Source organism: Neptunitalea lumnitzerae, assembly GCF_027924185.1.
Lineage (GTDB): Bacteria > Bacteroidota > Bacteroidia > Flavobacteriales > Flavobacteriaceae > Neptunitalea > Neptunitalea lumnitzerae.
Genome location: NZ_BRVO01000003.1, coordinates 173015 through 230685, shown reverse-complemented (window position 1 = coordinate 230685; position 57671 = coordinate 173015). Strand labels below are relative to the sequence as shown.

Genomic DNA, 57671 nt, shown 5'->3' with positions numbered 1-57671 from the left:
AGATTGGTAGATAAAAGTAAAGAAGCAAGTGCTATAGCAATGATGTTGGGAGGCTTAACCATTGCTAATATTGTAGGCATTCCGTTTGCTATTTGGTTAGGAGAAAATTTCACATGGCGCTATGCCTTTGTGATGGTTGCTATAGTTGGAGTACTGGCAGTAACATCTATCAGTTTTTGGATGCCAGATTTACCAAAAAAACCAAGATCAAACGCTAAAAATGATTTAAGAGTATTTTTACATGCCGAGCCTTGGTTTATCTTGGGTATTACTGCTGTAGGTACTGGTGGTTTCTTTGCATGGTTTAGTTATATTAAACCATTGCTTATTAATGTAACTGGTTTTCCAGAAGGAAGTGTAATTATTGGTTTATTAAGTATGGCAGGAGTAGGTATGACTGTAGGTAACTTTGCTGGAGGAAAATTAGCTGATAAGGTTTCTCCTGGTAAAGCCACAGCCATTTTATTGTCTATAATGGTGTTGTGTTTAATATCTGTTTCGTTAGTTGCGCCTTATAAAATACCAACTATAATAATGACGTTTGTAACAGCGATGTTCGCATTCTCAACTGCTTCACCAATTCAAATGCTTATGATTAATGCATCTAAAGGGTCAGAGATGTTAGCATCTTCGGCAAATCAGGCTGGATTTAATATGGGTAATGCTTTAGGTGCTTATTTAGGAGGATTACCAATTGCTTATGGTTTTGGTTATGCTTCGCCTGAATGGGTAGGAGCAGGAATGGCGTCTTGTGGAGTTATGATTACATTACTTATGCTTTTGCGTAGAAAGCGTAAGGCAAAATCATTATAAAAAGGGGATAGGTTGTATCGTTTGCGATATAACCTATTTTTTGGTATATTTGTATCGTAAACGATTTAATTGCGTGAGATTATTATGAGTGCATTTTATAATTTAAAAACGAAAACTCCTCAAGGAAAAGAAGTTGCCATGAGTGAGTTTAAAGATAAAGTAGTTTTAATAGTAAATACAGCTACTAAGTGTGGGTTAGCTCCTCAGTTTGAGGGGTTGGAAAAACTACATGAAACCTATAAAGATAAAGGATTAGTGGTGTTAGGTTTTCCTTCAGACCAGTTTGCAAATCAAGAGCCTGAAACAAATGATACTGTAGAGCAGGCTTGTAAAATTAATTTTGGGGTAACTTTTCCGTTAATGGCTAAGTCAGATGTGAATGGAGCTAATACGAATGAGGTGTTTAAGTATTTAAAATCTGAACTAGGTGGATTATTGGGTAGTAAAATAAAATGGAACTTTACGAAGTTTCTAATTGATAGAAACGGAAAACCTGTTAAACGTTTTGCCCCTATCACCAAGCCAGAAACCATAGAAAAAACAATACAGAAATTACTATAGCGCCTATGGAACCTACCAATGATTATCAAAAATTAGAAAATCAGATTTGTTTTCCGTTGTATGCAGCTTCTCGTTTGGTAACTAAGTGCTATCAGCCATTATTAAAAGATTTTGGTATAACGTATCCGCAATATTTGGTGCTTTTAGTGTTATGGGAGAAAGATGAGGTTTCTTTATCCTATATATCTGAAAGGTTATTGTTACAGTCTAATACGTTAACACCGTTGGTAAAACGAATGGAAGAAATGGAATTGCTTTCCAGAAAACGATCAGATACAGATGAGCGTAGTATCATTATTTCGTTGTCTGATAAAGGAAAACAAATGAAAACAGAGGCTCAGCAAGTACCTGTTGCATTAGCGTCTAATTTTCAATTTAGCGTAGAAGAAATGATAACCTTAAAAGGATTATTAGATAAACTAATACGTAATGTAGAATAAATAGCAATTTTAAGAAAGTACAAAATAATTAAGCTTAAAATAAGGAAATAAACTTATTTATAGAGATATAGATAGTTTCGATAATAAGTTTGTTTTGCAAATAAGATAAAAACAATATTTTTGTTTTAAACTATAAGATAGAAGATCATGTCAGATACAATAGAAAAAGTAAAATGTTTAATTATTGGTTCGGGACCTGCAGGATATACAGCAGCTATATATGCAGCACGTGCTAATATGAGTCCGGTAATGTACCGTGGAATGCAACCAGGTGGACAGTTAACAACAACTAACGATGTTGAAAATTTCCCTGGATATCCTGAAGGTATTACAGGACCTGAAATGATGATGCAATTGGAGCAACAAGCAAAACGTTTTGAAGCAGATGTTAGAGATGGATGGGTAACTAAAGTAGATTTCTCTGGAGATATACATAAGATTTGGGTGAATGATGAAAAGGAAATTCACGCGCAAACGGTTATTATTTCTACAGGTGCTTCTGCTAAATATTTAGGATTACCTTCTGAACAACATTATTTAAGTTTAGGTGGTGGTGTTTCTGCTTGTGCTGTTTGTGACGGATTCTTTTATAGAAACAAAGAAGTAGTAATTGTTGGGGCGGGAGATTCTGCTTGTGAAGAAGCACATTACCTATCTAAACTTTGTAAAAAAGTAACTATGTTGGTTAGAAGAGACGAGTTTAGAGCTTCTAGAATTATGGAAGAGCGTGTTAAGAAAACTGAGAATATAGATATTTTGTTTAATACAGAAACGTTGGAAGTAATTGGAGACGGACAAGTAGTGAACGCTATTAAAGTTGAAAATAATGTAACCAAAGAAGTAAAAGAAATTCCGGCATCTGGATTCTTTGTTGCTATTGGTCACCAACCAAATACAGAAATATTTAAAGATTTCTTAGAGTTAGATGATGCTGGGTATATTATTAATAAGCCTGGTACCTCTAAAACAAACGTTGCAGGTGTATTTGTAGCAGGAGATGCTGCAGATCATGTATACCGCCAAGCAATTACAGCTGCTGGTACAGGTTGTATGTCTGCCCTAGATGCAGAACGTTACTTAGCAGAGGTTGAAGCACATCAAGAAGCTTAAGGAGATTAGAAAAAGCTATATATTAAAAAACAGGTTGTGAAAACAACCTGTTTTTTTATGTTCATATTAAACGTTACGTTTAATGATTGATCTTTCTATAGCTACTTTACAAAGTACTATTAATTAAAGCATTAAGAGTATTTGGCAAAATACTAAAATGATTGTAATGATTAGTTTAGATAATAGCTCCATAGCTGTTAAGTAAGTTTTCTGGTTATAAAAATACTATTTTTAACTTATTTTGTTTCTTTTTCTGTAGTTATTTTTTCCACTTCAAGAAACTTTTTTTCATCTACAGTTTTATCAGACTCAATTAGCTCTTCTTCAGTTTCTTCAATAGTTTTTTCAGTTTCTGTCTCGACTTCAGTTTCAAATTCTATTTCTTCATCTTCTTCACAATCAAGACATTCAAGTTCTGTTTTACCCATAATCCAATTATACTCTGGCATATTACGGTCATAAATACGCTTGTCATTTTTAATATCATGGATTACATTTCTAATAGAGTGGTCTAGGTTAATGTAGGTATTGCTAGGAACATACACGGTAACAAAAACATCCTGATTCAAATACTCGTTGTCATAATCGGTAAGCAAATAATCTTTTATTTTTATAGTACTACCGCTTATTGTATAATAATATTCAATACCTTCTGCAAACTCTTTAGATTGAGAATAATCTTGACCACTAGATCTTTTTTGAACTTTTACATAGGCAACACTATCAATGGTAGGTTTAATATCTAGTCGTACATCATGCATCATTACCATTTGTTTACCATCTTCCTCAATAAGCGTAAGTCCGTTTTTCTTATAGGTTTGCTCGTACATTTCATTTTCCATTAAGGCAATGGTAAGCGTATCATTTTTTTGAATATAAAATTCTTCTTTCTCTGTTAGGGTACTAGTAACACTATTTTCAAAACTATTATTAATGCCTAAGTATATTAACCCTATAATAGAAAGTATCCAAACAGCTAGTAAGCTATACTTACCAATATTACCTAGTGGTTTTACATTACTAGCAACTATCTTAATACCTAAAATTAGTAGGAAGAATGTTGGGATACCAATAGATAAGAAAATTAACAGCATTAACACCCATAGAGGGAAACCATGTAAAAAGAATTTGTCAACTAAGTGAAAAGGTATGTGTACCCCATCATGATTACTACCAAAAAGTGCAATCATGAAGCTAACAAATAACCCAATAAGCATAGAAATACTTATGATAATAACTAGTACACCCGCTATTTTACCTATTATTTTTAAAATAGCGATGATAACGTTTCCCAAGCTTTCAAAAATTGTTTGAGAGCCTGATTTAACACGGTTTCCTACCTTTTCATAATCTACATTTTTAACTCTGTCGGCTACATCTTCAAATCCTTCTTTTACTTTTTTTTCGATATTGCTGATGTTAACCGGCTCCCCCCGCATAGATAGTTTTTGTGCAGTGGTTCTAGCTTCTGGCATAACAATCCAGAAGATGATGTACACTAAAATTGGCGATCCAAAACCAAGAACAACAAATAACACCCAAATAAGTCTAATCCAAACGGTATCTATACCAAAGTAATGGCCAAGTCCTGAAGACACCCCTGCAATGTATTTGTTGTCTGGGTCTCTTAACAATTGTTTGGTATTAGATTTTCTATTGCTGCCAGATTTTCTTTGGTAAGATGGCTCATCGTCAAATATTTCCTCATCTACCATATAATCTTCTGGTTGCCCCATGATTTCAATTACTTCGTTAACGTCTTTAGCGTTAATTACCTGACGTTCATTTACCAATCTTTCAGTAAATAGTTCAGCAATTCTAGCTTCAATATCAGCTATAATTTCATCTCTACCCTGAGCAGAAGTTAAAGAGCGTTTAATGGTATCTAAGTATTTTTGTAACTTAAAAAAAGCTTCTTCATCTATATGAAAAAACATGCCTCCTAAGTTTATGTTTATCGTCTTGTTCATGGTTTTTTAGTGTTTTTGTGTTGTTACAACGGTTACCGCATTTTGCAATTCGTCCCAGGTATTATTTAATTCTTTCAGAAAAATTTTACCGGTTTCAGTGAGCGAGTAATATTTTCTTGGAGGACCGGATGTTGATTCTTCCCAACGGTAATTTAATAATCCGGAGTTCTTTAATCTGGTAAGTAAAGGGTAAATAGTACCTTCAACTACCAGCATCTTTGCGTTTTTCAAGGTTTCTAGAATTTCTGCAACATATTTGTCTTCGTCTTTTAATATAGACAGAATACAATATTCCAGAACCCCCTTACGCATTTGCGCTTTGGTGTTCTCAATGTTCATAAGCCTTTTCTTTGAATGTGATTAAACTGTTCATTTTTTGATTGATGATGATTGATTGATGAATATGATTATTTTAAAAATTTAATGGTAATAGGGTACTGGTATGCTTCTCCGTTTTTAGCTTTAATAGCTGCCGTTACCACACAAACTATTTCAAAAACTTTATAGGCAATAACTACGGCAATGGCCGAGATACCAAAGAGAAGATTTTGTTGAATAAGGCCAAAGTCATCTATCACAAAATGATCATGACGCATAATCATGGGAATATAATTCCAGATACTTTCATTGTTATAAGCAAATACTGAAAAGCCTAAAACAGCCAGTATCATGCTATATATTAAAATACTTAACTGAAAGTTAAGTGCTTGTTTTCCATTCTCGTCTATAAACTTACTTCTGTCTTTATTTAAGACCCATAAAATAATGGGAGCAACAAAGTTTCCTAGAGGAATAATAAACTTACTAAATACAGAAAGTTGTATTAAAGTAGCTACGTTTTTGTGATGATTTGTGATTGATGAATCCATAACCTATTATTTTCTTATACAAATATATGGTTAAAAAAAGGTATTATGCAAAACATAGTACTTAAATTTAACATAAAATTAAGAATATTGCTATCGAAAGGCTATGTTAGAAATTTTAAAATTTATACTGTATATTTAAAGTATGAAGTTTACACCTAAAAAGCTGAATACCTTTTTAATGGTAAAGTTACCATCGGCATGGATATGCGGAGTAAGGGTAGTATCTATTACAGAGAATAGCTGTACAACCACCGCTAAGTTAAGTTGGATAAACAAAAACCCTTTTAGGTCTATGTTTTGGGCAGTACAAGGAATGACAGCTGAGCTTGCTACTGGAGTATTAGTGATGAAAGCTATAAACGATAGCAATCAAAAAATTGCGATGCTTGTGGCTAGTAATAAGGCTACGTTTAGTAAAAAAGCAGTAGGTAGAATAACCTTTATTACTACAGATGGAGCTAAAATAGCAAAAGCTATAGCAGACACCGTGAGTACAGGGGAAGGACAAACTTTTTGGATGGAAGCCGTGGGAAAAGATGAAGTGGGGGATGAGGTTTCTGTTTTTCAATTTGAATGGACTATAAAATTGAAATCTAAAAAATAGTGTAACATTATTTTATTTTTTCTAACCTATAGTGGTAATTAAAAAATTAAAGAAAGAATGACATCACACGAAATTGACTACGAAATATTTGGAGAAGAAATGCAGTATGTGGAGATAGAACTAGATCCGCAAGAAGCTGTTGTGGCAGAAGCCGGTACTTTTATGATGATGGATGATGGAATACGTATGCAAACCATTTTTGGAGACGGGTCTAACCAAAGCCAAGGGGTTATGGGTAAACTATTTTCTGCTGGGAAACGATTACTTACTGGCGAAAGTTTGTTTATGACTGTTTTTTTAAATGCGGAATATGGAAAGAAGAAAGTAAGCTTTGCATCTCCTTACCCCGGTAAAATTGTACCTATTGATTTAACTAAGTATAGAGGTAGGTTTATTTGCCAGAAAGACGCCTTTTTATGTGCTGCTAAAGGTGTGAATGTAGGCATAGAGTTTTCTAGAAAATTAGGAAGAGGATTTTTTGGTGGTGAAGGGTTTATAATGCAAAAATTAGAGGGTGATGGTATGGCGTTTGTACATGCTGGTGGAACCTTAGCGAGAAAAGAGTTATTACCGGGCGATGTTTTAAAAGTAGATACCGGTTGTATAGTTGGCTTTACACAAGATGTAGATTATAATATTGAATTTATAGGGGGTATACGTAACAGTATATTTGGAGGTGAAGGATTGTTTTTTGCAACCTTAAGAGGCCCAGGTGTAGTGTACTTACAATCGTTGCCATTTAGCAGACTTGCAGGTCGCGTATTGGCGGCTGCACCACAAGGTGGAGGTAAGCAAAAAGGCGAGGGAAGTATATTAGGTGGATTGGGTAATTTACTGGATGGAGATAATGGCTTCTAATGGAGAAGATATTCACATTAACAGTTCTTTAACATACTATTTTACAATATAAACGTTATTTTTAAAGTGACCTAAATACTATACACTATGGCTAGAGCTATGCTAGAGTATACAAAAACTATACTTGCAAAGGTTAGTTTTGATGCTATACTCTTCAAAAAAGAGCTAGAAAAGGCAGTCAAAAGGCTTTTACCTTATGAGATAGAAGAACTTAGATTATGGCTGCAAGGATTTACAATGAAGAATCCTGAACTTTCTGAATGCTTATTGTTATTAAATAACTAGAAATAGCCACCTACGGGTGGCTATTTTGTTTTATGCTAGTTCTTACTAGTTATCTTTTAGCAACCGGACTTATTATTTGAACATTCTGAAATGCAATGGCTCCTCTAATAACTCCCATAATCACTTCTCTCAATGCTTCTATAATATGTAATTTTAATTCGCTTTTATGGTATATAAGGCTTACCTCTCTAGCAGGAGTAGGCTCATTAAAATAATGCAGATTTTCTTTTTCTGTACCTTTTAAGTCAAGTGCGTGTAAGTAAGGTAACAGTGTCATACCTAAACCTTCATTGGCTAGTTTTACCATAGTTTCAAAACTTCCGCTTTCTAGTTGAAAACGTTCATCGTTAAAGCCTTTGGCACTTTTACACAGGTTTACAACTCCTTCTCTAAAACAGTGTCCGTCTTCTAACAATAATATATCTTCAATAGCTAAATCAGTTGTGTCAATCTTCTTATTAGTATATAAACGGTGGTTTTGTGGTATGTACGCTACAAACGGTTCGTAATATAATACACGCTCTTTAATATGCTCATGTTGTAGTGGTGTGGCAGCAATGGCGGCATCTAAGTTACCATCCATTATTTTCTGAATTAAACCTTCTGTGTTTAACTCTTCTATTTTAAGCTGAACTTTAGCATATTTTTTAATAAAGTTACTTAAAAACATGGGTAGTAGGGTAGGCATAATTGTAGGTATGATACCTAATTTAAATTCGCCACCAATAAACCCTTTTTGCTGCTCTACAATATCTTTTATTCTATTAGCTTCGTTCACAATGTTCTTTGCCTGATCTACTAATTTTTTACCAACTTCGGTTAATTGAATTGGTTTTTTTCCACGGTCAAAAATTAGAATGTCCAATTCATCTTCCAACTTCTGAATTTGCATACTAAGAGTAGGTTGTGTAACAAAACTTTTTTCTGCCGCAAGCGTAAAGTTCTGATATTTAGCTACGGCCAATACATATTGTAATTGCGTGATTGTCATTAGTGATAATTTAAGGCTATAAATTTACAAAAACTATCAATATTATTTATGGTTAAACAATAAGTTTTGTATCATAGATTGATTTGAAAATAATATTTTCCTACAATGTTGAAAATGTGATAGTTTTGATTTATTTTTATAGGGGAGTGTTTGTTTTGTAAAAATCTTATAGCCTATGAAAATTCAGTTACTTTTAATTTTTGCTTTTTTTAGTTTGTTACACGTAAAAGGACAAACAACAGCTATACCAGATCAGGGATTTGAACAATGGCTAATAGGATTGGGGATAGATAGTGATGCTACTGTAAACGGACAGGTGCTAACCTCTGATATTAGTGGTATAACTTATTTAACGCTTGATCTTACAAATGCATGGTTTGGTTATATCTACGATCTTACTGGTATAGAAGATTTTACAGCTTTGGAAGAGCTTACCATAAATTATTTTGAAATTTCTACCATAGACCTTAGTAGTAATTTACAGTTGAAAAAGCTTAATCTTCAGTCTAATGCATTAACAAGCTTAGATGTATCTGCTAACGTATTGCTAGAAGAACTGTATTTAGAAAATCATGATGATGTAGCACCTGTTAACCTGTTAACAGAATTAGATTTGAGTAATAACCCTAATCTAACCATTTTAGATATATCTAATATGTATACGCTAACTAAAATAGATTTAAGGAATAACCATAATGATATATTAAACTCACTTGATGTTAGTTTTTCTGTAATGCCTGATAGTCAATATGACCCTACAGAAGTATATAATACTATTTGTGTAGCTGTAGATGACGAAGTCTTGGCACAAAATAATCAATTGCCTTATAACCAATGGAATATTAGTCAGCAGCATACGGTAATTAATTTTTCTGCTAACTGTTTATTGACTACTAATGAGCTTACTTTAGATGATGCTGTTACCGTATATCCTAATCCTACATTGGGTATACTATCTATTGATGCAAAAGAGGGTACTATTACCGTGGTAGAACTTTATGATACCACAGGGAGAAAAATAAATGAATTTAAAAGTGGTTTTGAACATATAGATTTACAATGTGCAGCTGGTACTTATTTTATGAAAATTAATAGTAGAGATAGTAGTATTGTTAAAAAAGTTGTGGTGAGATAATGGTATAGGTAACTCAAATTTAAGTATAAGAAGTACTAATAGGAATTACGTATTATTGGTTTTTGGTATTTGTAAATTTGTTGATATAAATAAGAAAAAATTAAATCAATGAACTATAATAGTTTAGGGCTAGATGCCCAACAAACAGAAAAAATAGCTGAAAAATTAAATGCTTTATTGGCTAATTTTCAAACCTATTACCAGAATTTAAGAGGGATACACTGGAATATTCGTGGTAAGCGCTTTTTTGATCTTCATATTAAATTTGAAGAATTATATACTGATGCAAATACGAAAGTTGATGAAATTGCCGAGCGTATACTTACTTTAGGAAGTGTACCGTTGCATACTTTTGACGATTATGTAAAGGCATCTAAAGTACCGGTAGGTAAAAATATTCATAATGACGAAGCTTCTGTACAGCTGGTAGTAAACTCACTAACAGAGCTTTTAAAAATAGAAAGAGAAATTCTGATAGCTTCTGATGAAGCAAATGATGAAGGAACCAATTCTATGATGAGTGATTTTATTACAGAACAGGAAAAAACTGTTTGGATGATGAAAGCTTGGTTAGATGAAAAAATCTAAGAGATAACTTTAAAATTAAAAAGCCTGCTTACTTATTTAAGCAGGCTTTTTTGTTATTTAAAATCTAATGGTAAAATCTTTATCTTCTGTAGTAATGTCAAATTTAGCATCGTTAAAATTTGGAGGGCCAAAAGCCATTGGGTTGTTACTCATTCCGTAGTCTTCTTTTGGAAAACCAGTAGCTTCAAAATCCATTCTTTTATTTTCATTCTCATCATGTAGTACCATAATAGCATAGGTGCCTGGTTCTATATCAGTAAAGGTTGCTTTTGCCACTCCGTTTTCTATGGTAGCAACTACCATTTTAATACCGCTACCTTTCATAAAGGTGTCTTTGGTGTGTAAGCTAAAAATTACATTACCCTCAGCGCTTTTTACATTGGTTACTTGCGCGTTAATGGTATAGGTGTTTTTTTCTTGTGCGTGAATTAATGAAGTTAACAAAATCATTAAAAGTGTAGCAAGTGTTTTCATAAGTATAATTTTTTATGGTTGTTTTAATTTTACACTTCAAAAGTGCAAAAATTAGCAATGTCATAAAAAGTAATACTACCCAACTGTATATTTTAAGTGATGAACTGTAAAAAACTTATAGTAAACCTTTTGCCTTAATTTCTAGGTACTTATTAATGGTATTTATAGTTAAGTTTTCAGGTTTGGTAAGAATACCTTGAATTCCATGAATTTGAAGTTCTTTTAGCATTAATGTTTTATCATGTACAAACTTCTCGGCAATGGTTTTATGTATAACATCTTGAAGATCTTCACTTTTTTCCTGAATGAAATTAGTAAGTTCAGTATTTTCAAAAAATATAACTACTAGAACATGTTTTTTAGAAATAGCTTTTAAAAAAGGAAGCTGTCTTCTTAAAGCAGAAATATGTTCAAAATTAGTATATAAGAAGAGCAGGCTGCGCTGATTTACTTTTCTGTTTAAGTGCCCGTATAAATTTCCAAAATCTGAATCTGGAAATAATGTATTCACATTATACAGTTTTTCTAACAGGGTATTTAAATGCGTAAGCTTTCCTAAAGCTGGCACAAATTCGTCTAAATTTTTATTAAAAGTAACAAGACCAACTTTATCACTTTTCTTTAATCCTACATTAGAAAAGGCCAGCGTAGCATTAATGGCATAGTCTAAAAGACTTAACTCATTAAAAGGCATTTTCATAACTCTACCTGTATCTATGATAGAATAAATAGGTTGTGATTTTTCATCTTGATATTGATTTACCATTAAAGAAGCTCTTTTGGCAGTAGCCTTCCAGTTAATAGTTCGTATATCGTCTCCTACCACATAATCTTTTATTTGTTCAAATTCCATGGTATGCCCAATACGTCTTATTTTTTTTAACCCGTAAGTAGATGTTTTACTATCAATGGCAAGAAAGTCATACTGCTGCATTTGAACAAATGACGGATATACTTTTACCACTACTTCATCTTGAAAAATGTATCTTCTTCTAATAAGCTGTAGCGGACTATTTACATAAATATTTAATTTTCCGTAGTGGTATTCGCCTCGTTCAACTGGTTTTACTTCGTAGATAAAGTCATAATGGCCATTTTTTTGTATGGTAGCTGAGTGGTTAAAATCTCTTTTTTGAAATTGAAATGGCAACTCATCAATAACCTTTATAAATATATTGAAAGCATACTGGTTGGTAACGGTTATGGAAACTTGATTATGATCACTATTAGAAAATCGGTTAGGCAAAATTCTTCTAGCTGTAATTCCATTGGTAACTACAAACACCAATAAGGCATCTGCCAGTACTACAATACAAAAAATTAAAGCACAAACCCAACCTATTTGATATAGCGGATGTACCCAGTAAGAAAGTAAGAATATAAGAGCAATACCAAGGGTTACAAACAATAACTTGGTATCAATATATAAACTCTTTATAAATGCTATCAGCTTCAATTATCTAGGAACTTCTACAGATTGAACAATCATTGAAATAACCTTTTCTGGGGTAACACCTTCCATTTCTCTCTCAGGAGTTAAGATAATTCTATGGTTTAGTACCGGAACCAAGGTATTTTTTACATCTTCAGGAATTACAAAATCTCTTCCGTTAATAGCAGCATATGTTTTGGCTGTTTTTAAAATGGCAATAGAAGCTCTAGGAGAAGCACCAATATATAAATGCGGGTGATTTCTAGTTTTATCTATAATTTCAGCGATGTATTTAAATATTTTTTCTTCAACCAGTATGTCTTTAATTTTTAGTTTAAAATCTAGTAACATTTCCGGAGTAAGAACTGCCGCTATTTCTGTAGTAACTGGTTTTTCTTTACGCTCATGGTGCGTTTTTAAAATATCAATTTCTTCAGTTACTGAAGGATACCCTAATTTTATTTTAAATATAAAACGGTCTAACTGTGCTTCTGGTAGTGCATAGGTACCTTCTTGTTCAATAGGGTTCTGTGTAGCCAATACCATAAAAGGTGGTTCCATTTGGTAGGTTGTTCCATCTATGGTAATTTGCTTTTCTTCCATAACTTCAAATAAAGCAGCTTGGGTTTTTGCAGGTGCTCTGTTAATCTCGTCAATTAAAACAAGATTAGAGAAAATAGGCCCTTTTTTAAACTCAAAATCTGAAGTTTTCATATTTAAAACAGAAGTACCCAAAACGTCACTTGGCATTAAATCTGGAGTAAACTGTATTCTGCCAAAACCTGTTTGTAGTGTTTTGGCAAATAATTTACTGGTTACGGTTTTGGCAATACCTGGTACACCTTCAATTAACACATGCCCATCAGATAATAAAGCTACAATTAACAACTCTATAAATTCATTTTGACCAATAATTACTTTAGCCAGTTCTTGTTTAATATTGGCAACCGCTTCTTTTAATTGCTCAAGGTCTATTCGGTTATTAAAAGCCAAGTTTTCAGTATTTTCTATATCCATAATTTACAGGTTGTATTCTTCTAATAAACTATTTAGTTTAAGTACTTCGTTTTTGGTAATTGTATTTTTTGCATTTAACTCTTTAATATAGTCAAATAATTCTCTTATATCAGTTTCAGGCTTATTGGTTCTAGCGGATAACTGATTATAAAATGCATCGTTTAAATGTTCTGTAGGAATGTGCAGTTTTAGCCTTATATCGGTTAAAAACAATTCTATTTTTTGAGTAACAATATCTTTATACATTCCTTGTTGATAATACATATTACCAATAGTTCTAGTAAAGGCTAGGGTTTGGTTGGTAAGCGGTTTGATAATAGGAATGGGTCTTTGAGTTCTTTTAGCTTCAAAAATTATAAAAATAAAAAGCGTTAGCATAAGAAAATAGTAGGCCAACTTTAAGTATTTGTTTTCTAAAAATAAATACAACGGAGATAGGTAAATAACCTTTCCATTAATATAATGCTGATCAAGATAGATATTAGGGCCTTTTAAAAACTCTAATAAGGAAGCTGAAAAATAGTTATTGTTTTCTTTTAAAATAAAATAATTGGTAAATACTTCTGGTAAGGTGATAAGCACTATAGAGCCTGCTCCAAATTTTTTAGTTATAGCAAATGTATATTTTTCAGGTTTATCATTAATGCTAAGATGTGCTATTGGAGTAGCTTTTTTAATAGAATCGAAATACAATGTTTCAATAGCTCTATCATATGTAGCACTAAGGTTTTTTTCCTTTCTGTAGTCATTTTTAAGTTGAACTCCAGAAGATGTAATGCTTTTAAACAGCGGTAACTTTTGCGCAGATACTTGTAGGGTGTCTAGCAAAGATTCTTCAATTGTATGAGATGCAACAATTAAATTATTTCCTTCGGAAACCCAATCTAAAAGGCTCTCCAGCTCATCCGGGCCAAAAGCAACATCAGAATTAATAAAAAAATAACTGCCTTCTTCTATTTCATTATTGCTTAGTTTATTATGTGGTGCAATAGAAGAAACGTGTATGTTTTTATTAGGCAACACATTTTCTAATTGCTGCGCAAGTATATAAGTACCAAAGGGTAATGTTTTTTTAGCATTGTAGCTTGGAAACCAATTTATTTCTTTTGGTTTAGAATTGTCTACAATTACCAACAATAGGATAGCTAACACTAAAAGCACTATATATATGACACCTCGTTTTCTCAAACTGTTGCTATTTTAGAGTTGAACTTTTTAAATTCTTGTTCAATTTGAAGAAATTTAAACTGGTCAATTTCAAAATTTCCAAACCATATATAATCATATAGGTTGGTAATATAGTCAAAAGGAACTTTTAGTACTTCTTTAGAAATTTCTACAATATAGTCTTTATTGGTTTTTTGTTGTTCCCAATGTATCAATTCTCGTTCGCTTAAATCTTGAAGGGTTAGCAAGTAATAATACCTAACAGCCAATCTGTAATTTTCTTTTGCTACAGCCTCTTTAATCAACTTGTTTATATCTTCATTTTTAATAATATGTTCATCTTCTGTAAATTGAATGTCAGCTTTTTTATGAGCTTTCTTAGAAGAAAAACTTTTGAGGTTGATGTTTAGAAATAACTTAATAATTAAAAAAATTAGTAATGCTATAGAGGCATAAATCATAATCTCAAAAAAAATGGATAGCCAAGTTATATTGAACTTAGTACTAAATATATTTTCTGCTATCCATGATAAAAAACTTATGATCCACGCTTTGATGATCTCTATAAAATTAGACCCTTCATTTGTAGTTTCGGTATAATCAAAGTCACTATCTTGTTTATAATCTTCAATAGTATTTTGTTCAAAAGAAGGTACAGTTTCTCCTTGGTATTCATTTGCATACATACCACTTCCGAAGAATACGGTAAACAATACTATAAAAATGATTATAACAGATGTAAGCTTAGGCATTAATCTTCAGATTGAGTTCCTATGTTATTAATTGTTTCAAAGGTTCCTGTAAAGTTTTTGCGTTCATTTAGATTAAAATAAATAAAGGCAGAAGCAATAATAGTTACAAAATTTAGCAAATATTGAAATGCATACGAAAGTAAATTTAACATCCAGTAAATAGGATCTACAAATATTTCTGCAGGTTCATTAAGGTCCATAGCGCCAGGAATTATCCCCATTTTTACCCATTGATAAATAGCTGCAGGCATACCAAAAGCAGACCCAGCAATACCAACCAGAATACCTATTACAATAAGGGTTGCAAATGTAATCCACCATTCATTTTTTACCAATTTAAAACTAGCGCTTATAGCATCGTCTACAGAGGTGTTTCTAAATACCATAATAGCATAGGTTAAACTAAGTGGAACATATACATAAATACCTGGTATAATACATAACACAAAACCAAAACCTACCATGAGCCCCACTAAAATACCTAAACCAATAAAACTCCAAAATTTATTTTTAGACTTGTCTTTAACAGCTTCATAATCTACTTTTCCTTCATTATCAGCATAAGATTCTATATAGTATAAAGTAGCAGCATGAGAAAGGGTATATATTGCAATAACACTAAAAATTAATAAAATAATACCAGCAATAAACAAAGCAATATTAACTCCGGTAAAACTCTTCAGACCTACATCGGTAGTATAAGAAAACTCACTTATAAATTGCCCAAATGTGCTATAAGAAGCATAACCGTATAAACTAATGGCAATAAGAAATACAATAAGATAAGGGCCTACTATCTGTAAAACAGTTCTAAAAAAAGGTTTTAATTCATTTCTTATAAAATTAAAGGTATCAGAAATAATATCTCCTAATTGTCGTTGTTTTTTAAATTCAATATACGTTTTCATAGTGTTTAGTTAGTTATAGATTGTTTAGCTAGTTGATGTTTCATATACACTTGTTTGGGGTATATTACATAATAGAATACAATTAAGCATAAAGACCCCATTATTATTAGTATAGATAGCCATAAAGGCATTTCGGTATGTCTGGTAACAAACCCTTCTAAAAAACCGGCTATAATGAAAAACGGAATGGTACTAATAACAATCTTTACCCCATTGCTTACCCCCCTTTGAAAAGATTGTAACCTGGTATATGTTTTAGGAAATAATATACTATTTCCCATTACCATACCTGCGCATCCGGCAATAATAATAACCGATATTTCTATGGTACCGTGTATCCAAATAGTTCTTACAGATTCCCAGAAAACTCCTCTACTGTAGAAATAATACTGAAAAGAACCTAGCATTATTGCATTGTTTAAAAGCATATAAATACTGCCTACAGAAAGCATAAGACCCAGTGCAAATGCCATTAAAGCAACTCTAATATTATTAATGGTAATACCTAAAAACATATCTAGTTCTCCCTGTTGCTTGTAAACGGCCATGGGGTCATTGTTCTCAATATTACTATCAGTCATGTTTACATAAGCGTCTCCTAAAATAGACCTAACAAAATCTTGATCTGTAGCAGAAGAGTAAGCACCAATAGCAGTAAATAGTGCAAAAAATAAAAAGCTTATTAATAATATTCTTCGGTACGGATAAAAGGTTAGTGGGAATTCATCTTTCCAGAAAGTGATAATTCTATTTTTACTTTCTTTTTTGGTTTTATAAATTTTTTGATGTGCCTCTACAGCTAACTGATTTAAGTACCGTTCTGTATTACTGCCAGCATAAAACGTTTTGGCATAACTAAGATGATCTGTAATTTCTATATATAGGTCAGATAATTCTTGGGGAGACATTTCTGTATTCTTTTTCAGAATATTTTCAAATGTTAACCATTTATCTTTATTTTGTTTTACAAATGCTGCTTCGCGCATAGCCTGACTATATATTATATATTTACAGAAAAGTTTACCAAAGAAAATAAAATATGGATAATTTCCAAATAGAAACTTCACAAAATGTAGGAATTTCTCATAATGTTGCTAACATAGTAGACCGTGGTTTGGCCTATTTGCTAGACTCACTAATTATTGTGGCATATTTTATTGCAGCCATCTTTATTTTGTCTGCTATAGATATTCATTTAGGAACTGATTGGACTTTGTGGCTTATTATATCATTACCGCCTTCTTTATATTATTTATTGTTTGAAACCTTTACAAATGGTAGAACTCCTGGTAAGTATGCTATGAAAATAAGAGTGGTGAGAATGGATGGTAGTAGCGCCAGCTTTTCTAATTATTTTGTAAGATGGATTTTACGAATAATTGATGTACTATTAACTTCTTGTGGTGCTGCCGTTTTATCTATGTTACTAAGTCCATCTTCGCAAAGAATAGGTGATAGGGCGGCAAAAACAACTGTTATAACTGAAAAGAAACAGATTCATTTACACCAAACCATTCATGCAGAACTACCGGAAGATTATGTGCCTACATACCCTCAAGTATCAATTTTAACAGATAAAGATGTAAACCAAATAAAATCGGTTTTCTCAAATGCTAAGATAAATGGAAACCATAATATTATTGTGGCGCTATCCGATAAGCTTAAAAATTTGCTAGAGGTAACCCCAGAAGAAAAGCCTATTGTTTTTATAGAAAACGTACTTAAAGATTATAACTACTACACCCAACAAATGTAATTTACTAGATAATAGAGATTAAGTACTACGTTGTTTGTTCAGTTTAAACGAGGGTTATTTTAATATTTCAACCGAAGTGATAACCACATTTTGGTAGGGCCATTCACGTTCGTCGGTACGTACTTTGTTTATTTCGTCTACTACATCCATACCAGCAATTACTCTACCAAAGGCAGTATAATCTCCATCTAAATGGTAAGCACCAGGATCTTGTACTACAATAAAAAATTCAAAAGGCGATGCCAGTTTATGAGGGTTGTCAATTTCGCTACTAGGCATAGAAATAGTACCACGGTGGTGTTTGTGTCCTTTTCTGGTATCAGGAGGTAAAAGGTATCTACCTATTTTAGCTCTTTTTTTAGAGGTTTTGTAACTATCGGTATTTCCACCTTGAATCACAAAATTAGGTACTACGCGGTAAAAGTAAGTACTATCAAAATAATGCTTTTTAGTTAAGTAAATAAAATTAGCTCTGTGGTAGGGCGTATTTTCAAATAGCTCAATGTCTATATTACCAAACTTGGTTTTAATACGTACTTTGTTTTCGGTAATGGTTTTCTCGTAATTATAGAAAAAGTCAATAGCATTATCTTCGGTAAGTCTAAAGGTGTCTTTTTCTACCACAGCAGGTTTTTCTTCTACTTTTTCAACAATTGAATCAGTTTTTTCTGTTATGGTATCTTTTTCTTTAGTAATTTGTAGGTTAGTTTTAGAGGTTTTGTTGCTAGAATTTGAGCAAGCCCCCACAATTAATAAAGTTAACAATAGAATTGAAAAAGAAAAACGCTTTAGCAACATGAATTTTAATGATTTTAAACAAATTACTTCAAAAGTACAAAATATGCCTTTACCCGGCAGGGAGGCACACAATAAAATGAGTTCTGAATTAAGAATTAAGAACATTTTACAATCCAATGCATCATTTACAGAAGCACGGAAAGCGGCTGTTTTAGCGTGTTTTTATCCAGATGATACAGAGAAAACCTATTTTTTATTAACCTTGAGGCACACTTATAAAGGGGTACATTCTAATCAAATATCGTTGCCAGGAGGTAAGGTAGAAGTTACCGATGCTGATTTAACAGAGACAGCATTACGAGAAACGGAAGAGGAAATTGGGATAGCACAAGACAATGTGGTAATTGTAAAAACTCTAAGTAAGGTGTTTATTCCGCCTAGTAATTTTTTGGTACAACCCTATTTAGGATATGTAGATGATACACCCGATTTTACCATACAGGAGGCAGAAGTGGCTACCTTAGTAAAAGTTTCGTTTGAAGATTTATTAGACGATACCCTTGTAGAAGAGGTACTTATGTCTACGTCTTATGCAAAAAATATACAGGTACCAGCTTTTAATTTTAACGATTACATTGTTTGGGGTGCTACCGGAATGATTTTAAATGAAGTTAAAAGCTTATATAAACAGGTCATATAATTTCTAATTCGTATGTTTGTAGCTATCCTTAAAACTAAAACCAGATATGGGGTTATTTAAAAAGAATCCTTTTGGACATATACTTTTTTTGAAAAAATGGTTGATTAGAGTGGCAGGTTTAATGACGCACAGACGCTATAATGGATTTAATCAACTAAAAATAGAAGGGTCAGAAATTATTAAAGATTTACCAGAGACTAAGGTGCTTTTTATTTCTAACCACCAAACCTATTTTGCCGATGTTGTGGCCATGTTTCACGTATTTAATGCAAGCTTAAAGGGTAGACAAGACTCTATTAAAAATGTAGGGTATCTATGGCACCCTAAGCTTAATATTTACTATGTAGCTGCTTTAGAAACTATGAAAGCAGGGCTTTTACCAAAAATTTTAGCCTATGCTGGGTCTATTAGTATAGAGCGTACTTGGAGAGCTAACGGGCAAGAGGTAAACAGACAGGTGAAAATGAGTGACATTTCTAACATAGGGAAAGCCTTAAATGATGGTTGGGTTATTACCTTTCCGCAGGGTACTACCAAACCTTGGAAACCTATTAGAAAGGGAACCGCTCATATTATTAAAAAATACAAGCCTATTGTAATACCTATTGTAATAGATGGGTTTAGACGTTCTTTTGATAAAAAAGGATTGAACGTTAAGAAGAAAGGAATTCTACAATCTATGGTGATTAAAGAGCCTTTACAAATTGATTATGATAACGAGTCTATAGATGATATAGTAGAAAAAATTGAATATGCTATTGAGCAACATCCTTCTTTCTTAAAGGTGTTAACTACCGCAGAAATTAAGGAAATGGAAGAATTAAATGAACTAAGGCGCTACAGCGCAGATCATCATAAAAAAAGCGATTCATAAGAATCGCTTTTTTTATAAATCTATTTTCTTTAGCTCTTTATAATTTCGTTTTAATTTGCCTAATAATATACCGTATAGCAATTTGTAAAATAACCATATGACAAAGCCAAATAGGGCAATAAATAAAATGGTAACACCATAGAAAGCCATGTAAAAGGTCATTTCTCTACCTTGTTCTGTAAACTCTTGGTGTAAGTTTACCATATCAGCATTCTGATTGATAAGAATAGATAGGGTAATAATACTTACCAATGCAAAGTATCCTAAATTAAACCATACATAATAGTTAACTGTTCTACGGGTTCTAAGAATATTTTTTAGTAATGTTTTTACATTATCTATAGTAGAGATGCGCTTGTAATTTAAAAAGAAGAAATAGATAAAAACTATAAGCCCTGCATAATATACAAATGTGATAGCTTGTATAATAAATACATGAAAAATCTCTTCTATAAGCTCAACTCTGTCTGCATTTAATACATCTGTAAATTTAGCAGAGATAGCTATTACCAACCAAAATACAAATTCAATAATACTTATATAGAAAATCCACTTCACAATGGAGGAAGATTTTCTCCAGATCATCTGGTGTATTTGGTCGTACGACAATTTAGGGAGCGTTAGCGCCTTACGTTGCCAGTCTTTTTTTAAAAATTCTAATTCATCCATAACTTATGGGTTCAAAACGGTCTTAAGTTTGGTTTTAATTCTGTTCATTTTCACTCTTGCATTTACTTCAGATATTCCTAAGGTTTCAGAAATATCTTTGTAATCTCTGTCTTCTAGGTATAGAAAAACCAATGCTTTATCTATGTCGTTTAGTTCTCTAATTGCGTCGTACATTAGTTTTAATTGCTGTTCTATTTCATCGTTGTACTCTTCAGCTTTAATTTTAAAACTAACGCCCTCAAATTCTTGAGTTTTTACTTTTTTCTTAGATTTTCTGTATAAAGTAATTGCAGTATTTAAGGCAACCCTATACATCCAAGTACTAAATTTAGCATCCCCTCTAAATTTTGGATAGGCTTTCCATAATTGTATTGTAATTTCTTGAAAAAGGTCGTTATGTGAATCTTGATCAGAAGTATATAACCTACATATTTTATGTACAATATTTTGGTTTTCTTCTAATAAGGTTACAAATGTATGTTGTAATTCTTTGTTCACTAATGGACGATGTTTAGCTATATGTAGTCATTAAGGTAAAAATGTTACGTACAAAATTAAAATATATGCTAAAATTACAAGGTTAGAGTATTAATTAAATACTAAATACTTACTAAAAAGGGATTATCATTTTTTTTACTGTAAATTTATAGTAATTATTAAAACAAGTTCTAATGAATATACCCAAAACCAAAATGCCCAGGGTTGTAATAGTGGGAGGTGGGTTTGCAGGCATCTCAATTGCCAAAAAACTAAAAGGACTTCCCATACAACTTGTGATGTTTGATAGACATAACTATCATACTTTTCAGCCTTTATTATATCAAGTTTCTACCAGTGGGTTAGAAGCAGATTCGATAGCTTATCCTTTGAGAAAGATTATGAAAAAACATAAGAATTTTCATTTTAGGATGGCAGAAGTTAAAAATATAAATCCAACCACCCAGGTTATAGATACCAATATAGGTAGTTTAGAATACGATTATTTGGTGATTGCTACAGGTACCAAAACTAATTATTTCGGAAATAAGCAAATTGAGTATAATGCGCTTCCTATGAAAACCGTACCACAGGCATTGGATATTAGAAGCTTTATGCTTCAGAATTTTGAAAAGGCAAGTGTTACCGAAAATGATGAAGAACGCCAAGCGTACATGACGTTTGTAGTAGTTGGGGGTGGACCAACAGGCGTGGAGCTAGCCGGAGCATTGGCAGAATTAAAACGTAAAGTGTTTCCTAAAGATTATCCGGATATTGACTTGTCTAAAATGGAAATTCACTTGTTGGAAGGAGCTCCTAGATTATTGCCTCCTATGAGCGAGACGGCATCTAAAAAAGCCGAGAAGTTTTTAAGAGAGTTGGGAGTTACCATACATTTAAAAACTTTAGTAACCCAATACGATGGAACGAATGTAGAAACTAAAGAAGGAGTTATTTTAAAGGCAAGTACTTTTATATGGTCTGCCGGGGTAACAGGAAATCCTGTTTTAGGGGTTAATGAAAATGCCATACATGATAAAGTAAAAAGATATATAGTAAATGAATATAACCAAGTAGACGGCTATAATAACATATTTGCCATTGGTGATATTGCGTTAATGATGTCTGATGAATATCCGAAAGGTCACCCACAATTAGCACAGCCTGCCATTCAACAAGGTGAGTTACTAGCTAAAAACTTAATGAACCTTATTAACAATAAACCTATGAAACCTTTTAAATATATAGATAAAGGTTCTATGGCAACAATTGGTAGAAACAAAGCAGTAGCAGATATTAAAAAATTACACTTTGGAGGTTTCTTTGCTTGGTTTATCTGGATGTTTGTTCACTTATTCTCTTTAGTAGGTTTTAGAAACAGAGTAATTACCTTTTTTAACTGGATGTATAATTACATTAACTACGATAAAGCAGCGCGTTCTATTTTCCGCTACTACAAACGTGAAAATAAATCTGAAGTAGTAGTTAAAAAAGAGGAAGAAGTAACTGCCTAATTAAAAATAGCTACAATATAAAATTGAAGAGAGCCTATGAAGTTTAATTATCTGTATAAGGTTCTCTTTTTTATTTAAAATATTGTGAGATAATAATGAAATGAAGTAAGCTAAACAATAGCTGCAATAGCACTACAAAGCACCTTGTTTATCTTTATTAGTTATTGTTTCTTGATGAAATTTATAATGGTACTCTTTGCTTTTTCATCCATTTTGTAAAGTTCATTGGTTATTTTTGTAATTTCACCAGTATTGGTTAAATAATGATTTAAACCGTCAAACATGGTAAATGTGATGTTTGAATTATGGTAAGCCTCAAAAGTTTCTTTAGTTTTTTCTGGATTAACAAAAGAGTCCTTAGAACCAATAATGTATAAGGTTGGGATTTCTAAATTTTTATAAGTGGAATCAAAATTATATTTCATCAAATCCATATTATCTGGATTAACTACAAGTCTGCGAAATTGTTTCTCTTTAAATCCTTTTTCTTTAGCTTTTTTCTCTACAGCATCATAAATATCGGCGTATTCTTTATTGCTATTTGCAAATACAGTAGCTTGAACCATATGAATAATTTCATCTATTTCCTTACTGTCTTTTGTCTTAAATAAATTATTCAATTCTTTATTTGTATACCGTGAGGTAAGTTGGTATTTAATAAAATCTCCATAATTACCAACAGGGGTAGACCATTGAATTAAAAAGTCAATATTTAAACCTTTTTGAATACTTCCGATAGCTGCAATACCCCCTAAGCTATGCCCTATAATGCCTATTTTCTTATCACTAAAATCAGTTTTGAATTCAGATAGTATATTATATAGGTCTTTAATGTATGTAGTGGGTTGGTTGCTATAAGTTCCTTCTGATTTTCCGGTACCTCTTTTGTCAAATCTAAACACTGCAATATTGTTTAGTAAAAGCTCTTCTGTTAAATAATTGTGTGCATTTCTTGTGTGTGGTCCTGTTCCGCTAACAATAAAAACAATTTTATCATAGTTTAACTTAGGCTCAATTAGAGTACCAAAGAGTGAAATGTTTTCGTCATTTTTTGCAAACTTAAACTCGGTAAATTGGTAGTTGTTTTTATGGGTAATTTCTTTTTCGTATTCGTAAATGTCTTGAGCAAACGTTAAGGTAATATTCAAGAAGAGTAGTAATACTAAGATATGTTTATTCATATTTTTATAGCAAGAAGTTTTGTTTCATTTAAAAAACGAAAGTAAACTAATTGACAGAAATTTCTGCAATTCATTTAGAAAAAATTAACAACTTATTTTGTTTTTAACTAAGAAGAGATTACTTTTTTAGATCGTATGGGTCAATATCAGTACCAATCTGATTGCAAAAACTTTTCATTTCTTCTTGATCAAGGAGTCCAACTTTATAGCAACGGATTAAAAAATAATATACTGAATTAATTAATTTTTTTCTTATTTCTGTTTTATCAATCTTTTGTTTAGGAAGGTCAGGTGTAATATAACCGTCATGACTTAGTTCACAAATTCCGTTACATATATAACAGTAATCAGGAACTTTTACTTTCTTTTCTTCTATCCAATTCTTTTGAGCATTATACATTTTTTCAAATCGGATGTTATGTTCATCTAAAGCTTTTAAAGAGGTTATAGCTTCGTTTATCCAAAAGTCAATATTCGCAAATTGCCCTGCAACCATGTAGGCATAGCTATCGGTAAATTTTCTAAGTTGTTCAGAAATAAGCTTTGCTCTTTGCTTCTCAAAATCAAGAGAGCCTAGATATTTCGTCATCTGTAAAATGAGACCTTTTTTTCTCTTGATTAAATTTTTCGGCATTATAACTTTTAGAGGCATTTTTAGGTATACTAAGCGACTCCCACTCGGTATCTTTAATCATTTTTCCTAAAAATACAATTTGCCCAACGTGGTAGGCATAATGTGCCAGTTGTCTGTTTATGGCTTCGGTAATGGTATGTCCTTGATTGCGTATATATACCAATTGAGAAAAGTTATCTTCATTCACGCTGTCTATAGCTGTAAATAAGCATTGCCAACCTTTTTCCCAGTGGGCTAGCATAGTAGTTTTATCAGCATAAGAGTCTACAAACTCATCATCTCTATTACGCCATTTTTTTTCACCATCTTCAGTTAAAAAGTGTGTCCAACGGCTTAGCATATTACCTGCCATGTGCTTTACAATTATGGCTAAGCTATTAGAGGTTTCATTAAAGGTATAATGAATATCAGAATCAGAAACTGCCAGAAGTGTTTTATCTCCCAGCAGTTTATAGTAAGCAAATTGCTTTTTAATACTTTCTAAATAGTTAGTGCTATTACTCTCCATCTTTTTCAAAGTTAATACTGGCAGAGTTTACACAGTAGCGTTTTCCGGTTTCGGTAGGTCCATCATCAAAAACGTGACCTAAATGTCCGCCACAGTTAGCACATAAAATTTCGGTACGTACCATGCCGTGGGTATAGTCTTGTATATACTCTACAGTACCTTCAATAGCATCATCAAAACTTGGCCAGCCACAACTACTTTCAAATTTTTGGCCACTTTCAAAAAGTTTAGTGCCACACCCTTTACAAGTGTAGGCACCATCCTCAAAATGAAGATTGTACTTTCCGGTACCTGGATATTCTGTTCCTTTTTGGCGCAGAATTCTATATTCTTCCGGCGTTAATTCAGCTTTCCATTCAGCTTCTGTTTTTTCTACAGCATATTGCTTCTCATTCATATCTTTTTTTTCTTTTTCGGTTTGTGCTTCGCTATTACAACTTACAAAAATAATTGCGATTAGCGCAATGAATACATTTTTCATTTTCATGGGGTTTTTATATGGTTTACAATTTTTTCAATAACAGTATCATTACCCAATATTTTTCTATGGCCTAAACCTTTGGTAATGTATATAGAGCCGTTGGTAAGTTGTTCTTTTATTTGGTAGGCAGCGGTAACTGGTACATCTACATCATCTTCATCATGTATTACTAGTACAGGTATGTCAATTTCTTTTGCAGCTATATACGAAGAGAAATCGTTCATGGTTTCATTAATTCTGGTTTCAATTCGCTTTTTCATTAGTTTACCCACTACGGGTTGCATTTTCATTTGCTTTATAAAATCTTTTATAATGTCATCAATTACATTGCCACTTCCTACAGTAACTAATTTTTTTATGCTCTTAGGTTGTTTGTATGCGTTTAGCAATGCCATCCCCCCTAATGAGTGTCCTACAGCAGCCTCAAAAGGGCCATATTGTTTTTCCATTTCAAGAATTACTTCTATAAACTCTTTCATGTTGCTTTTTTTTCCAGCAGATTTACCGTGAGCTGGCGCATCAAAGCTTATAGTAGTATAACCTTCTTTTAGTAAGGCATCAGCAATTTTATACAACTGCGTACCTCTGCCACACCAACCGTGACTTAAGAGTATTTTTTTATCAGAATTTCCGTAGGTATACACTACTATTTCTTTTTGTAAAGATGGTATAAACAAAGGAGTTTGCACGCTTTCTTTATCCATATGAAATTCTCTTTTGGGCATTTTAAATTTAATAGGTGTCATAAACAGGCTACCTGCGTAAAATGCCGCTAGTTTTTTAGATACAAATTGTAAAGCCTTCCCTAAATAAATAAATTGTGTAGGAATTTGAATGCTTTGTTTTTGGATGTTCTTATCGTTTGCCATTGAAAACTAGTTCTTTTTGAAAATTAATTAGCCGTACTCTTACTTTTGTCAGCTATTTATTATACATTTATAAAAGAGTAAAGTTAAAATCTTCATTTTGTTTTTAGAACATCTTTTATGGAAAATAAAGATTTAATGTTTCAGATATTGTGGGCTCAAAATAAGAGCACGGTTGTAATAACTTTACTGTATAGTTTCTTAGTCTCTTTAAATTTTAAATCCTTACATAACTAAAATCAACAAATCATGCAGGAGGTACAACCTTATTCTTTATTTACAGATTTTGATATTCATTTATTTAAAGCAGGAAAGCATTATAAACTATATGAAAAATTAGGAGCTCATTTAATGGAGGTTGATGGTGTTGCAGGTACCTACTTTGCTGTTTGGGCACCAACTGCTAAACAGGTGAGTGTAGTGGGCGATTTTAATTATTGGGTAGATGGAGAGTGCCAATTAAATGTACGTTGGGATAGTAGTGGTATTTGGGAAGGCTTTATTCCGCATGTAACAAAAGGGGTACGTTATAAGTATAAAATACATTCGCATAATAACGGAATAGTAACCGAAAAGGCAGATCCGTTTGCTTTGTTTTGTGAGCGTCCGCCAAACACAGCTTCTGTTGTTTGGGATTTAGATTATGATTGGAAGGATGAAGCGTGGATGGAAAAGCGTAAAGAACTTAATCAATTAGATAAACCATATTCGGTATACGAGGTACATTTAAGTTCTTGGAGAAAGAAGATAGAAGAAAACCGCTCTCTAACTTATAAAGAAATGGCAGATGAGTTGGTTAGTTATGTGAAAGAGATGGGCTTTACTCATGTAGAGTTTATGCCTATTATGGAGTATCCGTATGATCCTTCTTGGGGGTATCAAATAACAGGATATTTTGCACCCACTTCTCGATTTGGTTGTCCGCAGGATTTTATGGATTTAGTGGCTGCGTTTCACGAAGAAGGGATAGGGGTTATTTTAGACTGGGTACCATCACATTTTCCGGATGATGCGCATGGGTTAGCTAATTTTGATGGATCTAATTTATACGAACATCCTGATTTTAGAAAAGGATACCACCCCGATTGGAAAAGCTGTATTTTTAATTATGAGCGTAATGAGGTACGTTCGTTTTTAATATCTAATGCTATGTTTTGGTTGCAGCATTATCATATAGATGGTTTACGGGTAGATGCCGTTGCTTCTATGCTTTATTTAGATTATAGTAGAGAAGAGGGGCAGTGGGAGCCTAACATATATGGAGAGCGAGAGTATTTAGCAGCGGTTTCGTTTCTAAAAGAAATGAACGAGGCTGTTTATGGTACTTTTGAGGGCGTACAAACCATAGCTGAAGAGTCTACTTCTTTTACAGGGGTATCTAAGCCTACCTATTTAGGTGGTTTAGGCTTTGGTATGAAATGGATGATGGGTTGGATGCACGATACTTTATTATATTTTAAAAAGGAATGTATTCATAGGAAATATCACCAAAACGATATAACGTTTAGCTTGAATTACGCATTTTCAGAAAACTTTATGTTGCCGTTTAGTCATGATGAGGTAGTACATGGTAAACAATCACTCTTTGGGCGTATGCCAGGTGACGAGTGGCAGCGCTTTGCTAATTTAAGAGCTATGTATGCATATATGTATACGCACCCAGGAGCAAAATTATTGTTTATGGGAGGTGAGTTTGCTCAAAGTGCAGAATGGAATTTTGAACAGAGTTTAGATTGGCATTTATTACAATATGGTTATCATATGGGAGTTCAAACACTTATGAAAGATTTGAATAAGTTGTATAAGTCTAGACCCGCTTTGTACGAAAAACAATTTAGCCATGAAGGGTTTGAATGGATAAATTTAACAGACGGTGATAACTCGGTGTTAACCTACATGAGAAAAGGAATTCATGAAAAAGACAACCTTATTGTAGTTTGTAATTTTACACCGGTAAAACGAGATGTGTATAGAATAGGAGTTCCGAAAGCAGGAAAAATTAGAGAAATATTTAACTCAGATCTTAAAAAATACGAAGGTTCAGGAGTACGAAATGTAAAGGCTATTCAGGCAGATGCTATTGCTTGGGATGGAAGGGAGTATAGTTGTGAAATCGTTTTAGCACCTCTTAGTGTTATGATTTTCACATATTAATCAGTTTTTAAGGCTTTTTATTAAATAAAATTTAACACCATTTTGGTATTATAGTTTTAGCTTTATAAAACCAAATAAATCAAATGCATTATGATTACAAATACTCAGTTGGAATATAGAGGGAATCAGTTTCCCAGTGCCATTAAATCATTTGAGCAAACAATCAATAACTTGTTTTTTACTACCGAGAACGGAGTGGTACTTTGTATTACGGTTTTAAGAGATAGTTTATTAAGATTTAGGTTTACTACAGAAGGTGTTTTTGAAAATGATTTTTCATATGCAATAGATGAAGAGTCTGTTCACGGATATAATAAGTTAGACGTAAAAGACGATAACTATAAATATATAATTACCACAAACAAAATACAGTGTATTTTAAATAAGGGAGATCTTAGAATTGGTATTTACGACCTTGAAGGAAATGCAATTTTAGAAGATGAACTTGGTTTCCATTGGGAAGAGAATTATGAGTATGGTGGTAATATTGTTAAAATGAGTAAAGTGACCGTAGATGGCGAAAGCTTTTACGGTATGGGTGATAAAGCCACTCATTTTAACTTAAAAGGTAAAAGAGTTTCTAATTGGAATACCGATGAGTATGCTTATAATACAGATAGAGACCCTTTGTATAAAACTGTACCGTTTTATTTAGGGTTGCGTAGAGGTGTATCTTATGGTATCTTTTTTGACAATACATTTAGAACGTATTTTGATTTTTGCCAAGAAAGACGAAATGTTACCAGCTTTTGGGCAGATGGCGGAGAAATGAATTATTATTTCTTTTATGGCCCGGCTATGGAAAGCGTGGTAAGTGTGTATACAGATCTTACTGGTAAACCAGAACTACCACCTTTGTGGGCATTAGGGTATCACCAATGTAAATGGAGTTACTACCCAGAGGCTAAAGTGCGTGACGTTACTACTAAGTTTAGAGAGTTACAAATACCTTGTGATGCTATTTACTTAGATATTGATTATATGGAAGGGTTTAGATGTTTTACTTGGAATAAAACGTATTTCCCAGATCCTAAAAAAATGGTGTCGGAACTAACAGATCAGGGCTTTAAAACGGTAGTGATTATTGACCCAGGTATTAAGGTAGACCCTGAGTATGATGTTTTTCAAGAAGCTTTAGAGAACGATTATTTTTGTCATAGAGCCGATGGGCCTTATATGAGAGGTAAAGTATGGCCAGGTAGATGCTACTTCCCAGATTTTACCAATCCGGAAGTAAGAGAATGGTGGGTAGATTTGTATAAAGAACTTATAGAAGATGTTGGTGTAAAAGGGGTGTGGAACGATATGAACGAGCCTGCTGTTATGGAGGTGCCAACAAAAACATTTCCGTTAGATGTAAGGCACGATTATGATGGTAACCCTTGTAGCCACAGAAAAGCACATAATGTATATGGTATGCAAATGGCAAGAGCTACTTATGAAGGGGTTAAGAAATTTGCATATCCTAAGCGTCCGTTTGTAATTACACGCGCAGCTTATTCGGGTACACAACGTTTTACTTCTTTCTGGACGGGAGACAATGTGGCTAGTTGGGAGCATTTGTGGCTGGCTACCGTACAGGTACAACGTATGTGTATTAGTGGTATGAGTTTTACGGGCACCGATATTGGTGGTTTTGCAGAACAACCAACAGGTGAGTTGTATGCTAGATGGATACAATTGGGAGTGTTCCATCCATTTTGTAGAACACACTCTTCCGGAGATCATGGAGAACAAGAGCCATGGTCTTTTGATGAAGATGTTTTAAATATTACTAGAAAGTATATTGAGTTACGTTATACGCTTTTACCTTATTTATACACGGCATTTTGGCGTTATAGCAATAAAGGAGAACCTATTTTAAAACCTTTGGTGTATTTTGATCAAGAAGATACACAAACACATTACCGTACCGATGAGTTTATTTTTGGAAAACAAATTTTAGTGTGTCCTATTCTTGAGTTTAATGTACAAGGTAGAAGAATGTACGTGCCTAGAGGTAAATGGTATAACTTCTGGACCGATGAGGTTATAACAGGTGGTAGAGAGCATTGGGTAGAAGCCCCTTTACATATTATTCCAATATTTGTGAAAGAAGGCGCTATGATACCTAGATATCCTGTACAGCAATACGTAGGAGAAAAGAAAATAGACGAACTGGTAATTGATGTATATTACAAAATAGGGGAAGAAAAAAGTGCCATTTATGAAGATGGACAAGATGGTTATGATTATACCAAGGGAAGATATAGCCTTATGAACTTTAAGCTGATTGGTAAAAAAGACGAACTAGTTTTACAACAGCATTACGAGGGTATGTTTGAAACAGATTATAACGATCTTGTGTTTAGATTACATGGAGTTCCGTTTGAAATTGGAGAGGTGTTTATAGACAATGAAGTTATGAATTTAGAAACTTTAACATTTGAGTCGGGGAACTCTCTGAAAGTTAACAAGATTTTTACGGAATTGAGACTGATAGCTAAGAAATAGTATTGTAATTTTACTAGATAAGCAAGAAGAACAATTCTAACGTTCTTCTTGCCATAAAAATTCTTGTTCAATTATAATGTTTCGTGGGCTTTCCCCGAAGTTTACTAAAAACTCTATGTATGAAAAAAATTGCAATTATAGCTACTGTTTTTTGGGTTGTTTTGTCATGTAAAACAAACCCATTTACGGGTTCAAGTACGTTAAACTTTTATCCGAATAGTCAAATATTTCCAACATCTTTTGCGCAATATGATGATTTTTTGAGTCAGAATAAAGTGGTAAAAGGTACAGCAGATGCACAAATGATTACCAATGTTGGTAAAAAAATTGCCGCTGCAGCACAAAAATATTTAGCCTCTGTTGGGCATGCAGATTATTTAGATGATTATGCGTGGGAATATAATTTAGTACAAGATGAAACTGTAAATGCTTGGTGTATGCCAGGGGGTAAAATAGTATTTTATACAGGTATTTTACCAATTGCTCAAAATGAAACGGGGATTGCTGTTGTGATGGGGCATGAGGTAGCACATGCATTAGCAGACCATGGGGCACAACGTATGAGTGCAAGTACGCTACAACAAGTAGGAGCTGTTGCAGGTAATGTAGCTATTAAAGATGAAGAAACATTAAGTTTATTTAATACAGCGTACGCTGCTGGTACACAGGTAGGGGTAATGTTACCTTTTAGTAGAAGTCATGAAACTGAAGCCGATAAAATTGGATTAACGTTAATGGCTATTGCGGGTTACAACCCTGATGAAGCGGCTGAGTTATGGAAACGTATGAAAGCAGCAGGAGGAGGTTCTACACCAGAATTTTTAAGTACTCACCCTTCGCATGATACACGTATTGCTAATTTAACAGCATGGGCACCAGAAGCCAAAGCAGAAGCTAAGAAGTTCGGAGTTACTTCTTTTAAATAGATATAAGCAAAACAATATAAATAGAAAAGCACACCAATTGGTGTGCTTTTTTTATGTTTGACTAATAGTACTACTATTATTTATACTCAGATACGTAATGTAGTTTTACCGATGGGTATTTTTGTTTAGCCATATCTATAGAGAAAGGCGAGTCTGCTAAAAATACCAATTGTCCTTTTTTATCCTTCGCTAAGAATTTCTGTTTTACACGTAAAAACTCTTGGTATTCTTCATTTTTAGGATCTTCAGGTTCAATCCAACAAGCCTTAAATACCGGGAAGTTTTCATACGTACATTTTGCACCATATTCATGCTCTAAACGGTATTGAATTACCTCGTACTGTAAAGCACCTACGGTACCAATAATTTTTCTTCCGTTTAGCTCTAATGTAAATAACTGTGCAACCCCTTCATCCATTAACTGATCAATCCCTTTTTCTAATTGCTTAGATTTCATTGGGTCTGCATTGTTAATATATCTAAAGTGTTCAGGAGAGAAACTAGGTATACCTTTAAATAGCATTTCTTCTCCTTCTGTAAGGGTATCACCAATTTTAAAGTTACCAGTATCGTGTAATCCTACAATATCACCAGCGTATGAAATATCTACAATCTCTTTCTTTTCTGCAAAAAACGCATTCGGACTAGAGAATTTTAGTTTCTTTTTGTTTCTAACGTGTAAGTAAGGTTTGTTACGCTCAAAGGTACCCGATACAATTTTTATAAATGCCAAACGGTCGCGGTGTTTAGGGTCCATGTTAGCATGTATTTTAAATACAAAACCACTAAAAGCCTCTTCGTTAGGGTCTACCAATCTGGTATTACTTTGTTTTGGTCTTGGTGCCGGAGCAAGTTCAATAAAACAATCTAGCAATTCTCTAACACCAAAATTGTTTAAAGCGGAACCAAAAAATACCGGTTGTAATTCACCTTTTAAATAAGCGTCTCTGTCAAAATCAGGATATACCTCATAGGTAAGCTCTAAATTTTCACGTAAACTTTCGGCATGAGCCTCTCCAATAAGTTCATCTAGCTCAGGGCTTTCAACATCGTCAAAAGCAATGGTTTCCTCAATGTTTTTACGGCTGTCACCACTAAACAGGTTAATGTTTTTCTCCCAAATATTATAGATTCCTTTAAAATCGTACCCCATACCAATAGGGAAACTTAACGGAGTAACTCTTAAACCTAGTTTTTGCTCAACTTCATCTAACAGGTCAAAAGCATCTTTACCTTCACGGTCTAGTTTGTTAATAAAAACAATCATAGGAATGTTTCTCATTCTACAAACTTCCACCAGTTTTTCGGTTTGTTCCTCAACCCCTTTTGCTACGTCAATAACCACAATAACACTATCTACTGCAGTAAGCGTTCTAAAGGTATCTTCTGCAAAGTCTTTGTGACCAGGTGTATCTAGAATATTAATTTTTTTATCTCTGTAATTAAAAGCCAGTACCGATGTAGCTACCGAGATACCTCTCTGTCTCTCAATCTCCATAAAGTCACTGGTAGCACCCTTCTTAATTTTGTTGCTCTTCACGGCTCCAGCCTCTTGAATAGCCCCACCAAATAATAATAATTTTTCGGTTAGGGTAGTTTTACCTGCATCGGGGTGAGAGATGATTCCGAAGGTTCTTCTCTTTGAAATTTCTTTTTGTAAAGACATGCTAATAATTTAAAGTGCAAAAATAGTATTATTTATATATTAACCCATCATATAATGCTTTAGAACGTTTTTACTGCTATGAAATGCAATCGCTATTTTGTAGATTTGCTGAGATTGAAACTACTTTATGAAAGAAGAAAAACTAATTTTAGTTAACGAAAAAGATGAGCCTATTGGATTAATGCCGAAAATGGAAGCCCATGAAAAAGGATTACTACACAGAGCTTTTTCGGTATTTATTATGAATGATAAGGGAGAAACCATGTTACAGCGTAGAGCCTTACATAAATATCATTCACCAGGGTTATGGACCAATACTTGTTGTAGCCACCAAAGAGAAGGAGAAACTAACATAGCGGCAGGAAAACGCCGTATGATGGAAGAAATGGGGTTTGTAACAGAAGAGTTAACAGATATTTTTTCTTTTATATATAAAGCACCTTTTGATAATGGATTAACCGAGCATGAGTTTGACCATGTATTAATAGGTTACCACAAAGGGGAAGAACCAAATATAAACCCAGAGGAGGTAGCAGAGTGGAAGTGGATGTCTTTGAATGATATAAAACTAGATATAGCTGCTAATCCGGATATTTATACCGAGTGGTTTAAAATTATTTTTGATAAGTTTTATCATTTTTTACCCAATACCTTTACGCATGAAGACTAGAGTTAGCAGAAAAGCACATTTTAATGCAGCTCACCGATTGCACAATCCTAAATGGTCTGCAGAAAAAAATCGTGAAATATTTGGGAAATGTAATAACCCAAATTATCATGGCCATAATTACGACCTTGTTGTACATGTTACCGGAGAGATAGACCCAGAGACTGGGTTTGTAATGGATATGAAAGTGTTAAAAACACTTATTTATGAGCATGTAGAAATGGCTTTTGACCATAAAAACCTTAATTTAGATGTTCAGGAGTTTGCAAATACAAACCCTACGGCAGAAAACATAGCCATTGTTATTTACAATAAATTAAGACCTTATATTAAGAAAGAGTTAGATTTACAGGTTACCTTGTATGAAACACCAAGAAACTTTGTAAGTTACCCGTTTAAATAATTAATCAACATATCATGAGTTTGTATCCATTTAAATTTCATCCTATACTAAAAGAACGTTTATGGGGTGGTACTAAGCTAAATACCGTTTTAGGAAAACCTATTGTAACAGATATTACCGGAGAGAGCTGGGAATTGTCTGCCGTGCCTGGAGATATTTCTGAGGTTTCTAACGGACCATTAGGTAATACTTCTTTGCAGGTGTTAATAGACGAATATAAAGGAGAATTGCTTGGTAATAAAGTATATGAAAGATTTGGCGCAGAGTTTCCTATTCTTATCAAGTTTATAGATGCAAAGCAAGATCTATCTATACAAGTACATCCTAACGATGAATTGGCTAAAGAGCGTCACAACTCTTTTGGTAAAACGGAAATGTGGTACATTATGCAGGCAGATGAAGGATCTGAACTGATTGTTGGTTTTAATAAAGATGTTACCAAAGAAGAATACCAAGAGCATTTAGATAATAATACCGTTACCGATTTAATGAATTATGAAAAGGTTAAAGAAGGGGATACCTTTTTTATTAATACCGGAAAAATTCATGCTATTGGAGCAGGTATTATGTTAGCAGAAATTCAACAAACTTCTGATATTACCTATCGTGTGTACGATTTTAACCGTAAAGATAAAGAGGGTAATTTACGTGAGTTACACACAGAAATGGCACTAGATGCTATTGATTATGAAAAGAAAGATGATTTTAAAGTTAGTTATACCAACGAGCCTAACACCTGTGGTGCTATGGTTGATTGCCCTTACTTTACAACTAACTACTGGAACATTACAGAAAAAACAATTATAGATGTAACAGAAAGAGATTCTTTTACCATTTTTATGTGTACAAAAGGAGCTGCTACAATTAGCACACCAGCAGGTACTGTAGAAATTAAAAAGGGAGAAACTGTTTTGTTACCTGCAAATTCTAAAGAAATTACCATTTCTGAAGGAGATGTAGAATTACTAGAAGTGTATATATCATAACATTAATATAAAAGCTATGGCAAGCATAAAAGATTTAAAAAAGGATATCAATTATGTATTAGGAGATATCATTGGAGCGGTAACAGAGTGGCAAGAAGGAGCTAGCAAAGAAGAGGCTGCTAAGGGAGAAGCAATTGTTGATGAGGTAATTACCGTTTTTGACGATTTAATGGCAAAAGTAAATGCGAAGCCTGAAACTACAAAAAAAGAGCATTTTCAAGCAATTAGAGCTGAATTAGAAACAAAAGCAACGGCTTTAGTTGAAAAAGTAAATGCATTACCGTAAATAATCTCATTACTAAATACTTGAGATTTTTTTGAGTAAAAAATTATAAAAAATGGTTGCAGATATAAAAAACAAATTTATATTTGCAGCCGCAATGCCGATGTAGCTCAGCTGGCTAGAGCAGCTGATTTGTAATCAGCAGGTCGTGGGTTCGAGTCCCTCTATCGGCTCAATAAAAAAAGCGCTTATCATTAGATAAGCGCTTTTTTGTTTTATAAACTTTCTGTAAAGTTATACAGCAACATTGTACTCTCTTAAAGCATCGTTTAAAGATGTTTTAAGGTCGGTAGAAGCTTTTCTTTTACCAATAATTAAAGCACATGGCACATTGAAAGAGCCTGCTGCAAATTCTTTAGTATAGCTACCAGGAATAACTACTGAACGCTCAGGTACAATACCTTTCATTTCTACAGGTTCGTCTCCGGTAACGTCAATAATTTTTGTAGAAGCAGTTAAAACTACATTAGCCCCTAAAACAGCTTCTTTTTCTACGCGTACACCTTCTACAACAATACATCTAGAACCAATAAAAGCATTGTCTTCTATAATAACAGGAGCCGCTTGTAAAGGCTCTAATACACCACCAATACCAACACCACCGCTTAAGTGAACGTTTTTACCAATTTGTGCACAGCTACCTACAGTAGCCCAAGTATCTACCATTGTACCTTCATCTACGTAAGCACCAATGTTAACATAGCTAGGCATCATAATAACACCAGATGAAATATAAGCACCGTGGCGAGCAACAGCATTAGGTACAACGCGTATTCCTTTTGCTTTATAATCTTTTTTCAACGGAATTTTATCGTGGTATTCAAAAATTCCAGCTTCTAAGGTTTCCATTTTCTGAATAGGGAAATAAAGCACTACTGCTTTTTTAACCCATTCGTTCACCTGCCATCCGTTTTCGGTTGGCTCTGCTACACGTAATTTACCAGCATCTAATAAATCTACTACTTCTCTAATAGTACTAATGGTTTTCTCATCAGTAAGAAGTGAACGATCTTCCCAGGCTTTTTCAATAACCTCTTGCAAATCTTTCATTTGGGTTTCAAATTTTTGTTACGGCTGTAAAGATAAAACCTTCTTAAGAAAAAAGGGCAGAATTTTACAGGTATCACATTTTAGGTTATTTTTGCAAAAAAAATTGAATGGCACGCATCTTAGCAATTGATTACGGAACTAAAAGAACAGGGTTGGCAGTAACCGATGAACTACAAATAATAGCATCGGGTTTAACTACGGTTGATACTCCTAAACTTCTGTTGTTTTTAAAAGACTATTGTGAAAAGGAAAACGTAGCTACTATAGTTGTTGGCGAGCCGAAACAAATGAATAATGAAGCTTCGGAAAGTGAAGTACATATTCAGGCATTTTTAAAAAAGCTATCAGAAACTATTCCGCATATTCCTGTAGAGCGTGTAGATGAGCGTTTTACCTCTAAAATAGCCTTTCAATCTATGATTACCGGTGGATTAAAGAAAAAGCAACGTGCTAATAAGGCCTTGATAGATGAAATATCTGCCACAATTATTTTGCAAACGTATTTAGATGGTAAAAAGTAACGTACTTGTATTAATCTTTGTAGTTTTGCAGCAATTATAACAGGACCTACCGTCTTGATTAATAGAATTAAACCCAAAAAGAAGGAAAATGATATTACCAATTGTAGCCTATGGCGATCCGGTTTTAAGAAAAGAAGCTAAAGAAATAAGCGCTGAATATCCTAATTTACAAGATTTAATAGCAAATATGTTTGAAACAATGTATTCTGCTAGTGGAGTAGGTATAGCAGCACCTCAAGTTGGGTTAGCAATACGTCTATTTGTTATTGATGCTTCTCCTTTTGCAGAAGATGAAGAACTAACAGATAAAGAAAGAGAAGTGTTAACCGACTTTAAGAAAGTTTTTATTAACGCTAAGATTTTGGAAGAAACAGGTGATGAATGGGGATTCTCTGAAGGTTGTTTAAGTATACCAGATATACGTGAAGATGTATTTAGACCCGAAACTGTAAAGATTGAATATTACGATGAAAACTTCAACAAACATGTGGAAGAATATGATGGTTTAGCAGCAAGAGTTATTCAGCATGAGTATGATCATATTGAAGGAATTTTGTTTACAGATAAACTATCTTCTCTAAAAAAACGTTTATTAAAAGGTAAATTGGCAAATATTAGTAAGGGAAAAGTGAAAATTGATTACAGAATGCGTTTTCCTGATGCAAAAAAAGCCCGTTAATTTTTTTGTTTCCTTAAAAAATAGAATATTTGCCCCTCAAAAATTGAAAGTATATGAGTTTAGATAAAATTGTAGCGATAGCTGGTAAGCCGGGATTATACGAATTGAAAACACAAACACGTACAGGTTTTGTGGCTTCATCATTATTAGATGGAAAAAAAATAACAGTAGGTATGCGTAGTAATGTAAGCGTACTTTCTGAAATTGCTATATACACTTTAACTGAAGAAATGCCACTTAGAGAGGTATTTGCCAAAATTCAGGAAAAAGAAGAAGGTAAAGAAACCAGTATAGGACACAAAGAATCTAAAGATAAACTAGAGGAGTACTTTTTTGGAGTATTACCAGATTATGATGAAGATAGAGTGTACCCTAGTGATATTAAAAAAGTTATTCAATGGTATAACTTATTAATAAAAAATGGTTTTACCGATTTTTCTGAGCCAGAAGCTCAAACAGAAGAAGCAGTAGAAGAAACTAAAGAAGATGTTTCTGAAGAAAAATAAAATAAAAAAATCCGGTCATGAGCCGGATTTTTTTTGAAATCAATCTATTACTAAACTTCCTGTAATTCAACCATGTTAACTTTCTTAACATGCGCCTTTGTTGAATATTTTTTGCCTCTGTATTTGAAGGCTATTTCTGCTAATTGTATAATAATTTTAAATGAATCTTTCATCGATAATTTAGAGCCATCTGCATGTATCCATCTTTTTAATGGTTGTTCACAGATATAAGTTTCAGCGGTAGCTCCAAAGTGTTTTTTCATTCTCATGAATATTTCAACATCAAACAACCATTTGGTTACAAACTTTTGTTGAAATGCTATTTTAATAATATCCTTGTCCATAATCTTAGCACCACATTGCGTGTCTTTAAAGTTCATGCCCAAGATTTTTCTAATAATGTAATTAATAGATAAGCTTATAATTTGTCTTGCAGATTGTTTTGTAATGTCTGCCCCCATTCTAGCAATTCTAGAACCACTTACTATTTTAAATTGAGTAGATTCAATAGTAGTTACCAAATCATCAAAATCTTTTAAATCTGTAGATAAATCAGCATCTAAAAATCCTATATAATCTAAATCTTCCATTTCTGCCATGTATAACATACCGCGTCTTACGGCTTCTGCTTTTCCTCCATTTTTTTCGCAGTTGTACACAGAAATGAAATCTTCTCTTCCTTTTCTTAAACTGTGTAATACCTTTAGTGTATTGTCTTTACTACCATCATTAACAAAGCATAAATGGTAACCTGAGTTTCTATCTACGAAATCTAAAAATTCATCAGATAAAATTCTTTCCTCCTCATTGTAGCATGGTATTACTACACCCACGCATCTTTTTTGTATGATGGTAGAGGTAGATTTGCTACCCTCATTAGCAATAGAATTAACGCCTTGACCTATTAATCTTTTAACTCTGGCGCAAACTTCATCTAAACTTAACGGCTTTTTCATGTAATCCTCAACTCCTAAGTCAAATGCCTTTACAATTAAGTCGTCATCTGTATTACCAGATAAAACCATAATTGGTGTTGTATCTCCTTTAATATTCCTGATGTATTTGATAATATCTATACCGGTTATGGTTGGCATATTAATATCTACAATTACTAAATCTGGTAAAAAAGTTTCATAAACTTCGATTGCTTCAACTGAAGATACCAAGGATTTTACATCATATCCTAGTTCCTTTAATCTCTTTTCTAAAGGCAAAATCACTAATTGTTGATCGTCAATGGCTAAAATTTTCATGAGTCTACGTTTTAATGGTTGAATTATTAAGTTTAAATAGCGATGATTTCTGGTGTAAAACTACAATATGTAATTGGTAATTAGTATGTTATTAAGGGTGTATGCTTTTTTGTGTAGTTGAATGAAAGAAAATTGTAGACGAATGGTTTTTATGCGCTTTGGTGTTTCGGTGAATGGTAAAATTTTACAATACTTTGTAAAGGGATATTTATTTAATAAGAAAAGCCTCCGTAATAGTACGGAGGCTTCGTTATAATTATTTATATGTAAAGAAACTTATACTTCTTTAAATAATACGGTAGAGTTATGACCACCAAAACCAAAAGCGTTACTCATGGCATAGGTTACTTGTTTCTCTAATGCTTCATTAGCCACTATAGATAAGTTTTTAGGAATATTTTCATCTTGCTCATTCAGGTTAATGGTAGGAGGCACAATATTATGGTTGATAGATTTAATTGCTAAAATTGCCTCAATGGCTCCTGCAGCTCCCATTAAGTGGCCTGTCATGGACTTAGTTGCACTAATACTTAAATTTTCAGCATTTACAAAAGTTTTAGCGGTAGCATTTAGCTCGGCTAAATCGCCCAAGTTAGTAGAAGTAGCGTGTACATTTAAGTAGTCTACTTGTTCAGGGTTTACTTGCGCTTCTTTAAGGGTGTTTAGCATACATCTTGAAGCACCTAAACCTTCAGGGTGTGGAGAAGTCATGTGATATGCGTCGGCAGTCATAGAAGAACCTACCACCTCAGCATAAATGTGGGCACCACGTTTTTTAGCATGTTCATATTCTTCTAATACTAGAGCACCAGCACCTTCACCCATTACAAAACCGTCACGTTCTTTATCAAAAGGCCTACTTGCGTTTGTAGGATCATCATTTCTGGTAGACATAGCTTTTAAAGCAGAGAAACCACCAATACAAGCTGGTGTAATACTAGCTTCAGAACCTCCTGTAATAAACATTTTAGCTTTACCAAACTTTATGTAGTTATAGGCATCCATAATAGCTGTATTAGACGTAGCACATGCAGATACAGGTGTATAGTTAATACCTCTTAGTCCAAATTTCATAGAAATCATACCAGAAGCCATATTCACTAAAATCTTAGGAATAAAGAAGGGATTAAATCTAGGGTTATAATCTTGTTTTACAAAGTTGTCAAATTCATCTTCAAAGGTTTTCATACCACCTTGACCGGTACCCCAAATAACACCAAAGTCAAAAGGATCAATGGTAGCCAAATCAATACCACAATCTTGTATAGCCTCTGTAGCTGCATAAAGAGCGTACTGAGTGTAAAGGTCACCTCTTTTAATATCATTTCTGTTAAGATGAACTGTAGGGTCAAAATCTTTTAATTCACAAGCAATCTGGGTTCTGAATCGCTCGCTATCAAAATATGAAATTTTAGCTGCACCACTAGTACCTTTAATACTATTCTGCCAAAATTCATCTGCTGTTTTTCCTATTGGGGTTAAGGCTCCCAGTCCTGTTACTACAACTCTTGTCATGTTGGGTTTAATTAAAATGAAATGTATTTTTATGTAAGCTTTCCGTATTACAATAAAATTGCGTTAATACGGTCTCTTAAAATATTTAAATTACTGTGTATTGGTTTTGGGTTGTTCAATGTTTTTGATAGTAGTATGCTGCCTTCTACAATAGCAACAAAAAATAGTGCAAATTCAGTAGGGTTAGTGTCTGGTTTTATTTCTCCAGATTCGAGCCCTAGCAGCACCAATTTCTCTGTGCCGTGTATCCAGTTTTTAAATTTGTCTTGTACAATTTTAAAAAGTTCTGGGTTGGTATCGTCTGTTTCTATAGCGCTGTTCATGTAAGAGCATCCTCCGTATTGTAACACTTCTGGCGCTACGTTTTCAAAAACCTCTAAGTATGCAGAAAATTTTTCTTTTACAGTCGAAACTTCATCAATTCTAGACTCAATTTTTTGGTTTAACTGATTGATGTTGTATTCTAAAGCAGCTATAGTAAGCGCTTCTTTATCAGGAAAGTTGCCGTAAATAGCACCTTTAGTAAGTCCGGTGGCTTTTGTAATATCTGCCATACTGGTGGCATAATATCCTTTTTTATTAAATACCGGCGCGGTACGCTCTATAATATGCTTTCTTGTTTTCTCTGCCTTGTTCATACATTCACTATATCACGGGGTCAAAAATATACCAATCGGTATATTTTGGCAAGATAAAAGCAATAATTAACATTTCAGTCATGCCAATTTACAGTTCGGTACTTCCTTTTTTAGTAACTGCCAAGAAAATTAAAAGTTTGCAGTGTTAAAAAAATCAATCATGAGAACAGTTATTACCTTATCAATTTTATTAATTACCTTAATAGTAGGTACCTTAAATGCTCAAACTACTATTAACGGTACCGTTACCGATCATAAGAACATACCTATACCGGGAGCAAATGTATATCTGGAAGGAACTTATGATGGTGCAACCAGTACTAATGATGGAACCTTTTCCTTTACCACAACGGAAACAGGGGTACAGAAATTAGTGATTTCCTTTATGGCTTTTGAAACTTTTGAAATATCTAAAGAGGTAACAGAAATGAAAGATCTTAAAATAGTTTTAAAGGAAGAGATTAATACACTAACAGGGGTAACCCTTACAGCAGGTACGTTTGAAGCAGGAGACAATGCGAAAGTAACAGCGCTAAAACCATTGGATATTGTGACTACTGCTGGGGCAGTAGGAGATGTGGTAGGTGCTTTACAAACACTACCTGGTACCACTACCGTATCTGAAGACGGCCGTTTATTTGTAAGGGGAGGAGAGGCAGAAGAAACTCAAATTTTTATTGACGGTATTCGCGTATTTACACCTTATAATGTTGCACCAAATAATTCGCCTACAAGAGGTAGATACTCACCATTTTTATTTAACGGAACTACCTTTTCTACGGGGGGATATTCAGCAGAATATGGTGAGGCTTTATCTAGTGTGCTATTACTTTCTACTATAAACGAGCCCGATCAGGAAAAAACAGATCTTTCTATTATGAGTATAGGAGGAGGTATTGGAAACACTCAAATTTTTGGTAAAAATTCAATTAGTGTAAATGCTTCTTACATGAATTTACAGCCTTATTTAGAATTGTTTCCTGATAGAAATGAATGGGAAAAGCCCTATGTTGGAGCTTCTGGAGAAGCGGTTTACAGACATAAGTTTGACGATGGATTGTTAAAGTTTTATACGGCTTTTGAGTATACTAATTTTGTGGTAAAACAGCGTAACATAAATTATGATGATAGAGTGCGTTATGATTTAACCAATAGAAATTTATATAATAACCTTTCTTATAAAGGTGCTCTTAAGAATGATTGGATATTAAGCGCTGGGGCTAGTTTGAGCTTTACTAAGAACGACTTTAATATTATTACTGATGAAATAGATCAAAATGATGTTTCGTATCATGTAAAAGCTAGTCTTAAGAAAAAATTCTCTAAACATGTAAGATTAAATACAGGTGCTGAGTTTTTCTCTACCAGTTACACACAAGATTTTAAAGATGTTTCAAACTTTACATTTACTAATAAAGTACAACGTGAGCTACCCGCTGTATACACAGAAACAGATATTTATTTTACCAATAACTTAGCTTTAAAGACTGGTTTACGTGGCTCATACGATTCTGGGTCAGACGAGGTTTTAATATCTCCAAGAACTTCTTTAGCATACAAGTCTGGTAAGAATAGTCAGGTATCTTTAGCATATGGAGATTTTTACCAAACAGCAGCTACTAATTATGTACAATATGCACAAACGTTAAAACCACAACGTGCACAACACTATATAGCCAACTATCAATACACTAATAACGGTCAAATTTTTAGAGCAGAAGCGTATTATAAAGACTATGCAGATTTAATTAAATACAATACGTTGCGACCAGAATACAATAGTGTGTATAACAACAATGGTAAGGGGTACGCTTCTGGGCTAGATATATTTTGGAGAGATGAAAAATCTTTTAAAAATGTTGATTATTGGGTAAGTTACTCATATTTAGATACCAAACGTGATTTTAGGAATTATGAGGCAGAAGTAATGCCCAACTTTGCAGCTAAACATAACTTATCGGTAGTAGGAAAGTACTGGAACGGCGATTTAAAAAGTCAATTTGGAATTACGTATAGTTTTACTTCGGGGCGTCCTTACGACAATCCTAATACGGATAGTTTTATGGCAGAAAAAACAAAATCGTATCATAATGTTGGGCTTAATTGGGCGTATTTAATAGATCAGCAAAAAATATTATTTGTTTCAGTTACCAATCCTTTAGGAATTAAAAATGTGAGTGGCTACCAATATGCAGACACACCTAACATGAATGGCGTATACGACCGTATGACGGTAAGACCAAATGCAGATAGTTTTATTTTCGTAGGTTTCTTCTGGACATTTAGTGATGATAAAAAGAGCAATCAGTTAGATAACTTATAAAATTTCAGCTACATGCTTTTTTATATTTGCAGCGATCTTCCTAGTAGGAAGATCGTTTGCGTCATCCCCAAACGGATCTTCAATTTCTTCAGCAATAAGTTCTAAACTAGCCAATACATAAAATATAAATACTACTACAGGTATAACATAGTATCCTAAGCTAAATACATAACCAAAAGGCAATGTCATAACATAAAAAAAGATGAATTTTTTGATAAACGAACTATAAGAAAACGGGATAGGTGTATTTTTAATACGTTCGCAAGCGCCACAAATATCGGTAAACGATTGTAACTCGGCATTTAAAACAATTAGCTGGTCACCCGTAATTTTCTTTTCAAGATATAAATCGTTCACTCTCTGCATTATTATTTTGGCTACCTGATTGGGTCTGTGATGATCTTTTTTAATTGGTATAATATATTCTTCGTCTAATTGATGTTCTGTAGTTTCATCGTTTAAATGCTTTTGTAGCATATGGGCATAGGTAGCAATAGCTTGTCTAAAAAACTTTCGGTCTTGATCTTCGGTTAGCATGGCCGATAATTTAATAGCTAAATTTCTACTATTATTTACAAGTGCACCCCAATGTTTGCGCCCTTCCCACCAACGGTCATAAGCAGTGTTGGTTCTAAAAACCAATAGTAATGAAATAACAAAACTTAATACACTATGCATAATAGTGATATTCTTCACATGACTTTGGTCGCTTAACTTCCAATATTCAATTTCTAAAAAGGCAACAATAAAAGAATACACTGCAATTACCAACATAAGTGATAACAGTTTTCTAAAGGTATCGGCTTTATGAAATTTAAAAATAAAAGTAATCCAGTCTTTTGGGTTGTACGAAACCATAGTATCATGTTTGTTGTAAATTACGTTATAAAAATGGTTTTTAACAAGCTTCTTTTTTTGGTTATATCTTTAAAAACCACAGTTTACATGAAGATATTTACTAGTTGAGATGAATATTTACAATTCGGTAGTGATTATTTACAGTTCGGTAAGGCAGTTTTTCAAGAGAAGTGTGCTAGTAGTAGTTTTACCATGTAATTAAAAAATAACAACCATGAAACAAGTAACAACGCTTTTGATTTTATTTATCACCTTAACCGGATTTTCTCAAACTGCTTATGAAAAAGGAATGAATAAAGCCTTTGCAACGTGGGGAGAAGGCAACTCTGTAGAAGCCTCTAATCTATTTGAAAGAATTAGTAAGGCTGAAAAAGATAACTGGATACCTTTGTATTATGTAGCACAGGTTAACATTTTGCATTCTTTTGGTGAAAAAGACAAAACGCAATTACAATTGAAATTAGACAAAGCAAAAGAGGCTTTGGAAAAGGCTAAAGAGCTATCACCAGATAATGCAGAGCTATTAGTATTAGAGGCTTTACATAATACCGCCTGGATTGCCTTTGACGGAGCTACATACGGAATGACATTAGGCGGACCTACTACCGAAATTTATAATAAAGCAGTAGCTTTAGCACCAGATAACCCAAGAGTAGTATATTGTTTTGCTGAATGGAATATGGGAATGGCTAGCTATTTTGGTAAAGATACTACTCCCTATTGTAATGATATGAAGAAAGCCATTGAACTTTTTAGTACATTTAAAAATGAAACCTTGTTTTATCCGTCTTGGGGATTAGATAGAGCAGAACAATTATATAAAAACTGTAACCAGTAATAAATGAAATCTAGAAGTATTTTAAAAACGTTTTTAACAGGGCTATTAATTGGAAGTGTGCTTGCAATAGTAATTACTTTAATTAATGTGCTTAATGGAGATACCATTGAATTTAATACAGACTTTGCTAAAAACATTGCCATATTCTTGTTATACTCAGAAGTACTTCTTTTTATGAACGGTTATTACTTTGACTTTTATAATAGTAAAGTAACCATAGGTAAACAAAACCCTGTAGTGAGAGTGCTTTTAGGAGCTTTTGGTGGAGTAATAGTTACTATGATAGGTGTTTTTGCCTTACGAGTATTTACCAGAATGGTTTTAGACGGGGTTACTTGGCAGCATTTTATGGCTACTGAAAAGGCTAAAGATTATACCTATAGCTTAATTATAACAGCTTTTGTAACCATTGTTTACCATGCTATTTACTTTTATAGAGAGTTACAAAAAAATAAAATTAAAGAACAGAAAATTATTGCAGGTACAGCATCGGCACAGTTTGATGCTTTAAAAAACCAATTAGATCCTCATTTTTTGTTTAATAGTTTAAATGTTCTTACAAGTTTAATTGAAGAGAACCCTTATGCGGCACAAAAGTTTACTACTTCTTTATCTAAAGTATATAGATATGTTTTAGAGCAAAAAAATAAAGAGTTAGTTACAGTAGATGAAGAACTTAAATTTGCTAGAACTTTTGTGAACCTCTTAAAAATGCGTTTTGAAGACAGTATTGTTTTTGATATACCAGACACAGCTAGTAACCCAGAGGCAATGGTAGTGCCGCTATCGTTACAGTTATTATTAGAGAATGCTGTAAAACATAATATGGTTACTCCACAAAAACCATTGCGTGTAGAAATTTTTGAGAAAGACGGTAATTTAATGGTTAGGAATAATTTGCAACCTAAAGCCGTAGTAAAGAAAAGTAGTGGGGTTGGATTAAGAAACATACAACAACGCTACGCTATTTTAACTAATAGGGCAGTGGTTATAGAAAAGTCAGAATCTACTTTTCAGGTAACCTTACCCATGCTTACAAAAAGAGTTTCGGTAAACAACATGAAATCAACAGCAGAATTAAAACAAGATAATGCCTACGCTAGGGCACGTAAAAAAGTAGAAGATTTAAAAGAGCTATATACTAGTTTGGCTTCGTACTGTATTGTAATCCCATTTTTAATATTTATAAACTATAGAAGTTCTTGGGATTTTCAATGGTTTTGGTTTCCTGCCCTTGGTTGGGGTATGGGATTGGGTCTTCAGGCTTTTAAGGTTTATGGTCCCGGAGGAAACTGGGAGGATCGTAAAATAAAAGAGTACATGGAAAGAGATAGAAAAACATCTAACTGGAAATAAGAAAAGTAATGGAAGAATATAACGAGCAAGAAGCCTATTATCAGGCAAAAAAGAGAGTAGAAGAATTAAAAGGATTTTATTGGAATGTGTTTTCTTATATAATGGTAATTCCTTTTTTAATTTTTATAAATTATATGACCTACTGGGATTTTAAATGGTTTTGGTTTCCTATGTTTGGTTGGGGTATTGGCCTTACGTTTCATGCATTATCTGTATTTTACAGAGGTAGATTTTTTGGAAAAGAGTGGGAACAACGTAAGATGGAAGAGTTTTTAGATAAAGAAAAAAATGAGAGAAGACGCTATGAATAAGTACGATAATTATGAAGAGAACGAGGCTTACGTAAGGGCTAAAACCAGAGTACAAAAAATTAAGGCTTTTTATGTACACCTTTCGGTTTATGTGATCATTAATATATTTTTATTAGCACTTATTGTTTTTTCTGGTGGTGGTATAAAGGTTTTAGGAGAATTTAATACTTGGTCTACCGCTTTTTTCTGGGGAATTGGAGTTGCTTTTCATGCCTTCGGAGTATTTGGAAAACAAGTAATGTTTAATAAAGAGTGGGAGGATAGAAAAATGAAGGAGTTCTTAGATAAAGAGAATAAACAAAATTGGAAATAATAAAATAACCTAATTAATGAACGTTTTAATTATAGAAGATGAAAAGCCTGCCGCAAGAAGATTGTCTAGAATGTTGGCAGAATTAGGTGTTGAGGTTTCTGAAATGCTGCATTCTGTAGAAGAGTCTTTAGAATGGTTTCAGAATAACGAACATCCAGATTTAATATTTTTAGATATTCAGTTGTCTGATGGACTTTCTTTTGAAATTTTTGAACAGATTGATATTCAAAGTGCAATTATTTTTACAACGGCTTATGATGAGTACGCACTGAAGGCTTTTAAATTAAATAGTATAGATTATTTACTAAAGCCTATTGACGATGAAGAGTTAGAGGCAGCGGTGAAAAAATTTAAAATGCGTGTACCCGAAAAGCAACAACTAACGGTTGATTTTAATGAAATTAAAAAGCTTTTGGTAAACCCAATAGACCGTACTTATAAAAAGAGGTTTACAGTTAAAATAGGACAGCATTTAAAAATGATTCCTATTGAAGAAATTGAAGTTTTTTATAGTGAAAATAAGGGGACTTATGCGGCAACTATTGAGGGTAGAAGCTATTTGTTAGAAACTACTTTAGAAGATTTACAAAACGATTTACAACCAGAAATGTTTTTTAGAGTAAGCCGTAAATTTTATATTAATATTAATGCTATTAAAGACATTATATCTTATACCAATTCAAGACTGCAATTGAAGTTACACAACTTTAACGATTTTGAAATTATTGTAAGTAGAGAGCGTGTAAAGGAATTTAAAGATTGGTTGGGTTAACGTATTCTATTATCGTCAAAAGCAGAGGGTAATAGTTTTGGTATAAACTTAATTAATAGGGGGAGTAATACGCTTCCACCAGGTAATATAAATATAGCTAATGAAGGAATGGCTTTGCAAATGTCTAGAAGCTGTTCCTTTACTTTTTGTTTTTCTTCAGTGTTTAATTCTCTGGCAGTACTTTGCGATAATAATATAACTAGTTCTTTACTTTGAGATAGCTCTAACAATAAGCGTTTGCTATTTCTTAAAATCAGTTTTTTTACCATTACGGACGAATTGTCGTAAAAGTTTTTCACCGGATTAGTGTTACTTAGGTACTTTAATTCTTCTTTGTGAGAGGCAAAAAAATCGTATACTTTTAAAATCGAATTATTAATCAGGTCATTAGCAATATGTAAATCATGGCCTAGTTTTTTGATATAATCAATTTCAGAGATTTCCAGATTTTTATCGTCCCACACTGTCATGCAGGTAATATCTAGCAAATACCTTTTTTCTAACTCATTGTGCAACAAGTCAAGATGCTCTTCGTAGGTGAGTTTAGGATTTTCGTAATGTTCATGATACCTCAAGGAAGACTCTAGTAACTTCAATAATTGCTTATCATAAGATGTTTTATGCTTTTTAGAAGAAATTGTGGTTATCACTACATTTTCAATAACTGTTTCAATATTTCTTATGTATTCAATACTACTAAAATTAGGGTCTTCCAGATAACTTTTAAATGCCAATACATCTGTATATAGTAATGTATTGGTAAGTACACTACTAAAGTTTTTAGTGAGTATATTACTGTCAAAAAGTATACGTTTGGCAATTATTTTTTCAAGTTGTGCCGCATTTTTTTTCCCTCCAAAAAAATCTGGTAAAAAGCTAGAAGCATCAGCTTTAATAACTTCATAAAAATCTATACTGGTTTCAATAAATTGTTCAACGGTATTACTTGGATACTTGTGGTAATAAATATTAAACAAAGAAGCAAATAAATTAATTTTTGTCATTTCCTGATCGGAAAGTACAGCATCTTCAAAAACATCATTTACACAGTGTACACTAGCGCCATAAATGAAACCACAAGATTTTAATTCTTCATAAAAGTCTAGAACACTAATACTTTTGATTGTGTTTATTTCATGAGTAGAATTAAAAAATTTATGTATCCAACCGGATGTCGAGGGGTTCATGAGCTATATATTGTTGTTCAAAAATAAATAATAACCTGAACAATCTACTCATTAGAAATAAAAAAAGCTTTCATAACGAAAGCTTTTTAAGTGTTTATGTATGTTTTTATTATTCAATAACGCCACCACAACTAACCCTTGCGCCAGCATCTCCAGATGGTTGAGAAGTAAAATCATCTTCCCCGGCATGAACTATAATACCTTTACCAACTATGTTTTTCTTTTCATCTTCACAATCAATACACCATTCATCGGTAGTTAACGTAATGGTACCTTCACCATTTTCATCAGCGGTAAAGTTTCCTATATCACCTCTGTGGTACCCTGTAGGGTCTCCCCATTTACCGTGTTTTTTATTTGTAGGATTCCAATGCCCTCCAGCAGATTTTCCATCAGGAGAAGAGCAATCTGCTTTTTCATGAATATGAATGGCGTGTATTCCAGGTTCTAAGCCTGTAAGGTTTGCAGTAAAAGCAACCTCTCCGTTTTCCTCTACAAAAGTAACTTCGCCTTTTGCATTACTTTCACTCTTAGAGTCTAACGTAAAGGCTAATTTCTTTACTTCAACTTTTTCTTCTACTATTTCGGGTGTTTCTTTTTCGGTTTCTGATACTTCTTCTTTTTTAGGTTTTGTATCACAACTAAAAACTGCTAACGAAACAGTAACTAACGATAAATATAATAATGTCTTTTTCATAAAAAATAAGTTTTTGTCAACTTACAAATACATAGTAAGCTGACAAAAACTTTAAGATATTATTATAGGTGTAAAAGTAGTTTTTATGAATTTGTTTGAACTTCTAAAATTTCTGCTTCTGTGAATTTTTTTAGCAGTGTTCTAACCTCTTGAGTGTTTTGCACAAAGTACTTAGCACTTGTTTTTTGTAAACCTACTTTTACAGTTACTGCTGTTTCTGGTAAATCTCTAAACATGTATTCATCTGTCCAATCATCACCAATGGCAAAAACAAAATCGTAATCATCTCTTACTAACATACGGCTAGCAGCTCTTCCTTTGTTAACATTACCACTTTTAATTTCAATTACTTTATTACCCTCTAAAACACTTAAATGGTGATTGGCTATTAAGCTGTTTAGTACAGTTTTTAATTCAACCGATCTTAAGTTAGCCAATTCTGGGTCTACTTTTCTAAAGTGCCAAGCTAAAGAGAAATTTTTCTCTTCTATAAAAGTACCTGGAGTTCTGTCTACAAACGTTTCTAGAATAGGGCGTAATTTAGGCATCCAATCTTTTTTAACGTTTTCAAGCGCAGACCAATCGCTGTCTTTTTCTTTCAACCAAACTCCATGTTCGGTAATCATGGTATACGGTTTATCACCATACCATTTAGTAAAGGTTTCTTTATCTCTACCACTAATTATTACTACATCGGTATTGGGTTGAGCATATAAAGTATCTAATAAGTTGTAAAGCTCTTCATCTGGTGAGGCATCTAATGGGTTATTTTTAAAACCAACTAGGGTACCATCGTAATCTAAAAATACCAATCGCTTTTTAGCTGTACTATATTGCTCTAGAATTTTAGTGGTTAAATTATTATTTAATTTTTTAGAAACTAAGGTATTTCTAACTTGCTTTGTAGAGTTTAATGCAGTAAAAAATTCTTCTGCCCATTTTTCAACAGAGTATCTTTCTAAGCGTTCTTGCATTAAAGATATTCTTGTTTTTTGTTCTTCTTTAGGCATTTCTAGGGCTTGCTTAAGTGTTTGAGCAATACCTTCAAAGTTATTAGGATTTATTAAAAGAGCCTCGTTCATTTCTTTAGCAGCACCTGCCATTTCACTTAGCACCAATACACCGTCTTGGTGTACTCTAGTAGCAACATATTCTTTAGCCACTAAGTTCATACCATCTCTTACAGGAGTAATCATGGCTACATCACAAGAGGTGTATAAATCAATTAAGTTTTCAAACGGTAGTGAGCGGTAGAAATACCAGATTGGTGTCCAGCTAACGGTAGAAAATTTACCGTTAATTCTACCCACCAATTCATCGGTTTCTCTTTTTAATAATTGGTATTGTGGTACGTTAGATCGTGAAGGTACAGCCAACATTACCAAACGTACTTTTTGTTGGTATTCAGGATATTTTTCAAGAAAATACTCAAAAGCTTTTATTCTATTTGGTATTCCTTTGGTGTAATCTAATCTATCAATAGATAAAATAAGTTTACAATCATCTGATGAATGTAAATGCTCATCTAAACGTTTTTGAATATCAGATTTTTCTAATTCTTCATTTTCATGGTTTAAAGCAGCATTGTAGAATTTCTTAAAATCAATTCCCATAGGGAACGAGTCTATTTTAATAATTCTATCATCATAAGAAATCTCGTTGAAATTAGTATCTAAATGCAATAGTCTTCTTGCAGAACTTAAGAAGTGACGCTCATAATCGTAGGTATGGAAACCAATTAAATCAGACCCAAGCATACCTCTTAATACTTCCTCTCTCCAAGGGAATGTTCTAAACACCTCAAAAGAAGGAAAGGGAATATGGAGAAAGAATCCAATGGAAGTGTCAGGTTTTTTTTCTTTAATGTACCCTGGTAATAGTAATAACTGATAATCGTGTACCCAAATGGTATCACCATCTTCAGCATGTTCTAAAACAACATCGGCAAATTTTTTGTTTACTTCTTTATAGCACTCCCAATTTTCGTTTTCAAAAGTGGTGTATTCCATAAAGTAGTGAAACAAAGGCCAAAGGGTTTTGTTACTAAAACCATAATAAAAATGATCCACTTCATTTTCAGTTAAAGGGACCATTGCACATTTGTTTTTTTCTATTTCTTTTTGAACTTTTTCTCTGGTTTCGTCGTTTAAATCTTCTTCCGCTAAACCAGACCATCCTATCCAGAGACTATCTCCTTCTTCGTGAACAGATTTCATTCCTGTGGCTAATCCACCTACACTAGGACTAACATTAATTTCATTATCTTCTAATTTAATTTGTAATGGTAGTCGGTTAGAAATAATAATAGTTTTACTCATAAAAGGAATCAGTTTTTGTATTTTTTTCGTTAATTTAAGGATTTTAAAACTATATACTGTTATAAAAAATATAATTAATGAATAATTTACACTACGGGATTATTGGAAATTGTAAGAGTGCAGCGCTTGTATCTAAAGAAGGATCAATAGATTGGTGTTGTTTACCCGAGTTTGACTCATCCTCGGTTTTTGCAAAACTTTTAGATGAAGAGATTGGAGGAAGTTTTGAGTTTATAGTAGATGAAACATATACCATAACGCAATCATATTTTAAGAACACAAATATTTTAATTACTCGTTTTGCTAGCGGATACGATGTTTTTGAAGTGCATGATTTTATGCCTAGATATTATGTGGTAAGTTCAAGTTCTTATTATGCTCCCCCAGATATTATTAGATATGTAAAGCATATTTCAGGTATTCCAAAATTTAGTGTTAAGTATGATGCAAAACTGCGATATGCTAAAGGAAAAACTGAAACTTTATTAAAGCCTGGTTTTATAGCTAGTATTAACCAAGAAGATAGGTATGATTCTATATACCTATATACAAGTGCAGACCAGCAGAAAGTGGTGGCAAGTGAAGAGATAGCTTTAGAGAAAGATGAATTCTTTATGGTTAGCTACAATGAGAAAATATTAGAGCAAACTGTAGATACGGCTTTATTTTTATTAGAGAAAACAAAGGTTTACTGGTTAAGCTGGATAGAGAAAACACCTAAATATAAAAGGTATCAAGAAGAAATTTTGCGTAGTGCATTAACACTTAAGTTATTAAGCTATGATAAAACGGGTGCTATTTTAGCAGCTGCCACTACATCTTTACCAGAAACTATTGGTGAGGTTAGAAATTGGGATTATAGATTCTGTTGGATTCGTGATGCCTCTATGACTATAAAGGTAGTTTCTTCTCTTGGCCATGAAGATATGGCGCGCCGTTTTATGCAATATGTAATAGATTTGGTGCCAGATAAAGATGAGAAGCTTCAGATTATGTATGGTATTAATAAAGAGAAAACCTTAACTGAAGAAACTCTTGAGCACTTAAAAGGATATAAAGGTTCTGCTCCTGTACGTATTGGTAATGCCGCCTATATGCAACGCCAAAATGATATTTACGGTATTCTTATGGATGCTATTCACCAGCAAATAGTAAAGTTTGAAACTACTATGGAAAACTGTGAAGAGCTTTGGGGTATTACAAAAGGTATTGTATTGCAAGTAAGAGACCACTGGACAGAAGCCGATAAGGGTATTTGGGAGTTTAGAACAGAAGAACGCCATTTTACATTTTCTAAAATGTTATGTTGGGTAGCTATAGATAGAGCTGTAAAAACAGCTAAAATTTTAAATAAGCCTAGATACATTGAACGTTGGAAACCGTTAGAGCAAGAAATTAAAAACGATATTTTTAAAAATGCTTGGTCTGAAGAAAAGCAAGCATTTACACAATCGTACGGATCTAAAGATATGGATGCGTCTGTGTTGTTGATGGAGGCTTATGGTATTATAGATGCTAGAGATGAGCGCTACGTTAAAACAGTACATGCAATAGAAGAAGAATTATGCCATGATGGTTTAATGTACCGCTATAAAAACCAAGATGATTTTGGGTTACCTTCCTCTTCATTTACAATTTGTACGTTCTGGTTAATTAATAGCTTGAATAAAATTGGTGAGCATAAAAAAGCAATTGAAATGTTTGATAGATTATTATCTTACAGTAACCATTTAGGTTTGTTTAGTGAAGATATTGATTTTAAAACCAAACGCTTGTTAGGTAATTTCCCTCAGGCTTATTCACATTTGGCTTTGATAGAGACTGCGGCTGATTTGGCTAATAATTTTACGGATGAGCACATAGTAAAACAAGCTCTGACTTAGTAATAACTAAAATTTATATAAAATGCTTTAAACGATATGTTTAAAGCATTTTTTTATTTGTAAAAGAAATGATTGCTTTTTAAAACAAGTGTGTTTTCATTTTTGCAAATGTTAGGAAATAGCTAAAATTAATACTAGAGCTGTTAAATTCATTACCTTTATCCGACATAAATAAAACCAAAAAATTTCATTGTGTCATGAAAAAAATCCTTTTATCATTAGTAGCAGCTAGTACTATTTTTGTTAGCTGTGATAATGCATCTAAAACTAAAACTACAGAAGACGCCGGTAAAACGGAAGAAGTTGCCATTAAAGAAACCGCTAAAATAGACTCTTTAACCTTAGCTTGGACAGGATATAAAACTACGGCTAAAACTCCTGTTTCTGGGGTGTTTAAAAATGTAGAAGTATCAGGTGAAGACTTATCTGCTGAAGAACCAGCTGAAATGTTTGACGGAGCTACTTTTACTGCTACCGTAGCTAGTTTATTTTCTGGAAACGAAATAAGAGACCCTAAGTTAAAAGATATCTTTTTTGGTACCATGGCAAATACTGCGGCTCTTAAAGGAACACTACATGTGAAAGAGGAGGGAACAGTATTAGAAGTAACTATGAATGATGTTACTAAAGAAGTGCCGGTAACTACCTCTTTTGAAAATGGAGTGTATACTGTTGAAGGAGATGTGCATTTAGCAGACTTTAGTGCTATGGCAGCAGTAGAGGCTTTGGCAAAAGCTTGTTACGAGTTACATACAGGAATTGATGGAGTTAGCAAAACTTGGGATGAAGCTCATTTTAAAGGAGCTGTTTATTTAGCTAAGTAATTATATCATTAAAAATAAAAAAATAGCCTTCCATATGGAAGGCTATTTTTTTTAGGGCAAAAAAATTAAATTTAAAAACAATACTTATTTTCTTCTGTTATTTTTTCAGCAATTTGATTCTTTAATGCTATTACATTAGGCATATTGGTATATTTTGTAAAACGTTTTAATCCCATTAGCATCATGCGTTGCTCGTCTCCTTCGGTAAAGGAAATAATAGCTTCTTTACCTTTGGTATTAATTTTTTCCACTGCATTAAACAAATATAATTTAGTCATTGCTATTTGGTTGGCTTGTGCTTCTTCGCCAAAACGTTTTGCATTTTTCTCTGTTCTTAATATGGTAGATTCTGCCATATAAATCTCTATAAGAATATCAGAAGCAGCCATTAATAGTTGTTGGTGTTTTTCTAGTTCTACACCATATTTTTGTGCAGCTGCACCAGCAATCATTAGAAAGGCTTTTTTAAGTTTTCCTAGTAACTCTTTTTCTTCTGATAATACTTCAGAATAATCTGGGGTATCAAAAGAAGGAATACTCATTAAATCGTCTTTCACAGCCATTGCTGGTCCTAATAAATCTACATGACCTTTCATGGCTTTTTTCATTAGCATTCCAATGGTCAGCATTCGGTTAATCTCATTAGTACCTTCATAAATTCTTGAAATTCTAGCATCTCTCCACGCTGCTTCCATAGGTGTATCAGCCGAGAAGCCCATACCACCAAATATTTGAATACCTTCATCGGTACAGTCTTGGCAATCTTCCGATACAGCTACCTTAAGAATAGAACATTCAATAGCATATTCTTCCACACCTTTTAGTTCGGCTTCTTGGTGGCTATTTCCATTAGCAATTCTATCTTCTATGCGGTCTTCAATATCTTTAGCAGCACGGTAACAAGCAGATTCATCTGCATAATTATTAGTAGCCATATCTGCTAATTTAGCTTTGATAGCTCCAAATTTTGCAATAGGAGTTTTAAACTGAATACGCTCGTTTGCATACTTAACAGACTCAGTAATAACTCTACGTTGAGCATCTAAACAAGCAGCAGCCAATTTAATTCTACCAACATTAAGGGCATTCATAGCAATTTTAAACCCATTTCCTCTTTCAGACAACATATTTTCTACGGGTACTTTTGTATCACTAAAAAATACCTGACGGGTAGAAGAGGAGTGTATACCTAACTTGTGTTCTTCTTCTCCTAATGTAATTCCATTGGTGTTATCTTTGTCGTATTCTACAATAAACCCTGTTATGTTTTTATCGTCCTCAATACGAGCAAATACAATCATTAGGTTACAAAATCCAGCATTAGAAATCCACATTTTTTGTCCGCTAATGGTATAATGTGTACCATCTTCAGAAAGCACTGCTTTTGTTTTTCCTGAGTTAGCATCAGACCCAGCTCCTGGTTCAGTTAAGCAATAAGCGCCAAACCATTCTCCTGTTGCTAGTTTAGGAATGTATTTTTTCTTTTGTTCTTCAGTTCCGTAAAGTAAAATAGGTAACGTACCAATACCGGTATGTGCACCAAAAGCAGTAGCTAACGATCCTGTAGCTCCAGAAATATAATCACAAACCAGCATGGTAGTAACAAAGCCCATTCCTAATCCATCATATTCTTCTGGTACAGCAATACCCAATAATCCCATTTCACCTGCTTTGCGCATTACTTCTTCTGTAAATGCATAATCTTTCTTTTCAAATCTGGGTTTATGTGGCCATACTTCTTTGTCTACAAATTCTTTTACAGAATCACGCATCATTTGCTGTTCTTCTGTAAAATCTTCAGGTGTAAATACATCTTCACAAGCAGTATCTTTAACAATAAATTGTCCACCTCTGGTTATGTCTTTTTCTAATGCTTCCA

General features: G+C 33.2%; 60 protein-coding genes and 1 tRNA gene (2 of these 61 running past the window's edge). 32 read left to right on the top strand and 29 right to left on the bottom strand.

Translation table 11 applies throughout. The features are described 5' to 3' along the window. The 4 genes from Y10_RS13365 to trxB form a co-directional block, all read left to right on the top strand. Positions 1-813, top strand: the 3' portion of a protein-coding gene (locus Y10_RS13365; protein ID WP_281765909.1) for an MFS transporter. The gene continues 357 nt to the left of window position 1, outside the view; only the last 813 of its 1170 coding nucleotides appear in the window; its start codon lies off the left edge, out of view; it ends in the stop codon at positions 811-813. Positions 814-897: 84 nt separating this feature from the next. Continuing rightward, a complete protein-coding gene (locus tag Y10_RS13360; protein ID WP_281765908.1) occupies positions 898-1374 on the top strand; it encodes a glutathione peroxidase in 477 nt (158 codons plus the stop codon). A gap of 5 nt (positions 1375-1379) precedes the next feature. After that, complete coding sequence (locus Y10_RS13355; protein WP_281765907.1) at positions 1380-1814, top strand: MarR family winged helix-turn-helix transcriptional regulator; 435 nt, start codon at positions 1380-1382, stop codon at positions 1812-1814. Between the two features lie 147 nt (positions 1815-1961). Then, entirely contained in the window at positions 1962-2924 is a 963-nt protein-coding gene (gene trxB, locus Y10_RS13350; protein WP_281765906.1) for a thioredoxin-disulfide reductase, read from the top strand. A gap of 236 nt (positions 2925-3160) precedes the next feature. Here trxB and Y10_RS13345 read toward each other — a convergent pair whose 3' ends face one another. The 3 genes from Y10_RS13345 to Y10_RS13335 all read right to left on the bottom strand — a co-directional run bounded on the left by Y10_RS13345 (position 3161) and on the right by Y10_RS13335 (position 5763). Continuing rightward, positions 3161-4894: a PspC domain-containing protein gene (locus Y10_RS13345; protein WP_281765905.1), complete on the bottom strand. Its 1734-nt coding sequence runs from the start codon at positions 4892-4894 to the stop codon at positions 3161-3163. A 6-nt stretch (positions 4895-4900) separates the two neighbouring features. Beyond that, entirely contained in the window at positions 4901-5233 is a 333-nt protein-coding gene (locus Y10_RS13340) for a PadR family transcriptional regulator (protein ID WP_281765904.1), read from the bottom strand. Positions 5234-5301: 68 nt separating this feature from the next. Next, the gene (locus Y10_RS13335) at positions 5302-5763 is read right to left on the bottom strand and encodes a DUF4870 domain-containing protein (protein ID WP_281765903.1); all 462 of its coding nucleotides are present in this window, start codon (positions 5761-5763) and stop codon (positions 5302-5304) included. A 142-nt stretch (positions 5764-5905) separates the two neighbouring features. On the opposite strand from Y10_RS13335, the gene Y10_RS13330 reads away from it, so the two are divergent. The 3 genes from Y10_RS13330 (at position 5906) to Y10_RS13320 (ending at position 7510) form a co-directional block, all read left to right on the top strand. Next, complete coding sequence (locus Y10_RS13330; RefSeq protein WP_281765902.1) at positions 5906-6367, top strand: DUF4442 domain-containing protein; 462 nt, start codon at positions 5906-5908, stop codon at positions 6365-6367. 57 nt (positions 6368-6424) lie between these two features. After that, positions 6425-7225, top strand: a complete 801-nt coding sequence (locus tag Y10_RS13325; protein ID WP_281765901.1) for a TIGR00266 family protein — start codon at positions 6425-6427, stop codon at positions 7223-7225. Between the two features lie 87 nt (positions 7226-7312). Then, positions 7313-7510 (top strand): hypothetical protein, encoded by a 198-nt coding sequence (locus Y10_RS13320; RefSeq protein ID WP_281765900.1) that lies wholly within the window; start codon positions 7313-7315, stop codon positions 7508-7510. A gap of 49 nt (positions 7511-7559) precedes the next feature. Here Y10_RS13320 and Y10_RS13315 read toward each other — a convergent pair whose 3' ends face one another. Next, positions 7560-8501 (bottom strand): hydrogen peroxide-inducible genes activator, encoded by a 942-nt coding sequence (locus tag Y10_RS13315; RefSeq protein ID WP_281765899.1) that lies wholly within the window; start codon positions 8499-8501, stop codon positions 7560-7562. A gap of 175 nt (positions 8502-8676) precedes the next feature. On the opposite strand from Y10_RS13315, the gene Y10_RS13310 reads away from it, so the two are divergent. Together Y10_RS13310 and Y10_RS13305 are read left to right on the top strand one after the other, a co-directional pair. Further along, positions 8677-9636, top strand: a complete 960-nt coding sequence (locus Y10_RS13310; protein ID WP_281765898.1) for a T9SS type A sorting domain-containing protein — start codon at positions 8677-8679, stop codon at positions 9634-9636. Positions 9637-9744: 108 nt separating this feature from the next. Continuing rightward, complete coding sequence (locus Y10_RS13305) at positions 9745-10224, top strand: Dps family protein (protein WP_281765897.1); 480 nt, start codon at positions 9745-9747, stop codon at positions 10222-10224. Positions 10225-10281: 57 nt separating this feature from the next. Here the strand turns inward: Y10_RS13305 and Y10_RS13300 are convergent, their stop codons facing one another. The 7 genes from Y10_RS13300 to Y10_RS13270 all read right to left on the bottom strand — a co-directional run bounded on the left by Y10_RS13300 (position 10282) and on the right by Y10_RS13270 (position 16960). Further along, a complete protein-coding gene (locus Y10_RS13300) occupies positions 10282-10698 on the bottom strand; it encodes a DUF2141 domain-containing protein (RefSeq protein WP_281765896.1) in 417 nt (138 codons plus the stop codon). 115 nt (positions 10699-10813) lie between these two features. Beyond that, positions 10814-12145, bottom strand: a complete 1332-nt coding sequence (locus Y10_RS13295; protein WP_281766188.1) for a DUF58 domain-containing protein — start codon at positions 12143-12145, stop codon at positions 10814-10816. A 9-nt stretch (positions 12146-12154) separates the two neighbouring features. Beyond that, complete coding sequence (locus tag Y10_RS13290) at positions 12155-13147, bottom strand: AAA family ATPase (protein WP_281765895.1); 993 nt, start codon at positions 13145-13147, stop codon at positions 12155-12157. Between the two features lie 3 nt (positions 13148-13150). Continuing rightward, positions 13151-14335, bottom strand: a complete 1185-nt coding sequence (locus Y10_RS13285) for a DUF4350 domain-containing protein (RefSeq protein WP_281765894.1) — start codon at positions 14333-14335, stop codon at positions 13151-13153. Further along, entirely contained in the window at positions 14332-15066 is a 735-nt protein-coding gene (locus Y10_RS13280) for a DUF4129 domain-containing protein (RefSeq protein WP_281765893.1), read from the bottom strand. The genes Y10_RS13285 and Y10_RS13280 overlap by 4 nt, the downstream gene beginning before the upstream one ends. Then, positions 15066-15974: a hypothetical protein gene (locus tag Y10_RS13275; protein WP_281765892.1), complete on the bottom strand. Its 909-nt coding sequence runs from the start codon at positions 15972-15974 to the stop codon at positions 15066-15068. The genes Y10_RS13280 and Y10_RS13275 overlap by 1 nt, the downstream gene beginning before the upstream one ends. A gap of 5 nt (positions 15975-15979) precedes the next feature. After that, positions 15980-16960, bottom strand: a complete 981-nt coding sequence (locus tag Y10_RS13270; RefSeq protein ID WP_281765891.1) for a stage II sporulation protein M — start codon at positions 16958-16960, stop codon at positions 15980-15982. Positions 16961-17013: 53 nt separating this feature from the next. On the opposite strand from Y10_RS13270, the gene Y10_RS13265 reads away from it, so the two are divergent. After that, entirely contained in the window at positions 17014-17730 is a 717-nt protein-coding gene (locus Y10_RS13265) for an RDD family protein (protein ID WP_281765890.1), read from the top strand. 54 nt (positions 17731-17784) lie between these two features. Here Y10_RS13265 and Y10_RS13260 read toward each other — a convergent pair whose 3' ends face one another. After that, complete coding sequence (locus Y10_RS13260; protein ID WP_281765889.1) at positions 17785-18528, bottom strand: peptidylprolyl isomerase; 744 nt, start codon at positions 18526-18528, stop codon at positions 17785-17787. On the opposite strand from Y10_RS13260, the gene Y10_RS13255 reads away from it, so the two are divergent. Together Y10_RS13255 and Y10_RS13250 are read left to right on the top strand one after the other, a co-directional pair. Next, on the top strand, positions 18527-19168 hold the full coding sequence (locus Y10_RS13255; RefSeq protein WP_281765888.1) for an NUDIX hydrolase: 642 nt from the start codon (positions 18527-18529) through the stop codon (positions 19166-19168). The genes Y10_RS13260 and Y10_RS13255 overlap by 2 nt on opposite strands. 46 nt (positions 19169-19214) lie before the next feature. Beyond that, positions 19215-20042, top strand: a complete 828-nt coding sequence (locus Y10_RS13250; protein ID WP_281765887.1) for a lysophospholipid acyltransferase family protein — start codon at positions 19215-19217, stop codon at positions 20040-20042. Positions 20043-20054: 12 nt separating this feature from the next. Here the strand turns inward: Y10_RS13250 and Y10_RS13245 are convergent, their stop codons facing one another. Together Y10_RS13245 and Y10_RS13240 are read right to left on the bottom strand one after the other, a co-directional pair. Beyond that, positions 20055-20711 (bottom strand): hypothetical protein, encoded by a 657-nt coding sequence (locus Y10_RS13245; RefSeq protein WP_281765886.1) that lies wholly within the window; start codon positions 20709-20711, stop codon positions 20055-20057. A 3-nt stretch (positions 20712-20714) separates the two neighbouring features. Beyond that, the gene (locus tag Y10_RS13240) at positions 20715-21209 is read right to left on the bottom strand and encodes an RNA polymerase sigma factor (RefSeq protein WP_281765885.1); all 495 of its coding nucleotides are present in this window, start codon (positions 21207-21209) and stop codon (positions 20715-20717) included. A gap of 173 nt (positions 21210-21382) precedes the next feature. Here Y10_RS13240 and Y10_RS13235 point away from each other — a divergent pair, with 173 nt between their 5' ends. Continuing rightward, positions 21383-22702, top strand: a complete 1320-nt coding sequence (locus tag Y10_RS13235; RefSeq protein ID WP_281765884.1) for an NAD(P)/FAD-dependent oxidoreductase — start codon at positions 21383-21385, stop codon at positions 22700-22702. Between the two features lie 161 nt (positions 22703-22863). Here Y10_RS13235 and Y10_RS13230 read toward each other — a convergent pair whose 3' ends face one another. From Y10_RS13230 to Y10_RS13210, 5 genes are all read right to left on the bottom strand, one after another. Beyond that, positions 22864-23883 (bottom strand): alpha/beta hydrolase, encoded by a 1020-nt coding sequence (locus Y10_RS13230; protein WP_281765883.1) that lies wholly within the window; start codon positions 23881-23883, stop codon positions 22864-22866. A 118-nt stretch (positions 23884-24001) separates the two neighbouring features. Further along, positions 24002-24472 carry a hypothetical protein gene (locus Y10_RS13225; RefSeq protein WP_281765882.1) on the bottom strand — a complete coding sequence of 157 codons (471 nt, stop codon included), beginning with the start codon at positions 24470-24472 and terminating at the stop codon, positions 24002-24004. Next, positions 24447-25025, bottom strand: a complete 579-nt coding sequence (locus Y10_RS13220; protein ID WP_281765881.1) for a DUF1572 family protein — start codon at positions 25023-25025, stop codon at positions 24447-24449. Before Y10_RS13220 ends, Y10_RS13225 begins: the two co-directional genes overlap by 26 nt. Continuing rightward, positions 25015-25506, bottom strand: a complete 492-nt coding sequence (msrB, locus tag Y10_RS13215; RefSeq protein WP_408733622.1) for a peptide-methionine (R)-S-oxide reductase MsrB — start codon at positions 25504-25506, stop codon at positions 25015-25017. The genes Y10_RS13220 and msrB overlap by 11 nt, the downstream gene beginning before the upstream one ends. Before the next feature lie 2 nt (positions 25507-25508). Further along, positions 25509-26375 carry an alpha/beta fold hydrolase gene (locus Y10_RS13210; protein WP_281765880.1) on the bottom strand — a complete coding sequence of 289 codons (867 nt, stop codon included), beginning with the start codon at positions 26373-26375 and terminating at the stop codon, positions 25509-25511. Between the two features lie 246 nt (positions 26376-26621). Here Y10_RS13210 and glgB point away from each other — a divergent pair, with 246 nt between their 5' ends. From glgB to Y10_RS13195, 3 genes are all read left to right on the top strand, one after another. Next, complete coding sequence (glgB, locus tag Y10_RS13205; protein ID WP_281765879.1) at positions 26622-28526, top strand: 1,4-alpha-glucan branching protein GlgB; 1905 nt, start codon at positions 26622-26624, stop codon at positions 28524-28526. Between the two features lie 90 nt (positions 28527-28616). Beyond that, the gene (locus Y10_RS13200) at positions 28617-31019 is read left to right on the top strand and encodes a glycoside hydrolase family 31 protein (protein ID WP_281765878.1); all 2403 of its coding nucleotides are present in this window, start codon (positions 28617-28619) and stop codon (positions 31017-31019) included. A 119-nt stretch (positions 31020-31138) separates the two neighbouring features. After that, positions 31139-31945, top strand: coding sequence for a M48 family metallopeptidase (locus tag Y10_RS13195; RefSeq protein WP_281765877.1), 807 nt, complete (start codon positions 31139-31141; stop codon positions 31943-31945). A 76-nt stretch (positions 31946-32021) separates the two neighbouring features. On the opposite strand, the gene Y10_RS13190 is transcribed toward Y10_RS13195, so the two are convergent. Beyond that, positions 32022-33611 (bottom strand): peptide chain release factor 3, encoded by a 1590-nt coding sequence (locus Y10_RS13190; RefSeq protein WP_281765876.1) that lies wholly within the window; start codon positions 33609-33611, stop codon positions 32022-32024. Between the two features lie 127 nt (positions 33612-33738). Here Y10_RS13190 and idi point away from each other — a divergent pair, with 127 nt between their 5' ends. From idi to Y10_RS13165, 5 genes are all read left to right on the top strand, one after another. After that, the gene (idi, locus tag Y10_RS13185; RefSeq protein WP_281765875.1) at positions 33739-34281 is read left to right on the top strand and encodes an isopentenyl-diphosphate Delta-isomerase; all 543 of its coding nucleotides are present in this window, start codon (positions 33739-33741) and stop codon (positions 34279-34281) included. Continuing rightward, a complete protein-coding gene (locus Y10_RS13180; protein ID WP_281765874.1) occupies positions 34271-34681 on the top strand; it encodes a 6-pyruvoyl trahydropterin synthase family protein in 411 nt (136 codons plus the stop codon). The genes idi and Y10_RS13180 overlap by 11 nt, the downstream gene beginning before the upstream one ends. Before the next feature lie 20 nt (positions 34682-34701). After that, positions 34702-35667: a type I phosphomannose isomerase catalytic subunit gene (locus tag Y10_RS13175; RefSeq protein WP_281766186.1), complete on the top strand. Its 966-nt coding sequence runs from the start codon at positions 34702-34704 to the stop codon at positions 35665-35667. A 16-nt stretch (positions 35668-35683) separates the two neighbouring features. Beyond that, the gene (locus Y10_RS13170) at positions 35684-35953 is read left to right on the top strand and encodes a hypothetical protein (protein ID WP_281765873.1); all 270 of its coding nucleotides are present in this window, start codon (positions 35684-35686) and stop codon (positions 35951-35953) included. Positions 35954-36049: 96 nt separating this feature from the next. Next, positions 36050-36123: transfer RNA gene (locus tag Y10_RS13165), tRNA-Thr, on the top strand. Between the two features lie 61 nt (positions 36124-36184). Here the strand turns inward: Y10_RS13165 and Y10_RS13160 are convergent. Continuing rightward, the gene (locus Y10_RS13160; RefSeq protein ID WP_281765872.1) at positions 36185-37000 is read right to left on the bottom strand and encodes a 2,3,4,5-tetrahydropyridine-2,6-dicarboxylate N-succinyltransferase; all 816 of its coding nucleotides are present in this window, start codon (positions 36998-37000) and stop codon (positions 36185-36187) included. A gap of 107 nt (positions 37001-37107) precedes the next feature. Here Y10_RS13160 and ruvX point away from each other — a divergent pair, with 107 nt between their 5' ends. The 3 genes from ruvX to Y10_RS13145 all read left to right on the top strand — a co-directional run bounded on the left by ruvX (position 37108) and on the right by Y10_RS13145 (position 38706). Further along, the gene (ruvX, locus tag Y10_RS13155; RefSeq protein WP_281765871.1) at positions 37108-37521 is read left to right on the top strand and encodes a Holliday junction resolvase RuvX; all 414 of its coding nucleotides are present in this window, start codon (positions 37108-37110) and stop codon (positions 37519-37521) included. Between the two features lie 88 nt (positions 37522-37609). Further along, positions 37610-38200 (top strand): peptide deformylase, encoded by a 591-nt coding sequence (gene def, locus Y10_RS13150; RefSeq protein WP_281765870.1) that lies wholly within the window; start codon positions 37610-37612, stop codon positions 38198-38200. A gap of 53 nt (positions 38201-38253) precedes the next feature. Continuing rightward, positions 38254-38706 carry a DUF5606 family protein gene (locus Y10_RS13145; protein WP_281765869.1) on the top strand — a complete coding sequence of 151 codons (453 nt, stop codon included), beginning with the start codon at positions 38254-38256 and terminating at the stop codon, positions 38704-38706. A 50-nt stretch (positions 38707-38756) separates the two neighbouring features. Here Y10_RS13145 and Y10_RS13140 read toward each other — a convergent pair whose 3' ends face one another. From Y10_RS13140 to Y10_RS13130, 3 genes are all read right to left on the bottom strand, one after another. Next, positions 38757-39959: a response regulator gene (locus Y10_RS13140; RefSeq protein WP_281765868.1), complete on the bottom strand. Its 1203-nt coding sequence runs from the start codon at positions 39957-39959 to the stop codon at positions 38757-38759. A 276-nt stretch (positions 39960-40235) separates the two neighbouring features. Further along, a complete protein-coding gene (gene fabF, locus Y10_RS13135) occupies positions 40236-41474 on the bottom strand; it encodes a beta-ketoacyl-ACP synthase II (RefSeq protein WP_281765867.1) in 1239 nt (412 codons plus the stop codon). Positions 41475-41521: 47 nt separating this feature from the next. After that, the gene (locus tag Y10_RS13130; protein ID WP_281765866.1) at positions 41522-42112 is read right to left on the bottom strand and encodes a TetR/AcrR family transcriptional regulator; all 591 of its coding nucleotides are present in this window, start codon (positions 42110-42112) and stop codon (positions 41522-41524) included. A 160-nt stretch (positions 42113-42272) separates the two neighbouring features. Here Y10_RS13130 and Y10_RS13125 point away from each other — a divergent pair, with 160 nt between their 5' ends. Then, on the top strand, positions 42273-44435 hold the full coding sequence (locus Y10_RS13125; RefSeq protein WP_281765865.1) for a TonB-dependent receptor: 2163 nt from the start codon (positions 42273-42275) through the stop codon (positions 44433-44435). Here Y10_RS13125 and Y10_RS13120 read toward each other — a convergent pair. Continuing rightward, positions 44430-45293, bottom strand: coding sequence for a bestrophin family protein (locus Y10_RS13120; RefSeq protein ID WP_281765864.1), 864 nt, complete (start codon positions 45291-45293; stop codon positions 44430-44432). The genes Y10_RS13125 and Y10_RS13120 overlap by 6 nt on opposite strands. A 214-nt stretch (positions 45294-45507) precedes the next feature. Here Y10_RS13120 and Y10_RS13115 point away from each other — a divergent pair, with 214 nt between their 5' ends. Genes Y10_RS13115 through Y10_RS13095 form a run of 5 tightly spaced genes read left to right on the top strand, consistent with a single transcriptional unit; the run spans position 45508 to position 48883 of the window. Continuing rightward, complete coding sequence (locus Y10_RS13115; RefSeq protein ID WP_281765863.1) at positions 45508-46131, top strand: tetratricopeptide repeat protein; 624 nt, start codon at positions 45508-45510, stop codon at positions 46129-46131. 3 nt (positions 46132-46134) lie between these two features. Beyond that, entirely contained in the window at positions 46135-47487 is a 1353-nt protein-coding gene (locus Y10_RS13110; RefSeq protein ID WP_281765862.1) for a 2TM domain-containing protein, read from the top strand. A gap of 8 nt (positions 47488-47495) precedes the next feature. Further along, complete coding sequence (locus Y10_RS13105) at positions 47496-47798, top strand: 2TM domain-containing protein (protein WP_281765861.1); 303 nt, start codon at positions 47496-47498, stop codon at positions 47796-47798. Further along, a complete protein-coding gene (locus Y10_RS13100) occupies positions 47776-48111 on the top strand; it encodes a 2TM domain-containing protein (RefSeq protein WP_281765860.1) in 336 nt (111 codons plus the stop codon). Before Y10_RS13105 ends, Y10_RS13100 begins: the two co-directional genes overlap by 23 nt. A gap of 16 nt (positions 48112-48127) precedes the next feature. Further along, a complete protein-coding gene (locus tag Y10_RS13095) occupies positions 48128-48883 on the top strand; it encodes a LytR/AlgR family response regulator transcription factor (protein ID WP_281765859.1) in 756 nt (251 codons plus the stop codon). Here Y10_RS13095 and Y10_RS13090 read toward each other — a convergent pair. The 3 genes from Y10_RS13090 to Y10_RS13080 all read right to left on the bottom strand — a co-directional run bounded on the left by Y10_RS13090 (position 48880) and on the right by Y10_RS13080 (position 53085). Beyond that, positions 48880-50070, bottom strand: a complete 1191-nt coding sequence (locus Y10_RS13090; RefSeq protein WP_281765858.1) for an LETM1-related biofilm-associated protein — start codon at positions 50068-50070, stop codon at positions 48880-48882. The two genes, Y10_RS13095 and Y10_RS13090, sit on opposite strands and share 4 nt — an antisense overlap. Before the next feature lie 109 nt (positions 50071-50179). Continuing rightward, positions 50180-50767, bottom strand: a complete 588-nt coding sequence (locus tag Y10_RS13085) for a superoxide dismutase family protein (protein ID WP_281765857.1) — start codon at positions 50765-50767, stop codon at positions 50180-50182. 83 nt (positions 50768-50850) lie between these two features. Beyond that, positions 50851-53085, bottom strand: a complete 2235-nt coding sequence (locus Y10_RS13080) for a bifunctional alpha,alpha-trehalose-phosphate synthase (UDP-forming)/trehalose-phosphatase (protein WP_281765856.1) — start codon at positions 53083-53085, stop codon at positions 50851-50853. Positions 53086-53162: 77 nt separating this feature from the next. Here Y10_RS13080 and Y10_RS13075 point away from each other — a divergent pair, with 77 nt between their 5' ends. Further along, positions 53163-54968, top strand: coding sequence for a glycoside hydrolase family 15 protein (locus tag Y10_RS13075; protein WP_281765855.1), 1806 nt, complete (start codon positions 53163-53165; stop codon positions 54966-54968). A gap of 197 nt (positions 54969-55165) precedes the next feature. Beyond that, positions 55166-55792, top strand: a complete 627-nt coding sequence (locus Y10_RS13070) for a YceI family protein (RefSeq protein ID WP_281765854.1) — start codon at positions 55166-55168, stop codon at positions 55790-55792. Between the two features lie 71 nt (positions 55793-55863). Here the strand turns inward: Y10_RS13070 and Y10_RS13065 are convergent, their stop codons facing one another. Continuing rightward, a protein-coding gene (locus Y10_RS13065) for an acyl-CoA dehydrogenase family protein (protein WP_281765853.1) crosses the window boundary here: on the bottom strand, positions 55864-57671 show its 3' portion. It continues 1 nt past the right edge of the window; only the last 1808 of its 1809 coding nucleotides appear in the window; only part of the start codon is in view: it crosses the right edge, with 2 bases visible at positions 57670-57671; the stop codon is at positions 55864-55866.

Excerpts from the sequence above, each read along its gene's own strand:
- Y10_RS13360 (WP_281765908.1), top strand. The coding sequence starts at position 898 with ATGAGTGCATTTTATAATTTAAAAACGAAAACTCCTCAAGGAAAAGAA.
- Y10_RS13355 (WP_281765907.1), top strand. The coding sequence starts at position 1,380 with ATGGAACCTACCAATGATTATCAAAAATTAGAAAATCAGATTTGTTTT.
- trxB (WP_281765906.1), top strand. The coding sequence starts at position 1,962 with ATGTCAGATACAATAGAAAAAGTAAAATGTTTAATTATTGGTTCGGGA.
- Y10_RS13345 (WP_281765905.1), bottom strand. The coding sequence starts at position 4,894 with ATGAACAAGACGATAAACATAAACTTAGGAGGCATGTTTTTTCATATA.
- Y10_RS13340 (WP_281765904.1), bottom strand. The coding sequence starts at position 5,233 with ATGAACATTGAGAACACCAAAGCGCAAATGCGTAAGGGGGTTCTGGAA.
- Y10_RS13335 (WP_281765903.1), bottom strand. The coding sequence starts at position 5,763 with ATGGATTCATCAATCACAAATCATCACAAAAACGTAGCTACTTTAATA.
- Y10_RS13330 (WP_281765902.1), top strand. The coding sequence starts at position 5,906 with ATGAAGTTTACACCTAAAAAGCTGAATACCTTTTTAATGGTAAAGTTA.
- Y10_RS13325 (WP_281765901.1), top strand. The coding sequence starts at position 6,425 with ATGACATCACACGAAATTGACTACGAAATATTTGGAGAAGAAATGCAG.
- Y10_RS13320 (WP_281765900.1), top strand. The coding sequence starts at position 7,313 with ATGGCTAGAGCTATGCTAGAGTATACAAAAACTATACTTGCAAAGGTT.
- Y10_RS13315 (WP_281765899.1), bottom strand. The coding sequence starts at position 8,501 with ATGACAATCACGCAATTACAATATGTATTGGCCGTAGCTAAATATCAG.
- Y10_RS13310 (WP_281765898.1), top strand. The coding sequence starts at position 8,677 with ATGAAAATTCAGTTACTTTTAATTTTTGCTTTTTTTAGTTTGTTACAC.
- Y10_RS13305 (WP_281765897.1), top strand. The coding sequence starts at position 9,745 with ATGAACTATAATAGTTTAGGGCTAGATGCCCAACAAACAGAAAAAATA.
- Y10_RS13300 (WP_281765896.1), bottom strand. The coding sequence starts at position 10,698 with ATGAAAACACTTGCTACACTTTTAATGATTTTGTTAACTTCATTAATT.
- Y10_RS13290 (WP_281765895.1), bottom strand. The coding sequence starts at position 13,147 with ATGGATATAGAAAATACTGAAAACTTGGCTTTTAATAACCGAATAGAC.
- Y10_RS13280 (WP_281765893.1), bottom strand. The coding sequence starts at position 15,066 with ATGCCTAAGCTTACATCTGTTATAATCATTTTTATAGTATTGTTTACC.
- Y10_RS13275 (WP_281765892.1), bottom strand. The coding sequence starts at position 15,974 with ATGAAAACGTATATTGAATTTAAAAAACAACGACAATTAGGAGATATT.
- Y10_RS13270 (WP_281765891.1), bottom strand. The coding sequence starts at position 16,960 with ATGCGCGAAGCAGCATTTGTAAAACAAAATAAAGATAAATGGTTAACA.
- Y10_RS13265 (WP_281765890.1), top strand. The coding sequence starts at position 17,014 with ATGGATAATTTCCAAATAGAAACTTCACAAAATGTAGGAATTTCTCAT.
- Y10_RS13255 (WP_281765888.1), top strand. The coding sequence starts at position 18,527 with ATGAATTTTAATGATTTTAAACAAATTACTTCAAAAGTACAAAATATG.
- Y10_RS13260 (WP_281765889.1), bottom strand. The coding sequence starts at position 18,528 with ATGTTGCTAAAGCGTTTTTCTTTTTCAATTCTATTGTTAACTTTATTA.
- Y10_RS13250 (WP_281765887.1), top strand. The coding sequence starts at position 19,215 with ATGGGGTTATTTAAAAAGAATCCTTTTGGACATATACTTTTTTTGAAA.
- Y10_RS13245 (WP_281765886.1), bottom strand. The coding sequence starts at position 20,711 with ATGGATGAATTAGAATTTTTAAAAAAAGACTGGCAACGTAAGGCGCTA.
- Y10_RS13235 (WP_281765884.1), top strand. The coding sequence starts at position 21,383 with ATGAATATACCCAAAACCAAAATGCCCAGGGTTGTAATAGTGGGAGGT.
- Y10_RS13230 (WP_281765883.1), bottom strand. The coding sequence starts at position 23,883 with ATGAATAAACATATCTTAGTATTACTACTCTTCTTGAATATTACCTTA.
- Y10_RS13225 (WP_281765882.1), bottom strand. The coding sequence starts at position 24,472 with ATGACGAAATATCTAGGCTCTCTTGATTTTGAGAAGCAAAGAGCAAAG.
- Y10_RS13220 (WP_281765881.1), bottom strand. The coding sequence starts at position 25,025 with ATGGAGAGTAATAGCACTAACTATTTAGAAAGTATTAAAAAGCAATTT.
- msrB (WP_408733622.1), bottom strand. The coding sequence starts at position 25,506 with ATGAAAAATGTATTCATTGCGCTAATCGCAATTATTTTTGTAAGTTGT.
- Y10_RS13210 (WP_281765880.1), bottom strand. The coding sequence starts at position 26,375 with ATGGCAAACGATAAGAACATCCAAAAACAAAGCATTCAAATTCCTACA.
- glgB (WP_281765879.1), top strand. The coding sequence starts at position 26,622 with ATGCAGGAGGTACAACCTTATTCTTTATTTACAGATTTTGATATTCAT.
- Y10_RS13200 (WP_281765878.1), top strand. The coding sequence starts at position 28,617 with ATGATTACAAATACTCAGTTGGAATATAGAGGGAATCAGTTTCCCAGT.
- Y10_RS13195 (WP_281765877.1), top strand. The coding sequence starts at position 31,139 with ATGAAAAAAATTGCAATTATAGCTACTGTTTTTTGGGTTGTTTTGTCA.
- Y10_RS13190 (WP_281765876.1), bottom strand. The coding sequence starts at position 33,611 with ATGTCTTTACAAAAAGAAATTTCAAAGAGAAGAACCTTCGGAATCATC.
- idi (WP_281765875.1), top strand. The coding sequence starts at position 33,739 with ATGAAAGAAGAAAAACTAATTTTAGTTAACGAAAAAGATGAGCCTATT.
- Y10_RS13180 (WP_281765874.1), top strand. The coding sequence starts at position 34,271 with ATGAAGACTAGAGTTAGCAGAAAAGCACATTTTAATGCAGCTCACCGA.
- Y10_RS13170 (WP_281765873.1), top strand. The coding sequence starts at position 35,684 with ATGGCAAGCATAAAAGATTTAAAAAAGGATATCAATTATGTATTAGGA.
- Y10_RS13160 (WP_281765872.1), bottom strand. The coding sequence starts at position 37,000 with ATGAAAGATTTGCAAGAGGTTATTGAAAAAGCCTGGGAAGATCGTTCA.
- ruvX (WP_281765871.1), top strand. The coding sequence starts at position 37,108 with ATGGCACGCATCTTAGCAATTGATTACGGAACTAAAAGAACAGGGTTG.
- def (WP_281765870.1), top strand. The coding sequence starts at position 37,610 with ATGATATTACCAATTGTAGCCTATGGCGATCCGGTTTTAAGAAAAGAA.
- Y10_RS13145 (WP_281765869.1), top strand. The coding sequence starts at position 38,254 with ATGAGTTTAGATAAAATTGTAGCGATAGCTGGTAAGCCGGGATTATAC.
- Y10_RS13140 (WP_281765868.1), bottom strand. The coding sequence starts at position 39,959 with ATGAAAATTTTAGCCATTGACGATCAACAATTAGTGATTTTGCCTTTA.
- fabF (WP_281765867.1), bottom strand. The coding sequence starts at position 41,474 with ATGACAAGAGTTGTAGTAACAGGACTGGGAGCCTTAACCCCAATAGGA.
- Y10_RS13130 (WP_281765866.1), bottom strand. The coding sequence starts at position 42,112 with ATGAACAAGGCAGAGAAAACAAGAAAGCATATTATAGAGCGTACCGCG.
- Y10_RS13125 (WP_281765865.1), top strand. The coding sequence starts at position 42,273 with ATGAGAACAGTTATTACCTTATCAATTTTATTAATTACCTTAATAGTA.
- Y10_RS13120 (WP_281765864.1), bottom strand. The coding sequence starts at position 45,293 with ATGGTTTCGTACAACCCAAAAGACTGGATTACTTTTATTTTTAAATTT.
- Y10_RS13115 (WP_281765863.1), top strand. The coding sequence starts at position 45,508 with ATGAAACAAGTAACAACGCTTTTGATTTTATTTATCACCTTAACCGGA.
- Y10_RS13110 (WP_281765862.1), top strand. The coding sequence starts at position 46,135 with ATGAAATCTAGAAGTATTTTAAAAACGTTTTTAACAGGGCTATTAATT.
- Y10_RS13105 (WP_281765861.1), top strand. The coding sequence starts at position 47,496 with ATGGAAGAATATAACGAGCAAGAAGCCTATTATCAGGCAAAAAAGAGA.
- Y10_RS13100 (WP_281765860.1), top strand. The coding sequence starts at position 47,776 with ATGAGAGAAGACGCTATGAATAAGTACGATAATTATGAAGAGAACGAG.
- Y10_RS13095 (WP_281765859.1), top strand. The coding sequence starts at position 48,128 with ATGAACGTTTTAATTATAGAAGATGAAAAGCCTGCCGCAAGAAGATTG.
- Y10_RS13090 (WP_281765858.1), bottom strand. The coding sequence starts at position 50,070 with ATGAACCCCTCGACATCCGGTTGGATACATAAATTTTTTAATTCTACT.
- Y10_RS13085 (WP_281765857.1), bottom strand. The coding sequence starts at position 50,767 with ATGAAAAAGACATTATTATATTTATCGTTAGTTACTGTTTCGTTAGCA.
- Y10_RS13080 (WP_281765856.1), bottom strand. The coding sequence starts at position 53,085 with ATGAGTAAAACTATTATTATTTCTAACCGACTACCATTACAAATTAAA.
- Y10_RS13075 (WP_281765855.1), top strand. The coding sequence starts at position 53,163 with ATGAATAATTTACACTACGGGATTATTGGAAATTGTAAGAGTGCAGCG.
- Y10_RS13070 (WP_281765854.1), top strand. The coding sequence starts at position 55,166 with ATGAAAAAAATCCTTTTATCATTAGTAGCAGCTAGTACTATTTTTGTT.